The organism is Streptomyces sp. NPDC005775 (assembly GCF_042871565.1).
Lineage (GTDB): Bacteria > Actinomycetota > Actinomycetes > Streptomycetales > Streptomycetaceae > Streptomyces.
In genome coordinates this window covers 170,803-228,473 of sequence record NZ_JBIAIU010000009.1, presented here as the reverse complement: position 1 = coordinate 228,473, position 57,671 = coordinate 170,803, and the positions used below count along the sequence as shown (strand labels likewise).

The window sequence follows — 57,671 nt, the reverse complement described above, 5'->3', positions numbered from 1 at the left end:
CGCCCTGCGTGTCGAAACTGCGGCCGCGATCGTCCTCGTACACCGCACCGCTGGAGACGACCACCGCGGAGCCGACCCGGTCCGCGACCGCCAGCAGCTGCCCGGCGTGCTGCTCCCCGTACGCCACCATGTCCACGAGCACGTCACAGCCGTCGCCGAGCGCCGCCGCGAGCGCCCCGTCCTCGTCGCGGTCCAGCGCCGCCGTCCGGACGCCGCCGTCCCAACTACCGTCACGGTCACCGCCGCGCGAGGCCGCGGTGACCTCCCATCCGTCCTCGACGAGCGAACGCACCGCCGCCCGCCCGATCTGGCCCGTCGCTCCCAGCACCCATGCGTGTCCCTTGCTCATGCACCGGACGCTAGGGCCCGCGCACGGCGCTGACCAGCGGGTTTCACCGACCGCGAATCCGCCGTCAGCGTTGCCGTTTCGGGAACTTCCCCGCGCCGTCCCCCTGTTCGGCTGCCTTCACCTTGGCCGCGTACTCGTCGACGTACTCCTGACCGGAGAGACCGAGGATCGCGTACATGATCTCGTCGGTGACCGCCCGGATCGCCGCCTTCTCGTTCTCCAGCCCGGCATACCGGGAGAAGTCCAGCGGTTCGCCGAAGCGGATGGTGACCCGTTTGATGCGCGGGACGACTTTTCCGGGCGGCTGGATCTCGAACGTGCCCACCATCGCGCACGGCACCACCGGGACCTGCCCCCGGATGGCCATCACCGCCACACCGACCTTGCCCTTGTAGAGCCTGCCGTCGTGCGAACGGGTGCCCTCCGGGTAGATGCCCAGCAGCTCGCCCCTGCCCAGCACCCCGAGCCCCTCGCGGATCGCCGCCTGCCCCGCCTCCTTGCCCGATCTGTCCACCGGGATCTGACCGATGCTGTGGAAGAACGCCGCGGTCAGACGGCCCTTCACACCGGGTCCGGTGAAGTACTCGGCCTTCGCGAGGAAGGTGATGCGCCGCTTGATGATCGCCGGCATCAGGAAGTGGTCCGAGAAGGACAGGTGGTTGCCGGCGATGATCGCCGCGCCGTCCGCCGGGATGTGTTCCATCCCCTTGATGTCGGGGCGGAAGAACAACCGCAGCAGCGGTCCCAGGACGACGTACTTGAGCACGTAATAGAACACGGGCGGCTCCAAGCTCTGCCGGTGCGGTGCCGGGACTGCGTTCTCCCAGGTCGGCGGATGCCTCAACGAGCACAGCCTAGGGCCGGGCGGCGCGTCCCGTAACCGTCTGCGGGCGGAGCGACGTGATGGCGTACGCGTCGGGGCACCCTCCCCCCGGGCTCCGACAGCCCGCGCACATGACACCGCCCCCTGCCGGTTTTCCGGCAGGGGGCAGGTCCGTAGGGAAGCCCGGGGTCCGGCCCCCGTCACCGCGTCGGCACGGGGACGGGGGCCGGACCGCGGGATCAGGGCGCGGTGCCCCAGGCGAGCGTGCCGGTGACGTACACGCCGATCTTCGACGCGTCGGTGTAGCTCGTCACGGTCGAACGGCTGTAGTCGTCCGCCTCGCTGAAGTTGGACCAGTCGCTCTTGTTCAGCCGCATCTGGATCTCACCCGTGGACGCGCCCGGCGCCAGGGTGCCGCTGCCGAACGAGACCTCCAGGTAGTGGCTGGCGCCGGCCGCCGAACCGTTGGTCTTCACACTGTGCGTCAGGTTCCCGCAGCCGATGACCGCCCAGTCGCACGAGGTACCGAAGGTCGAGGCCCCGGCCTCGGGGGTGAACCAGTAGCGCACCTTCACCGTGGACAGGTTCACCGCGGTGCTGCCGGTGTTGACCAGCTGCAGACCCATCCGGATCTGGTTGTCGGTCGCGGAGGAGTCGGTGTTCTTGTACTGGACCTTGAGCGAGCCCGTTCCGGTGCCGCCGCCCGCGGAGGTGGTGACGGACAGGGCGGAGGAGGCCGCCGAGACGTTCCCGGCCGCGTCCTTGGCCTTGACGGTGTAGCTGTACGCGGTCGACGCCGACAGACCCGAGTCCGTGTAGGAGGTGGTGGCGGAGGAGCCGACCTTCACCCCGCCGCGGAACACGTCGTAGCCGGTCACGCCGGTGTTGTCGGTGGACGCCGTCCAGGACAGCGAGACGCTGCTGCTGGTCTTGGCCGTCGAGGTCACACCGGTCGGCGCGGTCGGCGCCTGGGTGTCGCCGCCAGGGTTGCCGCTGCCGTCGATCGGCGGGTAGGCGTTCTTCACGAGCTCCTGGAACTGCGCGGAGAACCAGTGACCCGCGAGCGGGGAGTTCGCCAGCGCGCCCGTCATGCTGTTGCCGTTACGGCCGTTGCCCTCGTACGTCGGGTCGCACATCCGGTCGAAGCCCTTGCCCTCGTCGTTCTCGACGGGGGCGCTGTTGCCGTCCGACTCGCCCGGGGGCTTGGCCCACACGTACGCGTCGATGCCGGGCTCGGGGGCCGTGGTGGGACGCTCGCCGACTCCGGCGCCGGACTGGTTGCACCAGTTGCCCGCGTGGATGCGACGGTCGACCCGGCCGCCGTTGACGTAGGCGTCGACACTCGTCAGGGGACCGGCGGAGGTGGGCCGCGCGGAGCCGCCCCAGCCGTTGCGGGCCGTGTCGATCAGCATGCCGATGTTGGAGTTGAAGCCCTGGGACACCAGCAGGGTGCGCAGCGCCTGGGCGAACGTCAGTTCATCGGTGTAGTAGTTCCAGTCGATCCACTTCGACTGGCGCACGGTGGTGCCGTTGACCGAGTCGGTGATCTTGAAGTTCGGCTCCTTGAGAGCCGAGTAGTTGGCCGTGTTCACGATGAAGCCGGCCACGTCGTTGACTGTGGCTCCTTCGGACGTGGCGGCCTTCTTGAACTCCGTGGCGGCCGGACCCATGTTGGTGTCCCAGCCGAGCCATCCGTGGTGGGCGGCGTCGATGTAGTTGTAGACGTTGGGAATCGCGCCGAGGGTGTGCAGGGCGTAGCCGATACCCTTCTCGTAGTTCCCGTTCGCCTTCATCACCGCGCAGGCATCCGTGGAACCGGCGGTGCCGCCCGCGTTGGTGACGATGTTGGGCAGCGAGTCGGGCTCGATGAGGGTGACGATGCGCAGGCTCGCGTACGCCGGGTCGGCGAGGATGTCGGAGATCGGATCGATGTACTCGTCCTTGTATCGGTCGAGCTCGGTGGGACCGAGCTCACCGTTGGACGCCAGCGCGGCGCAGTCGCGTCCCGGCAGGTCGTAGATGACGACCTGGAACAGGTCCGCACCCTGGGCCAGCGCGGTGTCCAGGTGCTCGCGCAGGCTCATCTTGGAAGCCGAGCCCTCAATGGCTGCGATGCGGTCCATCCAGACGAAGGACGGATTGTCGGCGATGGCGGCACCACCCGGTTCGGCCCTCGCCAAGGCGGACCAGTCCGAGTTCACGTAGGGCGTGGCGCCCACATAGGGGTTGTCGACCCGCGCGGCCGCGGAAGCGGGGGTGGGTATCGCCACCATCAGCGCCGCGCCCATGGCCAGGGCGGAGACTGCTGCCAGCCTCCGGCGCAGCCCGTGCTTGATCGTGCCTCTGCTACTCATTGCGGCTCCGTGCTCCTCTCGTACGCCTGCGGAATCTCCCCGCAGACGGGTTGTGGGGTGTTGCTCCGGGCCGCCGTCGGCGGGGACGGCGACCCGTGGTCCGTCGGTGAGGACGGTGGTGGTTCCCCGATGGCGGGCACAGCGGGGCGAGTGGACAGCCCGCCATCGGGAGCGGTGGGGTGGCCGGCCGTTCAGCGGCCGGTCACGGGGCGGTGCCCGCGGACAGGGCGCCGTTGACGTACACCCCGACCTTCGAGGCGTCGGCGAAGGTCGTGTTGGCGGCCCTGCTGTAGTCGTCGGTCTCGTCGAAGGAGGACCAGTCGGCCTTGTTGAACCGGAGCTGAAGCTCGCCGGTGGCGGCGCCGGGCGCCAGACTGCCGCCGGTGAAGCCGACCTCCAGGTAGTGGTCCGCGCCGGGGCCTGCCGAACCGGCCGACGCCACGCGGTGGGTGACCTTGCCGCAGCCGATCACCGCGTAGTCGCACGAGGTGCCGTACGAGGCGGAGCCCGACTCACCGCTGAACCAGTAGCGCAGGGTGACCTTGCTCAGGTCCACCGCCGTGGTGCCGGTGTTCACGAGCTGGAGGCCGGGCCTGATCTGGTTGTCACCGGGCGACGCGTCGTTGTTCTTGTACCGGGCCTTGAGCGCGCCGGTGTTCCCGCCGCCTCCGGCCGCGGTGGTGGCGCTGACCGGCGCGGAGGCCGCGGACGTGTTTCCGGCCGCGTCCCGGGCCCGCACGGTGTAGCTGTGCGAGGACGAGGCGGCGAGGCCGGTGTCGGTGAACGAGGCGGACGCGGTGGAGCCCGCCTTCACCCCGTCGCGGTAGACGTCGTATCCGCTGACGCCGGTGTCGTCCGTGGCCGGGCTCCAGGACAGGGATACCGAACTGTTGGTCGTGCCGGTCACGGTCACACCGGCCGGCACCGTCGGCGCCTGGGTGTCGCCCCCGCCGCCACCGGACTCCGCGCTCGCGTCGAAGGAGAACCGGTTCATCCCGAGGCCCTGGCCGCCCTGCCAGATCTCGAACCCGGCCTCGGCGTCGATCAGGTAGTGCGCCGGACTGATCGATCCGCGGCCTACGCCGTCGTCGATCAGGTCCTTGACGTCGAAGTCGGCGAGTTCGGTGGCACCGCCCTGCAGGACGTACGAGATCACCTTCCAGCCCGAAGCGCCGGGACCCGTCCAGACGTCCCAGGTCCGGCCGTCGAGCCGCACCGTCGCGGTGCGGGACCCGATCGGCTGGACTCCGCCGCGGTGGTTCATCCAGATCATCACCTCGGTGCCGTCCGGCTGGTCGTCGGTGACGGGCGCCGAGTTGAACCAGATGTCCATCGACACGTTGTACGCGCCGGAGGCGACCTGGGTGGTCGACCAGTCGGTGCGTACGCTGCCCAGCTCGTCGACGCGCAGCGGCAGCCCGCTGTCCGTCGTGCACGCCCCCCAGTGACAGCCCTTGTAACTGGAGGGGTACGTCGCGGGGGCGCCGTTCGTCGGCAGGGAGAAGGAGGACTTGGTGACGCTCCAGGCGCCCGTGTCGGGGTCGACGCTGACGCACTGTTCGGTCTCGGAGTTCCACTCGTTCTGCTGGTAGAGGTACTCCCCGCCCTGCAGTTCGGTGGTACCCCACGGGGTGCAGTCGGTGACCGGCGCCGCCGATGCGGCGGGGGCGCCGGTGAGCATCGCCGCGGCGGCGAGCACGAGGGCCGCGGCGGCCCCGGCCAGCACGGGGAGCCTCGGGCCGGTCACGGCTGGACCCCCCAGGCGAGGGTGCCGGCGACGTAGGCCCCGACCTTGGAGGAGTCGGCGTAGGCGGTGTTGGTGGCCCGGCTGTAGTCGTTGCTCTCGTTGAAGTTGGACCAGTCGCTCTTGTTGAGCCGCAGCTGCAGCTCGCCCGTCGACGCGCCCGCGGCCAGCGTGCCGGCACCGCCGGTGAAGCCGACCTCCAGATAGCGGTCGGCCCCGGTCTTCGGGCTGGCGACGGCGACCACGGAGTGGGTGATGTTGGACGAGCCGAGCGCGGCGTAGTCGCAGTACGTGCCGAAGGTACTGGGGCCGCCGTCGGCGGTGAACCAGTAACGCACCTTCACGGTCGACAGGTCGATCGGGGCGCTGCCCGTGTTCAGCACCCGCAGACCCAGCCGGATCTGGTTGTCTCCGGTGTTCGAGTCGTTGTTCTTGTACTGGACCTTCACCGCGCCGGTGCCGGTCGAGCCACCCGTCTTCGTGGTGGCGGTGACCGCGGCCGACAGAGCCGAGGTGTTGCCGCCCGCGTCACGGGCCGCGACCGCGTAGCTGTACCCGGTCGCCGCGGCGAGGCCCGTGTCGGTGAACGTCCGGGCGGTGGCGTTCCCCGCCAGCACCCCGTTGCGGTACACGTCGTACCCGGTCACGGCGACGTTGTCGGTGGAGGCCGACCAGGAGAGCGACACGCTGTCGGCGGTCGTCGCCGTCACGGTGAGGCCGGCCGGAGCAGTCGGCGGCTCGGTGTCCCCGCCCGGCTCGCCGCCACCCTCCACCAGCAGCTCCGCGTAGATCGCGAAGGCCAGCGCGAGTGCCGCCTGCGCCCAGAAGCGGTGGTACGTGAACGTGGGGGCCGCGCCGCCGTCCAGGTAGGCCTGCACCTTCGGCCAGTCCGGGTCGTCCCGGTACCAGCTCCGGATGTCGATGAAGGTCGAACCCGGCTCGATGGTGTCGCCGTTCGGCATCGTGCCCGACCATCCGGCCGGGATGTACACCTCGTCGTTGAAGCGGTTGTAGTCCTTCCTGGTCTCCGGCACCGAGATGCCCTTGTCCGTGGCGTTCAGCGCCATCGCGTCCAGCAGCGCCTTGGCCAGCGCCCCGGCGTCCTCGTCACCCGACTTGGCCGCGTAGTACGTGAGCGTCTTGACGTACGCGGCGCCGACACCGACGTCGTTGGCGTAGTCCACGACCGAGACGTGCAGACCCGCGTTGTCCCCGGGGGACGCGGCGTTCCAGGTGTCCGGCTGGCCCGTCCAGTTGAGCGTGGAGGGGAAACGGAAGCTGCCGTCGGCGCCCACCGTCGTCTCGGACGAGGCCCAGGCGACCCACTTGGACAGCACCGCCTCGGCACTCGCGTTGCCCGTCTCGTGGTAGTACGCGGCGAGGCGCTCCATGCCCCAGGCCTGGAAGCCGAACCAGTTGTTGCTCGGCGGGTCGTGGTAGACCGGCTGCCAGTCGTAGGCCATCCCGTAGAAGGTGGGTGTGCCGGCCGGCGGCTCGCTGTAGCTGCCCTCCCAGCTGTTGGTGCAACCGCCCGCGAAGGCGCCCTCGCTCGACTGCAGCCAGGTCAGGAACTCCAGCTGCCGGGTCAGGCTCTTGGACCAGTCGGACCTGGCCGTCGCCGACTTGGGGGTCAGCGACGGCACGTTGGACAGCGCCCAGGCCGCCAGCGGGTTCTGGTAGCCCTGGTGGGAGGCACCGTCACCGATGCGCCATGCCCAGCCGCCACCGCTGCCCGCCGCCGCGCCGCCCCAGGCGTAGTACCAGGACAGCAGGTAGTGCTGGGAGTCCCGGCCGGTGGCGGCCGGGCAGGAGGCGGGGTCGGTGCAGTCGCCGACCCGCTTGAAGTACTTGTCGAACATGGCGTAGCGGAGGTAGTCGCCCATCTTGGCGGCCTTCGCGACCGAGGCCGAGACCTCGCTCGCCTTGCCCTGGGCCGAGGCCCAGCGGTACGCCCAGTAGGCAGCCTGCACCGCGCGGGCGTCGGCGTCCGGCGCGTTGGTGTACTTCCACTGCTTGGCGTAGCTCGCGTCACCGACGAACAGGTCGAGGTACCCGTTGGGGCCCCCGTACTTGAAGAGGTCGGTGGTGGGCTGGGGGACGGTCTCCCACACCGACTCCTGCGCACCGCGCTGGTAGGTGTTGATGTAGGAGGCGCCGGCGCCCGGCCCGGACTCGCCGCCGGTACCCGGCTTGTTGCCGTAGCCGTAGACGTTGTCCAGGTCCATCAGCCAGTGCATGCCGTAGACGTCCATCGTCCCGTAGGACGAGGCGAGTTCGGTGGCGAGCGGGTCGGTGCCGACCTTGACGGCGGGGTCCAGGGCGGAGGGGTAACCGCTGGGCAGCGGGTGCTCCGGGGCGTAGGTCGCGGGGGCCGAGGGGTTGTAGGAGTCCGCGGTCGACTGGTCGGCGTGCTGCGGAATGATGGTCTTCTCGGCCACCGCCCAGGCCGCGTTGAAGGGTGCCCAGTCGCCGGTCACCCGTCCGTACGCGGCCTCCAGCCACATCCAGAAGCTGACGGCCTCCGACGTGGTCTGGTGACCGTGGTCGGGCGCCTCGACCATCAGGGTCTCGACCGAGTGGTACGGCAGGCCGTCCGGGCTGAAGTAGCCGTTGGCGGCTGCCTTGATCTTGCCGTACTGCGTAAGGAAGGCCTGGGTGTACGGGTCGTCGGCCGCGGCCGCACGGGCGCCGGTGCCGGCCGCCGCGGACGCGGGCTCGGCGACGGCGGTGCCCTGGACCAGACCCATGGCCAGCAGGCTGCCGCCCAGGGCACTGCTGAATGTTCTACGTGATATCGACACAAATCCTCCATTGGCGGGTGTCGGTGGGGAGGGAGGGCATGCAAGGGGGACGGGAGATGCGGCGGAGGTGGAGCGGTGGGGAAGGAGCGGGGAGGTGCGGGAGCGGTGGGGAGGTAGCGGTGGGCCGGTGCGGCCGGCGGTCAGGGCGCGATGCCCCAGACCAGCTCGCCGTCGACGTAGACGGCGATTCTGTCGGCGTCCGCGTACGAGGTACCGGAGCCGTGGCTGTAGTCGTCGGTCTCGTCGAAGTTCGACCAGTCCGTCTTGTTCAGGCGCAACTGGATCTCTCCGGTGGCGGCTCCCGGTGCCAGACTGCCGCTGCCGAAGCCCACTTCGAGGTAGTGGTCGGCGCCGGCCTCGGGGGCGCTCATGGCAGCGACCCTATGGGTCACGGTGGAGCAGCCGATCGGGGACCAGTCACACCAAGTGCTGTACGTGGAGGCCCCGTTGCCGGAAGTGAACCAGTAGCGGACCGTCACGTCCGAGAGGCTGACGGCCGTGCTGCCGGTGTTCACGAGTTGGAGACCGGGCTTGATCTGGTTGTCGCCCACCGAGGAGTCGCTGCTGCGGTACTGCGCCTTGAGCGCGCCGGGGCCGCCGGGCTCGCCGCCCTCGTCCTCGCCGCCCAACGCGGTGCGCACGGCCGAGTAGGCGGACTTCGGCGCCAGGTTCTCGTCGTACAGATTGGCCGCGCCCTCACCCGGGAACGTGCTCGGAACCCAGGAGTACTTGTCCGTGTAGTCCCAGACGGTGATGCCGACGCAACGCTCGACCGCCAGACAGGCTTCGGTCACCTGCCGGTAGTACGAGGACTGGGTGGCCGTCTTGGCGGCATCGGCGGGCAACTGCATCCGCACGTCGAGTTCGGTGACGGCCACGTCGAGACCGAGGTCGGCGAACCGCTGCATGTTCGCCCGCATCTCGTACGGGAAGCCGTACTGGACGGCCAGGTGCGCCTGCATGCCGACCCCGTCGAGCGGTACGCCCTCGTCGAGCAGCTCCCTCACCAGGGCGTACATGGCGTCGCTCTTCGCGCCGAGCCCCTCGATGTTGTAGTCGTTGACATACAGCTTGGCGTCCGGGTCCGCGGCATGGGCGGCCCGCAGCGCGGTGGCGATGTAGTCGCTGCCCATGGCGGTGTAGAAGGGACTCGTGCGAAAGGTCCCGTCCTCGTTGAACGGTTCGTTCACCACGTCCCAGGCCGAGACCGCGCCCCGGTAGTGCGTCGCCTCCTCGGTGACGTGGTTCGTCATCGCGGCCTCAACCCGGTCCGAGGGCAGTGCGCCGACCCAGCCCGGCAGTTGGCTGTGCCAGACCAGGGTGTGGCCGCGTACGGTCTGGCCGTGCTGCTGTGCGAAGCCGGTGACCACGTCGCCCTTGCTGAAGTCGAACCGGCCCTGCACCGGCTCGGTGGTGTCCCACTTCATGGAGTTGCCCGGGGTGATCTGCCCGAACTCGGAGCCCAGGGTGGCCGCGTAGGCGGCGTCGGGCAGTTCGGGGTTGTCGGTGGCGGATCCGAAGTACTTGCCCTGGGCTGCGGCGAGTTCATGCAATGTGCCCTGCTGGGCCGCGGTGGCCGGTCCGCCCACCAGGGTCGTGGCGAGGGCGAGGGCTCCGACCAGGAGGGTCGGGAGCCCTCCGGTGCGGCCGTGTCTACAGCGCTTCACCAAGCTCATGACAAACGCCTTCCTCGGCCGGGCAGCGTGGAGCCTCACGGGGAGCGCGGCTGCGCCCCGTAACGCCCTTTTCGCCGCCCGGTGTTGGGGGAGAAGGGAGGGGAGTGGAGTGTGCAAGTCTTGATTGTGGGAGCGCTCCCAAGGTGGCGTGGTGATAGGCACCTGTCAAGACTTAAATCACAACTGCCTTACGAGCGCGTTAACTCGGCCACACGTCGAACGGACGCCGGGAGATGCGGGGCCGGCCGTCCCGCCGGCTGTCCGACAGGCCCGTCGGCAGACGCGTTCCCGTCGGCGTGTGCGTGCCCCGTCCGACGCGAAGGAGAGGGTGCGGGCAGGGCGGATGGGGCACGTTCGCGATTGCGTGCGAACGGCTGCCGAGGGAGTCATGGGTGCTGACGTGGGCATGCACGATGCGTGACGGCCGGAGGACGCCGGGCTCCCGTGCGAGCCGTCCGTTGGTCCGCCGCCAACGCCGGACGCCGGTGCGCGTCGGCGGAAAAGCCGCTGGACACGCGTACGGACGGTCGGGCGACGGCCCGGCGGGAAGGGCTTCCGTCGGCAGCCGGTCGGCATCGCATGTAGTGCAACTGTGTACCAACCGTGGGCGGAGAGTGACGGACGGACCCTGTCGGGGCGGGACGTGCGAGGCACCGGCGCGCCCCGTCCGGCATGCGCGATGGTGTACGCGGACCGTCTTCCGGGCCGGGAGGACCGGGCCGCGGAACGCCGTGCGCACCCGTCTCAGCGCACCGCGAGCGAGCCGTGCATCGTCGGATGGATGGTGCAGATGTACGGATACGAGCCCGGCCGCGCCGGGGCGTCGAAAGTAACCGTTTGCCCCGACTTCACCTCGCCGGTGTCGAAGGCCTTGTCCCCGGTGGCCGTCACCGTGTGCGTTGCCGCGTCCTTGTTGATCACGGTGACCCGCGTACCCGGAGTGACGGTCAGCGAGGCCGGGTGGAAGGCGAAGTCCTTGATCGTGATGAGCGCGCCGCCCGCCGACGGCGAGGCCTTCGGCGGGGTGGCCGAGGCGGAGGGCGAGGAGCCGCCCCCACCGCCGGAACAGCCGGCCAGGGCGGCGGCGCAGGCCAGCGAGACCACCACGGCGATGCGCGCCCGGGCCGGAAACAGAGCGAGCACGGTCAGTACCCTCCGTTGGCCGAGGCCGAATCCGAGGGGGAGGGCGGAACCTTCGTGATCTTGTTCCCGGCGACGTCGAGCACGTACCAGGCCGCACCGAAACCGTTCGAACCCTGGCCGTGGGTGTCCCCGGCGCTCGTGTCGCCCGCGTAGCGGTAGAGCGGATGACCGTTGTAGGTGATCTCCTCGCGCCCGTCGTCACGCGTCGTGGTGCCCAGCAGGGCGGCCTTCACGCCCTTGCCGGCCACCGGTTTCCCGCTGACGGTCACGGGCGGCCAGGAGGTCGCACAGTCGCCGTCGCAGGTCGACTCGGAGGTGGTGTCCGCCTCCCAGAGATAGAGGGTCCGCCCCTCGCCGTCGACCAGGATGGTGCCCAGCGGGCTCGACGCGGCAGCCACGGTACCGGCCGCCCGCGTGCCGGTCGCGGACGGCGTGGCCGAGGCCGAGCCGCTGTTCCCGCCACCGTCCGAGCATCCGCCGAGTACGGCGGCCAGCAGGCCCACCGTCGTGGCCGCGGCCGCTCCTGCGCGGTTCCCCATCACGAACTCCTCGGGCCCGGCCGCCGTGTCGGCGGCACCATGGCCCGAACAGTAGAAGCCCACCCGCCCGGCCCCGGGCAGGCGCTCGGAAGGAACGGCGGAGCGGCACCGTCCGGGTGTACCGAACGGCCCGGCCCTGCTCCGTCCGGCTCAGGTCTCGCGGGTGGCGACCATCCCCATCGTGATCAGCCCCAGCACCACCCAGCCGAACCAGAGCCAGCCGTTGCTCCCCAGCGCCACCGTGTACGCGGTGACCGCCACCAGGGCACCTACAGTGAGCACTCCCATAGCCTTCGTGGATCCGGACATGCGCGCACCCTCCAGAACCTCATCGGCCGCGCGGCCGTGAATGCCATCGTCTCCCCGATGGCCCTTCCACCGCTACTGTCCGCGCGCCTGCAACGACGCGAGATACGCGTTGTACGCCTGGAGCTCCTGGTCGCCGTCCCGGTCCGCGGCCCGGTCCGAGCGCTTCGCCGTCCGCTGTTCCGAGCGGTACCACTGGAACACCAGGGCCACCAGGACCAGCACCGACGGGATCTCGCTGAACGCCCACGCGATGCCGCCCGCCGCGTTCTGGTCGGACAGGGCGTCGATGCCGAGCGAGGCCGAGGGGTTCTCGTAGACCTTCACCATCGGCTGGCTCGCCATCATCAGCGCGATGCCGAAGAAGGCGTGGAACGGCATCCCTGCGAACAGCTCCAGCATTCTCATCAGATAGCCCGGGCGGTGCGGCCCCGGGTCGATGCCCATGATCGGCCAGAAGAAGACCAGGCCGACCGCCAGGAAGTGGACCATCATCGCGAGGTGCCCGGCCGTCGAACCCATCAGGAAGTCGAAGAGCGGGGTGAAGTACAGGGCGTACAGGCTGGCGATGAAGAGCGGAATGGTGAAGACGGGGTGCGTGATGATCTTCATGTAGCGGCTGTGCAGCAGCATCAGGAGCAGTTCGCGGGGCCCCTTGCTGCCCCGCGCCGCGACCGGAAGGGCGCGCAGGGCGAGCGTCACGGGCGCGCCCAGCAGCAGCAGGATCGGCGACAGCATGCTGATCACCATGTGCTGCACCATGTGGACGCTGAACATGACCATGCCGTAGTCGTTCAGCTTGGTGCACATCACCAGGGCGATGGTCAGCACCCCGATGACGAAGAAGACGAGCCGGTTGACCGGCCAGCTGTCCCCGCGCCTGCGCAGCCGGAGCACCGCGTACCCGTACAGGACCACTGCGAGGACGCAGCCGATCAGGAAGAACGGGTCCGCGGAGAACTGGAGCCCGCGTCCCAGCGTGAACAGCGGCAGATCCATGTTCATGCCGTGCCCGCTGTGATCCATCTGTTCACTCCCGAGGGGAACGCCGGGACGTCCCTGTTTCGTGCCGGTTGTCCCGACCAGAGTAGAACCGCCCCCGGCCGCGATTGCGGCCGGGGGCGGTCTCGGGTCGTGGTGTGTCTCAGAGCACGCACTCGGCTTCGGAGTACCGCTCGGCCGGGACCGTCTTCAGGGTCTCCACGGCGTCCGCGAGGGGCACCATCGTGATGTCCGTGCCGCGCAGGGCCGTCATCATGCCGAACTCGCCGCGGTGCGCCGCCTCCACCGCGTGCCAGCCGAAGCGGGTCGCGAGGACGCGGTCGTACGCGGTCGGCGTGCCGCCCCGCTGCACGTGGCCGAGGATGACCGGGCGGGCTTCCTTGCCCAGGCGCTGCTCCAGCTCGATGGACAGCTGGGTGGCCACGCCGGCGAAGCGCTCGTGCCCGTAGACGTCCTTGACGCCCGACTCGAACTCCATGGAGCCCTCGCGCGGCTTCGCACCCTCGGCGACCACGACGATCGCGAACTTCTTGCCGGCCGAGAAGCGCCGGCCGACCAGTTCGGTCAGCTCGTCGATGTCGAAAGGGCGCTCGGGAACCACGATGGCGTGCGCGCCGGCCGCCATGCCGGAGTGCAGGGCGATCCAGCCGGTGTGACGGCCCATGACCTCGACGATCATGACCCGCTGGTGGGACTCGGCGGTGGTCTTCAGCCGGTCGAGGGCCTCGGTGGCCACGCCCACCGCGGTGTCGAACCCGAAGGTCACGTCGGTGGACGCGATGTCGTTGTCGATGGTCTTCGGTACGCCGACGATCGGCAGCCCGGCCTCGGACAGCAGGTTGGCCGCCTTCAGCGTGCCCTCGCCGCCGATCGGGATGATCGCGTCGAGGCCGAGGTCCGCGACATGGCCCCTGGCCGTCTCGACGCCGCCGCGCAGATGCGCGGGCTGGACCCGGGAGGAGCCGAGGATCGTGCCGCCGCGGGCAAGGATGCCGCCGACCGCGTCGAGGTCGAGCTTGCGGTAGTCGCACTCGAGGAGGCCCCGCCACCCGTCGTGGAAACCGATGACCTCGTCGCCGTGGTCGACCACAGCACGGTGGACGACGGAACGGATGACCGCATTGAGCCCGGGGCAGTCGCCGCCGGAGGTGAGTACACCAATTCGCATTGCCCGGGGAACCTTTGCAACGTGGGCCGACGACCGGACCACGTCGTCCGGTTGGATCCCCGCCACCCTACCGGCGCAGGGTGGCGGGACCGAACCGGGCGTCCGCCTGCTGGACTCCGCTCAGCTGAGCGAAATACGCCTCATCAGACGGGCTGTGTCGCGGCGGCGATCCGCTCGGCGCGCAGCGCCTCGTACCAGCGGTCGTCGCACGGCGGGAGCGCGTTCACATCGAGGGCCAGCTTCAGCAGCAGATCCGCGATCAGCGGGTTGCGGGCCATGACGGGCCCGTGCATGTACGTACCGAAGACGGTGTCGTTGTACGCGCCCTCCGTCCCGTCGCCCGTGCCGTTGCCCCGGCCGAACCGCACCTGGGCGAACGGACGTGCCGTCGGCCCGAGATGGGTGACGCCCTGGTGGTTCTCGAAACCGGTCAGGGGCGGCAGTCCGAGGCGCGGGTCGATGTCCCCGAGCACGTCGCCGACGCACCGGGCGCCCTCACCGCGGGTGGAGACCACGTCGAGCAGCCCGAGCCCCTGCTCGCGCTCACCGAGGTCGTTCACGAACTCGTGGCCGAGGATCTGGTACCCGGCGCAGACCGAGAAGATGATCGCGCCGTTGGACGCGGCCCGGCTGAGGCCGCCGTCGCGGCGCAGCCGCTCCGCCGCGAGCCGCTGCGGCCGGTCCTCGCCGCCACCGATCAGATAGATGTCCCCGGACGTGGGGACCGGCTGGTCGCTGCGCACGTCGACGCGTGACACGTCGAGACCGCGCTGACGGGCCCGGCGCTCCACCACGAGGGCGTTGCCCTGGTCGCCGTAGGTGCTCAGCAGGTCGGGGTAGACCCACACCAGCCGCAGGCTGTTGTTGCTCATGCTTCGTCCTCTCCTGAGGGGCCCGGGGCCGGGGTCAGTTGCCGACACGACGGCGCAGATCCTGGAAGGCGGTGTAGTTGGCGATGACCTCGATGCGTCCGGGCGGAGCCTGCTGGACGGCCTCGTCGAGGTTCTCGCATACCCGGAAGTCGAGACCGGCCACTTCGAGCCGGACCGCGAGGTCCAGCTTGCGGTCGCCGAGCACGAAGATCGGGTGACCCGCGAGCTGGGTGTAGTCCACGTCCCACAGCCACGAGGTGTCCGTGCCGTCCGCGCCGCGGGCGTTCACGGAAAGGATCACCGGGGTGGGCGGCGGGTCGATCAGGGAGAACGTCTCCAGCCAGCCCGCGGGGTTCTTCGCCAGCAGGAGCCGGAGCTCACGGCCGAGGAAGGTGACCACGTCGTAGCGGCCGGCCACGGCCTGCACCTGGTACATCCGCTCCAGGGCGACCTGCGGCGGCACCCCGAAGACGGCGGCCACGGCGGCCGAGCTGGTGGCGTTGGCCTTGTTGGCGCGGCCCGGCAGCTGGAGATGGATCGGCCACGCCGAACCGTGCGGGTCGAGCACGTAGTCCCCGTGCAGCACCCAGCTGGGCGGCGGGCGGCGGAAACCGCACTCGCCGCAGAACCAGTCGTCGCCGGGGCGCTGCATCACACCGCCGCAGGACGGGCAGGACCAGGCGTCGTCCTTCCACGCCTGGCCTGCCGCGACCCACACCACGTTGGGGGAGGAGGAGGCGGCCCAGACGATCAGCGGGTCGTCGGCGTTGGCGACGATCACGGCCTTCGAGCCGGAGAGGCCCTCCCGCCACTTCTCGGCGAGCATCCGGGTCTCCGCGGCGCGGTCCAGCTGGTCGCGCGAGAGGTTGAGGAGCGCGATCACCTTGGGCGTCGTGTCGCGGGCGACCCCCGCGAGGTACTTTTCGTCGACCTCGATCACGCCGTACTGCGCGTCCGAGCCGCCGGCCAGGGCCGACGTGATGCCCGCGGGCATGTTGGCGCCGAGCGCGTTCGACACGACCGGGCCCGCGGCCCGCAGTGCCTCGGCGATCAGCCGGGTCGTGGTCGTCTTGCCGTTCGTCGCCGACACGAGGATCACGTCCAGGTGCTGCGCCAGCCGCCCGAGCAGGTCGGGGTCGAGCTTGAGCGCCACCCGGCCGCCGATCACCGATCCGCTGCCCCGCCCGGCCGCTCGCGACACCGCCGCAGCGGCCTTGCCCGCCGTCACGGCCAGCTTGGCCCGCGGCGACAACGGCTCCGTGTTGCCTGCCATCGTCCTAGATCCTCCTTGCATCGGTCCGCGCCCAGCCTATCGATGTCCGGCGCGGCGGAGGCACGGCGGCACCGCCAGGCCCGTGGAGTTCCCGTGGAAGGTGCGACGGGGCAAATAACACCCCCGCACTGATCTGGCAAACATACAGGTCAGAGGGGGCGCGTCCGATGCGTGTCCGACCCGGCCCTTTTCCGCCGGGGGGCGGTGTCGAGAAACCTGAGCGTGTGGCACCTCTCCTCGCTGCCACTTGAGGTCCCTGCGGCGCCTGCCGCCTGCTTCGGAGATGTCGCTGGAACGTACGATGACCGTCATGCGCAACCGCCCCATCCCCGGCAGCTCCGGCCTCGTCCGGGCCATGAGCCTGCTCGGCGACCCCCTGCTCCACGCCGCGTGCGAGCCGGTGACGGACTTCGGGCCCTCGCTCGCCCGGCTGGTCGAGGACATGTTCGCCACCATGTACGAGGCGCAGGGTGTCGGTCTCGCCGCCAACCAGGTCGGTGTGCCGCTCCGGGTGTTCGTCTTCGACTGCCCCGACGACGAGGACGTCCGTCATCTCGGGCACGTGGTCAACCCCACGCTCGTCGAAGCCGACGGCATCACCGTGCGCGGTCCGGAGGGCTGCCTCTCGCTCCCGGGGATCGAGGCCGGCACGCCACGCTTCGACCACGCCGTGGTCGAAGGGGTGACGGTCGAGGGCGAGCCGGTGCGGATCAGCGGGACGGGCTTCTTCGCCAGGTGCCTCCAGCACGAGTGCGACCATCTCGAGGGCGCCGTCTACACCGACCGGCTGACCGGGCTGCGCAAGGCCCGCGCGTTGCGCGCGGCCCGCCGGGCGCCCTGGGGGCGCGCCGGCTGAGAAGGCCGAGTCAGAAACCGGGGCCGCCGGGGCGGTCGCCGGCCGCGGCCAGCCGGCCCCAGAGCAGATCGGCCAAGCTCCGCACCAACTGCTCGCGTGAACAGGGGCGTTCGCCGAGCCACCAGTCGCCCGCCGCGTGCATCATGCCGACGATGCCGTGACCCCAGATCCGGGCCATCCCCTGACTGTCCGGGCCGAGGTCCACCCGCTCCGCGATGACCGTGGCGAGTTCCTCGCCGAGGCGGCGCAGCAGCGGGGCGGAGTGCCGCCCGACATCGAAGCCCTGCTCGGACGGGGGTGCCGCGTCGTCGGAGGGGTGCATCAGGAAGCGGTAGACCTGCGGACGTGCCTCGATCGCCGCGAGGTAGGTGTCGAGCGTCGCCTCGACGCGGGCGCGGCGGTCGGCGGGGGCGTCGAGCGCGGCCCGCAGGGCGCTCAGCAGTGCGTCGGTGTGCCGCTTGGCGAGGGCCCGGTAGAGGCCGCCCTTGTCACCGAAGTGCCGGTAGAGGATGGGCTTGGTGATGCCCGCCTCCGCCGCGATGGCGTTCATCGAGGCCCCGGGACCGTCCCTGAGCACCACGCGGTCGGCGGCCTCGAGCAGCTCGCGGCGGCGGCGTTCGGCCGCGGTCCGCTGTCGCTCGGCCTGTCGTGTGGTCTCCATGTCGTTTCTCCCACCCCTGACCGTGCATGTCCGTCCTGCCTGCGCAACGTAACACCCTGCCCAGCGGTGTGTGGATCGCCGCCCGATCGGTTGACACAGGCTACTTGTCGGTAACAGACTGTTGTTACCGCAAGTAACGATCTTTTTGGACGGCAGTACGTGGAGGGGAACATGGCGGAGTTCGCGCTCGAGCTCAACGACGACCAGAGGCAGGTCCGTGACTGGCTCCACGGCTTCGCCGCGGATGTGATCCGTCCGGCAGCTTCGGAGTGGGACGAGCGTGAGGAAACGCCCTGGCCCGTCATCCAGGAAGCCGCCAAGGTCGGAATCTACTCCCTCGACTTCTACGCCCAGCAGTTCTTCGACCCCACGGGTCTCGGCATCCCGATGGCCATGGAGGAGCTGTTCTGGGGCGACGCGGGCATCGCGCTGTCGATCGTCGGCACGGGCCTGGCGGCCGTCGGCGTCCTCGCCAACGGCACCGAGGAGCAGATCGGCACCTGGATACCGCAGATGTACGGCGACGCGAACGACGTGAAGGTCGCCGCCTTCTGCTCCTCCGAGCCCGACGCCGGCTCCGACGTCGCCTCGATGCGTACCCGCGCCGTGTACGACCAGGCCAAGGACGAGTGGGTGCTCAACGGCACCAAGACCTGGGCGACCAACGGCGGCATCGCCAACGTCCACGTCGTGGTCGCGGTCGTCGACGCCGAGCTCGGTTCCAAGGGACACGCCTCCTTCATCGTGCCGCCGGACACCGCCGGCCTCTCGCAGGGCCAGAAGTTCAAGAAGCACGGCATCCGCGCCTCGCACACCGCCGAGGTCGTCCTGGAGGACGTGCGCGTCCCGGTCCACTGCCTGCTCGGCGGCAAGGAGAAGCTCGACCAGCGGCTCGCCCGGGCCCGCGAGCGCGCCGCCTCCGGTGGTGGCGAGCGCGTGAAGAACGCCGCCATGGCCACGTTCGAGGCCTCCCGCCCGGCCGTCGGCGCGATGGCGGTCGGCACCGCACGGGCCGCGTACGAGGTCGCGCTGGACTACGCGAAGACCCGGACCCAGTTCGGGCGCCCGATCATCGACAACCAGGGCATCGCCTTCCAGCTCGCCGACATGCGTACCCAGATCGACGCGGCGCGCCTGCTCGTCTGGCGCGCCTCGTGGATGGCGTCCGCCGGCAAGCCGTTCGAGTCGGCCGAGGGCTCCATGTCCAAGCTGTACGCGAGCGAGACCGCCAAGAAGGTCACCGCCCAGGCGATCCAGATCCTCGGCGGCAACGGCTTCACCCGTGAGTACCCGGTGGAGCGGATGCACCGGGATGCCGCGATCTACACGATCTTCGAGGGGACGAGCGAGATCCAGCGCCTGGTCATCGCCCGCACGCTGTCAGGGATGCCCATCCGCTGAGCCGCGTCGGGCGATCGGCGAACCGGCCCCCGTCCCTGTCCGCGTGACAGGGACGGGGGCCGGTCCGCACCGACCCGGTCCTCAGGCGGGGAGCTGCGCCTCGATGGCGGCGACGACCTCCGGGGCCTCCGGCTCCGTACGGGGACGGATCCGGGCCACCGGCTCGCCCGCGGGGGAGATGAGGAACTTCTCGAAGTTCCACTGGATGTCACCGGCCTCGCCGTCCGCGTCCGCGAGCCGCGTGAGCTCCGCGTACAGCGGATGCCGGCCCGCGCCGTTGACGTCGGTCTTCGCCAGCAGCGGGAAGCTCACCCCGTACGTCGTCGAGCAGAACGTCTGAATCTCCTCCGAACTCCCGGGCTCCTGGCCGCCGAACTGGTTGCAGGGCACGCCGAGCACGGTGAAGCCCCGGTCCCCGTACTCCTTCTGCAGCCGCTCGAGACCGGCGTACTGCGGGGTCAGCCCGCACTTGGATGCGACGTTCACCAGCAGGACCGCCCGGCCGCTGTAGGCGCCCAGCGTGGTCGGCTCGCCCGTGAGGGTGTGGAGCGGGATGTCGTGCAGCGTCATGGATATCTCCTCGTCGGTGTCTTCCACGGCCATTGTCGCTCCCGGAGATCCAGCGGTACGAAGCCGATCGCCCCGCCGTCCGGTTCAGCCCGCGTCCCGGCCGACCGCCTTGTAGTAGAAGGTGGTCGGCTTCAGGACACCGGCCGGGTCGGCGGCATAGTCCGGAACGGAGCCGCACTCCGTCCAGCCGGCCGAGCGGTACAGCCGCTCGGCCGGACTGCCGCTCTCGGTGTCCAGGACCAGCAGCGTGACGCCGTCCTCGGCCGCCGAGCGCTCGGCGGCGTCCAGCAGGCTCCTTCCGAGCCCCCGTCCCCGTGCCGACGGGCGGACCATCAGCTTGGCCACCTCCCCGCGATGACGGGCGTTCGGCAGCGGCGTGCGGGCCAGGCCGATGGTTCCCGCGATCCGCTCACCGTCCCGCGCGATCCAGACGCGGTGATGACCCGCGTCCACGGAGGCGGCACGCTCCCGCCACCAGTCCGCGGCGGCATCCCGGTCGAGCGGGGCGAGGAAGCCCACGGACGATCCGCCGTCGACCGTCTCCACCAGGAGGGCGGCCAGCTCATCGGCGTACGTGACCAGTTCGGGTCCGGACACCGAAACGATCTCGGTCATGCGGCAGGGTCCTTTCACGGTGTGACGATCATCAGTGCGTAACGGACCCGCTCCGGGCCCGGGCAATGGAAGTGCGAAGGTCCGCGCAGCCGGAACCGCAGGCAGTCGCCGGGGCCGACCGTGTGCACGGTCTCGTCGACGGTGACCGCCAGCGTCCCCTCCAGCACCCAGATGTGCTGCTCCAGGCCGGGGACCGGCGGATTCTCGTACGAGATCTCGGCACCCACGTCGAGAAGGCCCTCGATGACCTCCGCGCGCAGACCGGCATGCGGCGGGGAAACGGACCTGCGGACGAAGCCCGTCGCCTCGTCCCGCCACACCGTCTGACGCCCGGCGGGCACGAGCTGCGGCGGCTGCGCCTCCACCTCCAGCAGCAGCCGGGACATGGTCATCCCGTGAACGCCGCACAGCCGGCCCAGCTGGGCCGCCGTCGGGCTCAGCTCACCGCGTTCGAGCCGTGAGAGCGTCGGCCGGCTCATCCCGCTGCGCCGGGCCAGCTCGTCCAGCGACCAGCCGCGTTCGACCCGCAGCGCACCGAGCCGCGCCGCGAGCCCGGCCTCCACGGCCGTCGCCCGGTCCACTTCCCTCTCTCTCACATCAGAGAGCATATCTCCGTATGGAGAGGCCGCGGGCGGGGCCCGTGGGCTTCGCCTGTGGTGCCGGTCACCCGCTGTCGTGCCACGCTGGTACGGGGGATGCCCGGCCGGGCGCTTCGGTCCTGCCAGGCACTTCTGCTACCCGAGGAGGCCGGCATGGCCAGTACGAGCAACCGACCCGACGCGGCGCCGGGCGCCGCGACGGACTCCCGCCACCCGCTCCGGACGGGGTGGACCGCCTTCGCCGCGGTCCTGATGATCTTCGGTGGCGCGATGGCGATCCTCCAGGGGATCTCCGCCATCGCCAAGGACGACGTGTTCGTCACCACGCGCAACTACGTGTTCCAGTTCAACCTGACCGGCTGGGGCTGGATCCACCTCATCCTCGGCATCGTCATCGTCCTCGCAGGCTGCGCCCTGTTCACCGGCGCCTTCTGGGCGCGCGCCGTCGGCGTCGTCCTCGCCGGGCTCGGTGCACTCGCCAACTTCGCCTGGCTGCCGCACTACCCGCTGTGGTCCATCGTGCTCATCGCGCTGGACATCTTCATCATCTGGGCGCTCTGTGCGGGATCCGGGGAGCGCGGGCGGGCCTGACGGCACCTCGTACGGCCCGCGGCGTGTCTACGGCGCGGGCCGCTTCGTGGCGAATGCTGCCGGTGGGGGAGTGATCCTCAGCGTGAGGACGTAGGAGACGACCACCGAGACGATCACGAGCGGCATGACGGTCAGACCCTCGGACCCCAGCAGCAACGTGGCCAGCAGTACCGATGTCATCGGCAGCTTCAGCATGGCCACACACATCGCCCCGATCCCCATCGCGAATCCGGATGTCGGGTTCAGCCCCGGGAGATGGGAAAGCGCGAGACCGCCCGCGGCGCCGGCGAACATGGCCGGGAAGACGGGACCGCCCCGGAAGGCGCTCAAGGAGGCGCAGTAGGCCAGCGACTTGCAGACGATGAGCACCACGAGAGTGGCCGCCGAGTACTTCGCGGAGTCGGCCAGCAGCGGATCCAGGGCGTGTTCGCCCGAGTACAGCACCTGCGAGGCGGAGTTCCCGGTGATCTCGGCGTACACGAGGGCGAGCACACCGACGGCGAGGCCCATCACCGCGGTGGCCATCACCCTCCGCCGAGCGACCCGCGGCTGAAGGAACAGCGCCAGCCGGTGGATGCCCGCGCCGGCGAGTGCGGCCGCCAGCCCGAGGGCGACGGCCCAGCCGAATTCGGCGACGGTGGGGCCGTCCGCCCGCGGCACCTCGTGCAGCGCCAGGGAGTACGTCCCCAGGCCCGTCCACGAGCCGAGACCCGTGAAGATCAGCGCGCCGATCCCGGCCGCCAGGAGCCCGGGTACGAGAGCCACCCCCAGCATCATCCCGGCCAGACCCGAGGCCTCCATCAGCAGGAACGCGCCGAGGAGGGGCGAGCCCAGCAGGGCGCTGACCGCGGCGAAGCTGCCCGCGGCCCCCACCACCGCGCTCGCCCCCGGAGCGATGTCCGGCTTGATCAGGCGAGCCGCGTACACGGCCGCGCCCCCGCCCAGCGCGATGAGCGGTGCCTCGGGGCCGAGCACCGCGCCGAGACCCAGCGAGGCGATGGCCGCGAGGGCGATGCCGGGAAGTTGCGCGGCCGAGGGCGCACCGGTGCTCACCAGCCCCTCGGCCGGCTCGTGCCCGCCGTCGCCCGGGAGATACCGGATGGCCAGCCCCGTCAGCAGCCCCGCCAGGCCGACCAGCGGCACCGGCCACCACGAGGGCGTCCCGGCGAAGCCCAGGGCCTTCGGCAGATCGTCGTACGTCAGCGACTGCAGCTCGGAGACGAGAGCGAGGAAGCCGAAGGCCCCCGCCGAGATCGGAACCCCCAAAATCGCCACCATGACCAGCAGGACCGCGTAGCTGCGGGTGCGGACCATGGCGACGGGATCGGGCGGCTGGACGGCGGGCGCTCCGGCAGGTTCGGCCGACATGTTCGTTGTCTCCCTCGGCTGGGTGATGTCTGTGGTCGCCCGCCCCGGCGGGTATTCCCGGGGCGGTGTCCCGGGGCATGCGCACGGGACACGCTGCCCGGCTCCCGGGCGCCGGCCGCGCCGCTGCGGTCAGCCGGTGAGCACACCGGCGGGCGGGCTCAGGAGGATGACGGTGTCGCCCGTGCCCGGGACGGGGGCCCGGGCGTCCGTGACCGGGGTGAGCCGCCCGTCCGGATCCACCACGAACAGCAGCGCGTGACCGGACGGCAGGGCGTCGCCGGCCGGCCGCGCCACCACACGGGAGCCTGCCTCGTACCTGCGGGAGAGCTCGGGCCCGGTGAGAGCGGCTCCGAACAGCGACTCGCCGCCCGTGTACGGCGCGACCACCCCGTGGCTCGTGGAGGGCGACGCGAGCCGGTGCACCGGGCCCTCGACGCTCTCGCGGAGGGTCATCGAGGCGAGGGCGTTGAAGTCGTCCTCGCCCGTGAGCAGCAGCACCCCGGTGATGCCTTCGAGTTCCGCGCCGGCGCCGGTGGCCGACGCGAGCAGTTCGCCGGGGGCCAGTTGCAGTCCGGCCTCCACGATCCGGGCCCGCTCACGCTCGGCGCCGGCCCACATCAGGACGTCCAGCCCCGCCGAATCGAGCGCACGCGCCAGGTCGACGGCCCACGGCGCGCCGCCGACGAGCAAGGGCCTGGACCTGGCCGGACGCAGCACCCCGAGCCGTCGGGCGACGGGGTAAGCCGTCAGGCCGTACAGCATGACGGTGGCCACGATCACGACGAAAGTGGCGGGCAGGATGCGCTCGGCGCCCGCGATGTCCTTCTCGATCAGCTCGGCCGAGAACGTGGACGCCGTGGCCGCGGCGACGATGCCACGCGGGGCCATCCAGCCGATGAACCACCGTTCTCCGCGCGGCACATCGGTACCCAGCGTCGCCAGGTGAGCTACCAGCGGCCTGGTCACCAGGACGAGCAGAGCGACCAGCGCGAGCGACGGCAGCACCACGTGCCGCAGCGACGCGGGGGTGACCGTGGCGGAGATGGAGACGAACAGCAGCCCGATGATCAGCGAGACCAGCGTGTCGAAGAACGGCCGCCTGGCCGGGATGTCCACACCCGGCAGATTGGCCATGGCCATTCCCATCACGACCGCCGAGATCAGCCCCGTGTCGTCGCGGAGCACGTCGCAGGCCGCGGCCACGCCGACGACCGCCGCGATCTGTACCGAGGTCCCCAGCTCCTCGCTCAGCCGCACCCGGCTCAGCACCAGCCACAGCAGCGCCGCCCCGGCCACGCCGCCGGCCAGGCCGACGGCAGCACTGACCGAGAACTCCCCGAGCTGGCTGCCGAAGCGGTGGTGGCCGTCGGCGGCCACGACGCCGTGGAAGACGAAGGCCCCGAGAATGCCGCCCACCGGGTCGATCAGCGAGCCCTCCCAGATGAGGACGCGTTGCAGCCGCTCGGTGGGCCGGACGAAGCCCAGCAGCGGACCGACGACGGTCGGCCCGGAGACGACCAGGATCGCGGCGAGCATCACCGCGGCCCCCATCGACATGTGCAGAACCGGTACGGCGAAGAGCGCGGCGGACACCACGGTCAGCACCGTCCCGAGCCAGAGCAACCGGTGCACGACCCGGCGCGTGTGACCCTTCAGCCGTTCGAGGTCCAGGCCCAGACCGGCCTCGTACAGGATCAACGCCACCGCCAGGGACACCAGCGGCGAGAAGGCGGCGCCCAGCAGGCGCTCGGGGTCGACGTCGTCCGTGAGCGCCCCGGCGGCGAAGCCGACCGGAAGGAGGACGAGCAGTGCGGGCACGCGCAACCGGTTCGCCAGCAGTTGCGAGGCGACCGCGAGCACCACGATCAGTCCCAGCCCCACGAGCACCTGATCGGCCGTCATGACCGCACCTCCTCCGACGCCGTCCCTCCGGTGCCGTGGGCCGTGGTCGGGGCCCGCGGAACACCGCGCGCGACCACCTTCCGCGGCAGGGGTGCGGCAGGGCGGTCAGGCGCGCGCCGGGGGCCGGCAGGGGCCCGCGGTATCCATCCAATGGCCTAACGGCGCGAGGGTGCGGCTGCCGGCCCGCGACGACGCCGGGCCGGGCCGGGGCGCGGTCACTTCTTCCTGTCGTCCCACGGTGTGCCGAGCCAGCTGTCGAACGAGCGGACGACCGCGGTCAGGGCGGCCGCCAGCCGGAAGTCGACCCAGGGTGCGTGCGCGACGACCTCGTCCTCGGACCGGTACTCCAGTGGCGCTTCCCCGCCGGCCCGCCACACGATGCGCCGTGGCCCGCGAGGCACATCGCCGCCGCCGCTGAAGAGGCTCCCCACGCCGATGGCGACCCACAGCGGGAACAACGCCCACCACAAGTACCACCAGAAGATCCGGCCCTTGAAGCCGGCGGCCTGCGGGCAGCCCGACTGAGCCACGGTCCAGCGGGTGCGCAGCCCCTTGCCGGACAGGGCCTTCTCCCGGACGAACGTACCGATCAGCTCACCCTGCCCTCCCCACACCTGATACTCCGACACGCCCCCGCCGGCCGAGGTGGTGACGAGCGTGGCCAGCCGTGAGCGGCGCTGCGGGTCGGCCCACATCACGAAGGAGCGGGCTCCGTCCTTCCGCGCCGCGAGATACGCGGGTATGCCGCCCGCCGGCAGTTCGCGCTCCAGGTACGCGACCACGTGGAAAGGGCCCTGGGACGTGTCGACGACGACGTGATCGAACCCCTCCGCCACACCGGGCAGGACCTCGGGGCGGGCCTTGCCGTCTTTGGGCAGGGCCGTCACTTTCAGGGTGCTGGGCACGTACGGATCCTCCGGGGTGAGTGGTCGGGAAGGCGAAGCGTAGACCGGCACCTGAGAGGATCGGCGCGTGGAGTCTCCAGAACCCGGCCCCGGCCCCGAACCGCTGCCCGGCACCGCCGCGGACACCGGCCCCCGCCCGGTGCGCTGCCGCGTGTGCGGCCGCCCCCTCACCGGCACGGCCTCGCGCCGCACCGGTCTCGGCCCCACCTGCGACGCGAAACTGCACCCGGCGCCGCCCGACATCCGCATGCGCCGTCACGAGGTGGAGCAGGACCCCCTGCCGGGCATCTGAGCCGCCCGGCCGCCGGAACGGGGGGTCATCAGGACGGCTGTGTACCCAGCCGCCGGAACAGTCCCTCCTGCACCACCGACACCAGCAGATTGCCCTCGCGGTCGTAGATCCTGCCGCGCGCCAGACCCCGCCCGCCGGTCGCCACCGGCGACTCCTGGTCGTACAGGAACCACTCGTCGGCCCGGAACGGCCGGTGGAACCACATCGCGTGGTCCAGCGACGCCATGTCGAAGCCGCGCGGCCCCCACAGTGGCTCCACCGGGATGCGCACGGCGTCCAGCAGCGTCATGTCGCTCGCGTACGTCAGCGCACAGGTGTGCACCAGCGGATCGTCCCCGAGCGGGCCGACCGCGCGCATCCACACCGCGCTGCGCGGGTCCGCGTCCTTGATCTCCTCCCGCGTCCAGCGCAGCCGGTCGACGTAGCGGATGTCGAAGGGCTGACGGCGCGCCATCCGTTCCAGTGCCTCCGGCAGGCCGCCCAGGTGCTCGCGCACCTCGTCGGCGACCGTCGGCAGCTCGTCGGGATCGGGAACGACCCGGGCCGGCGGCAGCTGGTGTTCGAAGCCGGCCTCCTCCGGGCGGTGGAAGGACGCCGTCAGGTTGAAGATCGTCCGGCCCTGCTGCACGGCCGTCACCCGGCGCGTCGTGAACGACCGGCCGTCCCTGACCCGCTCGACCTCGTAGACGATCGGCACCCCGGGACGCCCCGGCCGCAGGAAGTAGGCGTGCAGCGAGTGCACCGGCCGCTCCCCGTCCGTGGTGCGGCCCGCCGCCACGAGGGCCTGGCCCGCCACCTGCCCGCCGAAGACCCGCTGGAGGGACTCCTCGGGGCTGCGGCCGCGGAAGATGTTGACCTCGATCCGTTCCAGGTCGAGCAGGTCGACCAGGTGCTCGGCGGGGTTCGTCATGCGGTTGCTCTCCACTCTCGAAGCGGCGCCGTCGGTACGGACGCGCTCACAGCTGGCCCACGGACGTGACCCGGAGAACCGCCCGGCCCTCCTCGTCGGAGGCGGCCAGGTCGACCTCGGCGCTGATGCCCCAGTCATGGTCGCCGTTCGGGTCGGCGAACGTCTGGCGGACCCGCCACAGGCCGTGCTCGGCGTCCTCGTCGATCTTCAGCAGCTTCGGACCGCGGGCGTCGGGGCCCGTGCCCAGCTCCTCGTACTCGTCCCAGTACGCGTCCATCGCCTCACCCCACGCGTCCTCGTCCCAGCCCGCGTCGCCGTCCAGCTCGCCCAGGTCACGGACCCGGTCCAGTGCGGCCAGCTCGACCCGGCGGAACATCGCGTTGCGCACCAGCACCCGGAAGGCGCGCGGGTTGGCCGTGACCGGCTTGACCTCGTCGGCGCGCTCCTGCGCCTGCTCGGCCGTCTCCACCTCGGGATTGGCGAGCTGCTCCCACTCGTCGAGGAGGCTGGAGTCGACCTGACGGACCATCTCGCCCAGCCAGGCGATGAGATCCTCCAGGTCCTCGGACTTGATGTCGTCCGGGATGGTGTGCTCCAGCGCCTTGTACGCGCTCGCGAGGTACCGCAGCACGATGCCCTCGGTGCGCGCCAGCTCGTAGTTCGACGTGAACTCCGTGAACGTCATGGCGCGTTCGTACATGTCGCGGATCACCGACTTCGGTGACACCGGGTGGTCGCTCACCCACGGGTGGCTCTGGCGGTAGACGTCGTACGCGTGCCACAGCAGTTCGCTCAGCGGCTTCGGGTACGTCACGTCCTGGAGGAGCTCCATCCGCTCCTCGTACTCGATGCCGTCGGCCTTCATCTGCCCGACCGCCTCACCGCGCGCCTTGTTCTGCTGCGCGGCGAGGATCTGGCGCGGGTCGTCCAGCGTCGACTCCACCACCGAGACCATGTCCAGCGCGTACGACGGCGATTCGGCGTCGAGCAGCTCGAAGGCGGCGAGCGCGAACGTCGACAGCGGCTGGTTCAGCGCGAAGTCCTGCTGCAGGTCGACGGTGAGCCGCACGATGCGGCCCTCCGCGTCGGGCTTGTCGAGCCGCTCCACGACGCCGCCGTCCAGCAGCGAGCGGTAGATCGCGATCGCCCGGCGGATGTGGCGCAGCTGCGCCTTGCGCGGCTCGTGGTTGTCCTCCAGGAGATGCCGCATGGCCTCGAAGGCGTTGCCGGGACGCGCGATCACCGACAGCAGCATGGTGTGTGTCACCCGGAAACGCGAGTTCAACGGCTCCGGATCGGACTGGATGAGCTTGTCGAAGGTGGTCTCCGACCAGGCGACGAAGCCCTCGGGGGCCTTCTTGCGGACGACCTTGCGCTTCTTCTTCGGGTCGTCACCGGCCTTCTTGACCGCCTTCTCGTTCTCGACGACGTGCTCAGGAGCCTGGGCGACGACGAAGCCCGCCGTGTCGAAGCCCGCCCGCCCGGCCCTGCCCGCGATCTGGTGGAACTCACGGGCGCGCAGCGTACGCACCCGGGTGCCGTCGTACTTGGTGAGGGCGGTGAACAGCACGGTGCGGATGGGGACGTTGACGCCGACGCCGAGCGTGTCCGTACCGCAGATGACCTTCAGGAGCCCCGCCTGCGCGAGCTTCTCGACCAGACGGCGGTACTTCGGGAGCATGCCGGCGTGGTGCACACCGATGCCGTGGCGTACGTAACGCGAGAGGTTCTGACCGAACTTGGTGGTGAAGCGGAAGTTGCCGATGAGGTCGGCGATCTTCTCCTTCTCCTCCTTGGTGCACATGTTGATGCTCATCAGCGACTGCGCGCGCTCGACGGCCGCGGCCTGGGTGAAGTGCACGATGTAGACCGGTGACTGCCGGGTGTCCAGGAGCTCGGTGATCGTCTCGGTGATCGGCGTCAGCCGGTACTCGTAGCTCAGCGGGACCGGACGGGTCGCCGAACGCACCACCGAGGTGGGGCGGCCGGTACGGCGGGTCAGGTCCTCCTCGAACATCCGGACGTCACCGAGCGTGGCCGACATCAGGACGAACTGGGCCTGCGGCAGCTCAAGGATCGGGATCTGCCACGCCCAGCCGCGGTCCTGCTCCGCGTAGAAGTGGAACTCGTCCATCACGACCTGGCCGATGTCCGCGTACTTCCCGTCACGCAGCGCGATGGACGCCAGTACCTCGGCGGTGCAGCAGATCACCGGGGCATCGGCGTTGACGGAGGCGTCGCCGGTGAGCATGCCGACGTTCTCCGTACCGAACAGCTTGCACAGGTCGAAGAACTTCTCCGAGACCAGCGCCTTGATCGGAGCGGTGTAGAAGGTGACCTTGTCCTGGGCCAGGGCGGTGAAGTGCGCACCCGCCGCGACCAGGCTCTTTCCGGAACCGGTGGGGGTGGAAAGGATCACGTTGGCCCCGGAGACCACCTCGATCAGCGCCTCCTCCTGAGCGGGATAGAGGGTGATCCCCTGCGTCTCGGTCCATGACGAGAAAGCCTCGAAGAGGGCGTCGGGGTCGTCGGTCGGGGGCAGCTGATCGATAAGGGTCACGCCCCCATCTTGCCTGCCTTCGGCCCCGATGAGGGAACCGGACGACGGTACGAAGATCACGGACGATACGCTGCCCACTCAACTCGGCCGCACCACACCGATGGTGGCCACAACCGGTGCGCGGGCCATGCCTGGCGCATCTCTCGACGTCTACGGGGGCGGAAACAGCCATGATGGGACCGGCACACTCTCTGTCAGGGGCAGCGGCCTGGCTGGGGGTGGGCGCGGCCGCGGCTGCCGCGGGCCACGCCATGCCGTGGCCCGTCCTGGTCGTCGGCGCGCTGATCACCGCGGGCGCGGCGCTCGCCCCGGACCTCGACCACAAGTCGGCGACCATCTCGCGCGCCTTCGGACCGGTCTCACGCGGACTCTGCGAGATCGTCGACAAGCTCTCGCACGCCGTCTACAAGGCCACCAAGCTGCGGGGCGACTCGAACCGCAGCGGCGGCCACCGCACACTGACCCACACCTGGCTGTGGGCGGTCCTGATCGGCGCGGGCGCCTCCGCGGCGGCGATCACCGGTGGCCGGTGGGCGGTGCTGGCGATCCTCTTCGTCCACCTGGTGCTCGCCGTCGAAGGGCTCCTGTGGCGGGCAGCCCGGGTCTCCAGCGACGTCCTGGTGTGGCTGCTCGGCGCGACCAGCGCGTGGATCCTCGCCGGCGTGCTGGACAAGGCGGGCAACGGCTCCGACTGGCTCTTCGACGCCCCCGGCCAGGAATACGCCTGGCTCGGCCTGCCCATCGTGCTCGGAGCCCTCGTCCACGACATCGGTGACGCGCTGACCGTCTCCGGCTGCCCGATCCTCTGGCCCATTCCGATCGGCCGCAAGCGCTGGTACCCGATAGGGCCGCCCAAGGCCATGCGGTTCAGGGCCGGCAGCTGGGTGGAGCTGAAGGTGCTGATGCCGGTGTTCATGGTGGCCGGGGGAGTGGGCGGAGCCGCCGCCATGAACTTCATCTGACGGCACGCCCCACGGTTACACGGGTGCCGGCGGGACCAGCCGGCCGTGCGAGATGAGGGAAGCGGCCTGCTTGAGGCGGCGCACCCGGATGCTCACCCCGTAGGCGTCGACGCCGGGAGCGGCGGCGAGGCGGGTGGTCAGATAGCGGTAGAACTCCTCGGCGTCGCGGCAGATGACGATGACCATCATGTTGTGCTCGCCACTGGTGGCACCGGCGAACGCCACCTCGTCGTGACGGGCGATCTCGTTTCCGGTGTCTTCCAGGAGGGCGGGGGCGACGCGCAGCCAGAGGGTGGCGTTGAGGTGGTAACCGAGAGGCTCCGGCAACAGGTCGATGTCGTACGAGAGAGTGCCTGACGCCTCCAGCGCCTCCAGCCGTCGGGCGACGCGGCCCTTGGACCAGCCGGTGACCTCCGCCAGCCTGGTGTGCGAGGTGCGGCCGTCCTCGGCGAGCGCGTCGAGCAGCGGTCCGTCCTCGGTGGTGAGGGGGAGGAGCGGGCCGGCCCCGGTGCGGAGGGGGCCGTCGGCCAGCCGCTCTTCCTGCTCCGCGGTGAGGTGTCCGCCGTAGCCGGTCCAGCCTGCCGTGCCGGGGTCGCCGAACGGGTGGATGAGCAGATCGATACTGAGGTCGAGAACGGCCGCGGACCTGGGCAACTGCTGGAGCAGCATGTCCTCGCGCGGGGCGTGGAGCGGCGAGCGGATGACGCAGATGATCTCCGAGCCGCCCGAGGCGATGCCGACGTAGGCGATGTCGGGGCGCCGGGCGAGAGAGTCGGCGAGGGGAGCTACCCGGTCGGGGCGGCAGCGCAGGCGCGCGACCCACTGGGCCTCGCCGTGCACGGCGGGATCGACCAGGCCCACGACCCGCATCACGCCCGCGCGGCGCATCGCCTGATAGCGACGGGCAGCCGTCTGCTCCGACACCCCGCTCACCTCGCCGATGAGCCGGAACGGGGCACGCGGGGCGCGATGCAGGGAGCGGAGGATTCTCCTGTCCAGGTCGTCGATCACGGTGGAAGTGTGGCACGGGATGCGGTGAGGATGGAGGTTCGTGCTCAAGGTGACCTGTCACTTCGTTGATTCTGTGCCATCTCGCCGATGCTGATGCCCGGGTCCGTCCGTCTTCCGGCCCTCGGGTGTCCGGCCCGTGCCCGCGGCGTCGTGACCGCATGGCTCGACACCCACCCCGGCCCCGCAACGGCGCGGACAGTGCCGTCCGGGCCGCGCGGCGGCCGCTCGCCCGGGAGCGAGCGGCAGGGGATTCCCGCCGGACAGGACCCCGCTCGGACATCAACCGCGGCGCACCGCGCCGCAGAGGAGTACTTCCTTGAACGTCACACCAGCGGCGAGCAGCCGGCCCGACCGACGGGCGGCCACGCTCGTCATGGCCTGCCTAGGCGTCTTCGTCGCCTACTTGCCGGTGACCACCGTCGCCGTGAGCCTCCCCGCCATCCAGGCGGCGCTGGGCGCGTCGACGGCGCAACTGTCCTGGGTCCAGGACGCTTTCGTACTGCCCATGGCCGCGTTCATCCTGACCGCAGGCGTGGTCGGCGACGTCCACGGGCGCAAGAAGGTGTTCCAGGCGGGGCTGTTGTTCTCCGCCGTCGGCGCTGCCGTGGCGCTGGCCGCCCCGTCGATCGAGGTGCTGTGGGCCGGCCAGGCACTCGCCGGACTCGGCGCGGCCGCGCTGCTCCCCACGACGCTGGCCCTGATCAGCCACGCGGTGCCCGACCACCGGGAGCGCGGCAAGTTCATCGGCCTGTGGGCCACCTCGCTCCTGATGGCACTGGCCGTCGGCCCGCTGATCGCCGGAGTCGTCCTGGAACACGCCGCCTGGCGATGGATCTACCTCCTGGTCATCCCCGTCTCGCTGCTGGCGATGGCCGTCGCCGCGCGACTGCTGCCCGACTCGAGCGCCCCGCACGGGCGACGGCTCGACTGGCCGGGCCAGATCACCGCCGCGGTGGCGATCACCGCGCTGGTGTACGGGGTGATCGAAGGCGGCGCCGGGTCCTTCACCGATACGCGGGTCCTGGTGGCCCTGTTCATCGCCGTGGCCGGCGCCGTCGCGTTCGTCATGGCGGAGCGCCGCAGCGACAGCCCGATGCTGGACCTGGCGCTGTTCCGCAGCCCGGCGTTCACGGCCACCACCCTCGTCGCGATGATCACGTTCCTGGGGCTCATCGGCTTCTTCTTCCTGCTGAGCCTCTACTTCGGCATGGTGCAACAACTCGACACGCTGCAGGCGGCCTGCCGGCTCCTCATGGTCACCGCCGCCTCCATCGTCGTCGGCGGTCCCGTCTCCCGTCTCATGCACCGGGTTCCCGCCCGCACCCTGATCACTGCCGGGCTGCTCGTCGTCTCCGGCGCGCTGCTCTCCATGACCACCCTCGACGCGGACACGTCCTTCGCCTCCCTCGCGTGGCGGCTGGCCCTGCTGGGCATCGGGATGGGCGGCATCCTGACGCCCATGACGGCCACCGCGGTCGCCTCCGTCCCCCACCATCTGGCGGGCATGGCCGCAGCGGGCAATAACGCCTTCCGCCAGATCGGCGGCGCACTGGGCCCGGCTGTTCTGGGCGCCCTCCTCACCTCCCGCGCCCTGAACACCTTCCCCGCTCATCTCGGCGACGCGGGGATCTCCGGAGCCGACCGTCAGCAGATCGTGGAGACCGCCCGCGAAGGCGGTCTCGGTGCGGTCGCCCAGATGAACCTGGGCGCGCACACCGGCCAGGCCCTGGGCGCGATGAGCGACGCCTTCCTCGACGGGCTCCGGCTGTGCCTGATCGTGGCCGCGGCGCTCACGCTGCTCGCCGCCCTCGTGTCCGTGGTCCTTCTCCGGCCGCGCAGGACGTCCACCGCCACGGTGACGGTCGCCGCGCACCCCGTCCCGGCCGGCACCGCTGCGGACGAGATGACCCGCGGAGGGGGCGGCGACCCGGCCGCGGTGCGGCACCGCGGCTGACGGCAACACCCTCGGGACGCGACGACAGGGCGGGCGGGCTCAGCAACGAGCCCGCCCGCCCTGTGTCATGAGCCCGCCCGCGTCAGCCGTGCCAGGACCGCCACAACGCGGCGTACGCACCGTCCGCCGCGACCAGCTCGTCATGGCTGCCCAGTTCGCTGATCCGGCCCTGCTCGACCACGGCGATCACGTCCGCGTCGTGCGCCGTGTGCAGCCGGTGGGCGATCGCCACGACCGTACGCCCGTCCAGCACCCGGGCCAGCGAACGCTCCAGATGCCGGGCCGCACGCGGGTCGAGCAGCGACGTCGCCTCGTCCAGCACCAGCGTGTGCGGATCGGCCAGCACCAGCCGGGCCAGCGCGATCTGCTGCGCCTGCGCCGGGGTGAGCACCAGGCCGCCCGAGCCGACCTCCGAGTCCAGCCCCTCGGCGAGCGCCCTCGCCCAGCCGTCCGCGTCGACCGCGGCCAGCGAGGCCCACAGCTCCGCGTCCCCCGCACCGGTACGGGCCAGCAGCAGATTGTCCCGCAACGAGCCGACGAACACATGGTGCTCCTGGTTGACCAGGGCCACATGCGTCCGGACCCGCTCCGCCGTCATCTGCGACAACCGCGCACCACCCAGGGTGATCTCCCCGGTCCGCGGGGCGTAGATCCCGGCCAGCAGCCGGCCCAGCGTGGACTTGCCGGCACCGGACGGCCCGACCAGCGCCATCCGCGTACCGGGAGCGACATCCAGCGACACCTGGTGCAGCACGTCGAGACCGGCGCGGTAGCCGAAGCGCACCTCGTCGGCGCGCACCTCACGGCCGTCCGGCGCCACGCCGTCGTCACCCGCGTCCGGCTCGATCTCGCGGACCCCCACGAGGCGGGCCAGCGACACCTGGGCGACCTGCAACTCGTCGTACCAGCGCAGGATCAGGCCGATGGGATCGACCATCATCTGCGCGAGCAACGCGCCCGTCGTCAGCTGCCCGACGGTGAGCCAGCCCTCGATGACGAACCAGCCGCCGAGCATCAGGACCGCACCGAGAATCGTCACGTACGTGGCGTTGATGACGGGGAAGAGCACCGACCGCAGGAACAATGTGTACCGTTCCCACGCGGTCCACTCGGCGATCCGCCGGTCCGACAGGGCGACCCGCCGCGCCCCCAGCCGGTGCGCCTCCACGGTCCGTCCGGCGTCGACCGTCTCCGCGAGCATCGCCGCGACCGACGCGTACCCGGCCGCCTCCGAGCGGTACGCCGAAGGCGCCCGGCGGAAGTACCACCGGCAGCCGATGATCAGCACCGGCAGCGCGATGAGGACCGAGAGCGCCAGCGGGGGAGCGGTGACGGCGAGCGCCGCGAGCAGCAGCCCCGCCCACACCACGCCGATGGCCAGCTGCGGCACCGCCTCACGCATGGCGTTGGCGAGCCGGTCGATGTCCGTGGTGATCCGGGACAGCAGATCGCCCGTCCCGGCCCGCTCCAGCACACCCGGCGGCAGGCGCACCGACCGCACGAGGAAGTCCTCGCGCAGATCGGCCAGCATCTCCTCGCCCAGCATGGCGCTGCGCAGCCGCATCATCCTGGTGACCACGGTCTGAATGACCAGCGCCAGTGCGAACACCGCGGCGGTGCGCTCCAGATGAAGGTCGGTGACCCCGTCCGACAGGTCCTCGACCAGCCCGCCCAGCAGGTAGGGGCCCGCGATCGAAGAGATCACCGCGACACAGTTGAGCACCGTGACCACGAGGAACGGCCGCCGGTGGCGCCGCATCAGCTCCCCGACATAGGTGCGTACGGTCGCCGGGGTGCCGACCGGCAGGGTCGTCGCCGACTCCGGGGCGGCCGGGTCGTACGACGGTGGTGCGACGCCGATCATGCCCTCTCCTCGATTTCCTCGATCGTGTCGATCGCGTCGATGTCTTCGTGTCCGTCCGGTCCCGCCGCGACGATCTCGTCGTCGGTCTCACGGGTGACGACCGCGCGGTAACGCGCTTCGTCACGCAGCAGTTCACGGTGGGTGCCGACCGAGACCACCGTGCCCCCGTGGACCAGCGCGACCCGGTCCGCCAGGTCGAGCAGCAGCGGGGACGAGGCGAACGCCACCGTCGTGCGGCCCCTGCGCAGCGCCTTGATGCCCTCGGCCACCCGCGCCTCGGTGTGCGAGTCGACGGCTGACGTCGGCTCGTCGAGCACGAGGGCCTCCGGGTCGGTCACCAGCGACCGCGCCAGGGCGAGCCGCTGACGCTGGCCGCCCGAAAGCGACCGGCCGCGCTCGGTGATCCGGGTGTTCATGGGGTCGCCGTCCCCGTTGACGGACGCCTGCGCGAGCGCGTCCAGGACATCGCCGCACCGCGCGGCCGCCAGCGCGTCCGCGGCGGCGACCCGGCCGGACGACGGCACGTCCAGCAGTTCGCGCAGCGTGCCGGAGAGCAGCACCGGGTCCTTGTCCTGGACCAGGACGGCGGTCCGGGCGGCGTCGAGCTCCAGTTCGTCCAGGGGTACGCCCCCGAGCAGGACCGACGGCAGCACGGGAGCCGCGGCGTCCTCCGCCCCGCCCTCCTGGGCCACGCCCGGCTGGGCATGGCCGCCGAGCCGGTCGGCGAGGCGGCCCGCCTCGTCCGGGTCGCCGCAGACCACCGCGGTGAACAGCCCCTCCGGCGCCATCAGGCCGGTGGCCGGGTCGTACAGGTCACCGGTCGCAGCCGCGTCGACCGTGGACTGTTGTGCGACCCGGTTCAGCGAGAGGACCCGGACCGCGCGCTGCGCGGACGGCCGGGAGAAGGAGTACGCCATGGCGATCTCCTCGAAGTGCCGCAACGGGAACAGCAAGAGGGTCGCCGCGCTGTACACCGTCACGAGCTGACCGACGTCGATCTTCCCGTCCCGGGCCAGCGTGGCGCCGTAGGTGACCAGCGAGATCAGCAGCAGCCCCGGCAGGAGCACCTGGATCGCCGAGATGAGCGACCACATCCGGGCACTGCGCACGGCGGCCTTGCGGACCTCCTGCGACGCGCGCCGGTAGCGGCCGAGGAACAGCTCCTCGCCGCCGATGCCGCGCAGCACGCGCAACCCGGCCACGGTGTCGGAGGCCAGCTCGGTGGCCTTGCCCGCCTTCTCCCGCTGGACGTCGGCGCGGCGCGTGGCCCGGGGGAGGAGCGGCAGTACGGCCAGGGCGAGCAGCGGCATGGAGAGCGCCACGAGCACGCCGAGCGAGGGCAGATAGAGGACGAGCCCGACACAGATGATGACGAGGGCCGCGGCGGCCGCGACGAAGCGGGAGAGCGCCTCGACGAACCAGCCGATCTTCTCCACGTCGCCGGTGGACACCGCGACGACCTCGCCCGCGGCGACCCGTCGGGTCAGCGCCGAGCCGAGCTCCGCGGTCTTGCGGGCCAGCAGCTGCTGGACCCGGGCGGCGGCGGTGATCCAGTTGGTGACAGCGGTCCGGTGGAGCATGGTGTCGCCCACCGCGATCAGCACGCCGAGTACCGCGATCATGCCGCCCGCCAGAGCCAGTCGCCCGCCGGACCGGTCGACGACCGACTGCACGGCGAACCCGACGCCGAGCGGCAGCCCCGCGATGGAGCACTGGTGCAGCAGACCCCACGACATGGACTTGAGCTGTCCGCGGATCTGGTTGCGGCCGAGCCAGAGCAGGAAGCGAGGGCCCGACCGGACGTCGGGATGGCCGGGATCCGAGTACGGAAGATCGCGAATGTGCATGACGTCCCAAAAGATCGGAAGGAGCTGAGATCCGTGAAGGACCTCCAGAAACACGTGGGGGAGTGTGTGGGGGAACCAAACCGCCCCAGCCTCGCTCCCCGCAGGGGCCGAGGCAAACCCTTTTACGCGCCGGGTCCGTGAACGCGGGGCAATGCCGCACCGGTTCACGGAGTGGAGAACGGAGTAAAGATTGGGCACACATTCGCCGCACCCCGCGGACGAGGACGGCCTCGGACGCCGGAGGGTGCGAGCATGGACGGATGCGAATAGCCGGTGCGGTACGAGTGGTGGCTTCGGCGGCCGCCTGCGGAGTCCTGCTCACCACCCTGACGTCGTGCGGGGGCGGCGAGGACCCGGAGAAGGGTGACGCCCGGTCGGCGGGTGCCCGCAAGGACAAGAACGAGGCGCAGACCACGGACCTGAAGCGCATTCCGGACGTGGGTGACCGGCTCCAGTCGAAGATCCCGGACGACTCACGCCAGGTCGTCGCCGTGTACGGCGCGGGCAGGAATGCGCCGGACTCCACGGTCGTGCTGTACACCCGGACCGGTTCCACCTGGGACAGGACGGCCGGCTGGAAGGCCCACAACGGCCGCAAGGGCTGGACCACCAACCACCACGAGGACGACAAGCGCTCCCCGGTCGGCGTCTTCACCCTCACCGACGCGGGCGGCGCACTGCCCGACCCGGGCGCCCGGCTCCCGTACAGCGAATCGGCCGCGATCCAGGCCCCCCGCTACTGGGCCAAGCCCTACTGGCACGACTTCGACTACGTCATCGCCATTGACTACAACCGCGTCAAGGGCACGGCCCCCAACGACCCGACGCGCCCCGAGGGCCAGTCGAAGGGTGGCAGTATCTGGCTCCACATGGACCACGGCAGTGGCACATCGGCCTGCGTGAGCCTGCCGAAGGAGGCCATGGTGAAGCTGCTGCGCACCCTGGACCCGAAACAGCACCCGGTCGTCGTGATGGGCGACCGCGCGAGCCTCAAGGCCTGAGCCGGCCGTCCGCCGGCCGCGTCCCCAGCCTCACGGGGTCAGTACACCTGGGCGGGCCCCGGGCGGGTGGCCCGCTCCAGCTCCATCAGCGCCGAGTGGTACGAACGCCCCGTCGCCCGGTCCATGCCGATCTCGCACATGCGGTTGGCGCACAGATACGCGTCGTAGTCCCGGGTGTTCACCTCGGCGGCCTCCTTCGCCGTGGCCGAGTCCGTCAGCTCCTTGTGCAGCATGCCGCGGTCACCCGCGAAGCCGCAGCACGCCGCGTCGTCGGGGAGTACGACCTCCTCCGCGCACGCCTCCGCGACCGTGCGCAACTGGGCGACATCGTCCAGATGCTCCATCGAGCACGTCGGGTGCAGCACCGCCGAACCGGCCTTCCGCAGCACAGTCAGCTCCGGCAGGAGCTCGTCGGCCGCCCAGACCAGCGAGTCCACCACGGTCAGTTCGTGATGCAACTTCCGGTTGTCCTCGGTCAGATACGGCACCACCTCGTGGGCGATGCCCAGCGTGCACGAGGAGGCGTCGACGACCAGGGGCAGCTTGCCGCCGGCGGTCCAGCCCCAGGCGGCCTCCACGATCCGGTTGGCCATCACGGCGTTTCCGGCGTCGTACCCCTTGGAGTGCCAGATCGTCGCGCAACAGGTTCCCGCGACGTCCTCCGGGATCCACACGGGCTTTCCGGCACGCGCCGAGACGAGGACCACGGCCTGCGGGAGCGACGGGCCGCGATGCCCCTGTGGCCCGCCGAAGATGCGGTTGACGCAGGCCGGGTAGTAGACCGCGCTCGCCCCCGTCCTGGAGGTGCGCGGCAGCTTGCGGGCGGCCGGGCCGGGGATCTCCGGCAGCCATTCGGGTACCAGATCGGGACTCACGGCCTTGCGGACGAGACCGGTGACTCCTCGGAGCAGCCGGTCGTCGATCCGGTCGGCCGCGGCGACGGCCAGCCGGGCCGCTGCTTCGACGGCACGGAAGTTCTTCGCGGTGAGCGCGGCGATCCGCTCCTCGCGCGGCGAGTGCCGCCGATGCCGGAAGTCCTTCATCATGACGCCCGTGTCGATACCGACGGGGCAGGCGAGCTTGCACGTGGAGTCGCCCGCGCAGGTGTCGACGGCGTCGTAGCCGTAGGCGTCGAGCAGTTCCGCCTCCACCGGTGAACCGTCCGGCTGCCGCATCATCTCCCGGCGCAGCACGATGCGCTGGCGCGGTGTGGTGGTCAGGTCGCGGCTGGGGCAGGTCGGTTCGCAGAATCCGCATTCGATGCAGGGGTCGGCCACCGCTTCGACCTTGGGAATGGTCTTCAGCCCGCGCAGATGGGCCTTCGGGTCGCGGTCCAGCACGATCCGGGGCGCCAGGACCCCGTGCGGGTCGATGACCTGCTTCGTCCGCCACATCAGCTCGGTCGCCCGGGGACCCCACTCCAGCTCCAGGAAAGGGGCGATGTTGCGGCCGGTGGCGTGCTCCGCCTTGAGGGATCCGTCGAACCGCTCCACGGTGAGCCGGCAGAAGTCCGCCATGAAGGCGGCGTACCGGTCGACGTCGGACTGCTTCGCCGCGTCGAACGCCAGCAGGAAGTGCAGGTTGCCGTGGGCCGCGTGGCCGGCGACGGCGGCCTCGAAACCGTGCTCGGCCTGGAGCGTGAGCAGCGCCTCGCAGGCGTCGGCCAGCCGGGAGGGCGGAACCGCGAAGTCCTCCGTGATCAGCGTCGTGCCGGCCGGGCGGGAGCCGCCGACGGCGGTGACGAAGGCCTTGCGGGCCTTCCAGTAGCCGGAGATGGTCCGGGCGTCCCGCGTGAACTCATTGGTCACCGAGGTGACGGGCCGGACCAGCTCCAACTGGCGCACGACCGCGGCCGCCGCCTCCTCGTAGGCCTCCTGGCCCGGTTCGTCCGGAGCGCGGAACTCCACCAGCAGGGCCGCGGTCTCCTTCGGCAGCCCCGCCCAGTCGGCAGGCACGCCCTTGACGCTGACCGAGGCGCGCAGGGTGTTGCCGTCCATCAGCTCCACGGCGATGGCGCCCGCTTCGTTGAACAGCGGGACGGCTGCCGCGGCAGCCGTCAGGGAGGGGAAGAAGAGCAGTGCGGTGGAGATCCTGCGGTCCAGTGGCAGCGTGTCGAAGACGACCTCGGAGATGAAACCGAAGGTCCCCTCCGAGCCCACCATGAGACCGCGCAGGATCTGCACCGGCGTCGAACCGTCCAGGAAGGCGTCGAGCCGGTAGCCGTTGGTGTTCTTGATCTCGTACTTGGCCCGGATCCGGGCGGTGAGCGCCGCGTCGGCCTCGATCTCCGCCTTGAGGGCGAGCAGCCCCTCGCAGAGCCGCGGCTCCGCGTGCGCGAGGTCCTCGTCCGCCGCGGGATCGCCGGTGTCCACCACCGTGCCGCTGGGCAGCACGAAGGTGAGGGAGGAGACGGTGCGGTACGAATTCCGGGTGGTGCCGGCGGTCATCCCCGAGGCGTTGTTGGCGACCACGCCCCCGACCGTGCAGGCGATCGCGCTCGCCGGGTCCGGCCCCAGCAGCCGGCCGTGCCGGGCGAGGGCGGCGTTCGCCCGCATGACCGTCGTTCCCGGGCGGATCCGGGCCCGCGCGCCTGCGTCCAGGACCTCGATGCCCGCCCAGTGGTGGCGTACGTCGACGAGGATGTCCTCACCCTGGGCCTGGCCGTTCAGGCTGGTGCCCGCGGCCCGGAAGACGATGTTGCGGCCCTTGCCGTGGGCGTACGACAGGATCGCGGAGACGTCGTCGATGTCCTCCGGAACGACGACGACCTGGGGAACGAACCGGTAGGGACTGGCGTCGGAGGCGTACCGCACCAGGTCGGAGATCTTCCAGAGCACCTTGTGCGCGCCGAGGAGCGCGGTCAGCTCGCCACGCAAGGGTTCCGGCGTGCCCGGTGCGCTGCCGGCGGGGACCCGGTCGTGGGAGGGGGGCCGTGCCACGCCGGGGCGCAGGGCATCCGCATTCGGTTCCAGCAGTGGCATGTCCATACCCCTCGGCGGCTCGGTGCGGCGGTTCGCACCCGGTCAGCAGTTGCGCTCCGGCATTCCGTTGACCAGAGCGGTGAGCAGGCCGCCGAGCACCTCGCGCTGATCGGCGGTCAGCGGAGCCAGGATCTCCTCTGCGGCCGCCCGGCGCGCGTTGCGCAGCGACCGCAGCGTGGCGATTCCCTCGTCCGTGATCTCGATCCGGACCACCCGGCGGCTGTCGGGATCGGCGGCCCGGCGCACCCGGCCGCTGGCCTCCAGCCCGTCGACCAGCGTGGTCACGGCGCGGGGGACGACGTCGAGACGCTGCGCGAGATCCGCCATCCGGGGAGGACCGTCGTAGTGCGCGACGGTGCGCAGGAGCCGGAACTGCGCCGGGGTGATGCCGATCGGCTCCAGCTGACGGCCCTGGATGCGCTGGAGCCTGCGGGTCAGCCGCAGCAGCTGTTCGGCGAGCACGCCGTCGGGGTCGGGGGAGTCCATGACGGGAACAATATCAGGACCTTGTTCATTGTGAGTATAGGTAACAATGAGCTAGGCTCTCATCCAGTCCGACCGAAAGGGCGCTTTCCGGCTGCCGACGACGCTGAATTCCAAGAACTTGCTACGCGTACGGCACGCAGCACCGCCTTCGGCCAGCCCCGCCCACACGCTGGACGCGCACGCTCCGCAGGCGCCCGCGCCCGCCTTCCCGTTGTCGCACGCCTGACGAAGGAGCCCATGAAACCCGACGAACCCACGTGGACACCCCCGCCCCGGGACGCCGACCGGCCGCCTGGCGAGCTGCGCCGCATCCTCCGCCTCTTCCATCCCTACCGCGGCCGCCTGGCGGTGGTCGGACTGCTCGTCGGCGCCTCGTCGCTGGTGTCGGTCGCCTCCCCGTTCCTGCTGCGAGAGATCCTGGACACCGCCATCCCGCAGGGGCGGACCGGGCTGCTCTCGCTGCTCGCCCTCGGCATGATCCTCACCGCGGTGATGAACAGCGTCTTCGGCGTGCTCCAGACCCTCATCTCCACCACGGTCGGCCAGCGGGTCATGCACGACCTGCGCACCGCCGTCTACACGCAGCTCCAGCGGATGCCGCTCGCCTTCTTCACCAAAACCCGCACGGGCGAGGTCCAGTCCCGGATCGCCAACGACATCGGAGGCATGCAGGCCACCGTCACCTCGACGGCGACCTCCCTTGTCTCCAACCTCACCGCGGTCATCGCCACGGTCGTCGCCATGCTGGCACTCGACTGGCGGCTCACCGTCGTCTCGCTGCTCCTGCTGCCGGTCTTCGTCTGGATCAGCCGCCGGGTCGGCCGGGAGCGGAAGAAGATCACCACCCAGCGCCAGAAGCAGATGGCCGCCATGGCGGCCACCGTGACCGAGTCGCTCTCCGTCAGTGGCATCCTGCTCGGCCGCACCATGGGCCGCTCGGACTCGCTCACCAAGGGGTTCGCCGAGGAGTCGGAGCGCCTGGTCGACCTCGAAGTGCGCTCCAGCATGGCCGGACGCTGGCGGATGTCGACGATCGGCATCGTGATGGCCGCCATGCCGGCCGTCATCTACTGGGCCGCGGGAATCGCCCTGCAGTCCGGTGGTCCTGACGTGTCGATCGGTACGCTCGTGGCCTTCGTCTCGCTCCAGCAGGGCCTTTTCCGGCCCGCCGTGAGCCTGCTCTCCACCGGGGTGCAGATGCAGACGTCACTCGCCCTCTTCCAGCGGATCTTCGAATACCTCGACCTCACGGTGGACATCACCGAGCCGGAGAAGCCGGTACGACTGGAGAAGATCCGCGGTGAGGTCCGCTTCGAGAACGTCGACTTCAGTTACGACGAGAAGAGCGGCCCGACCCTCATCGACGTCGATGTGACCGTCCCCGCCGGGGCCAGTCTCGCCGTCGTCGGCCCCACCGGTTCGGGCAAGTCCACCCTCAGCTACCTGGTGCCGAGGCTCTACGACGTCACGGGCGGCCGGGTCACGCTCGACGGGATCGACGTGCGCGAACTGGACTTCGACACCCTGGCCAGGGCGGTCGGAGTGGTCTCCCAGGAGACGTACCTCTTCCACGCCTCCGTCGCCGAGAACCTGCGCTTCGCCAAGCCGGATGCGACCGACGAGGAGATCGAGGCGGCGGCCCGCGCCGCTCAGATCCACGACCACATCGCCTCGCTGCCCGACGGCTACGACACCCTCGTCGGTGAACGGGGCTACCGGTTCTCGGGAGGCGAGAAGCAGCGCCTGGCCATCGCCCGCACGATCCTGCGCGACCCGCCGGTGCTGATCCTCGACGAGGCGACGAGCGCCCTGGACACCCGTACCGAGTTCGCCGTACAGGAGGCGATCGACGCGCTCTCGGCCGGACGTACGACGATCACCATCGCGCACCGGCTCTCCACCGTCCGTGACGCCGACCAGATCGTCGTCCTCGACGGCGGCCGGACCGCGGAGCGCGGCAGCCACGAGGAACTGCTGCGACAGGACGGGCGGTACGCGGCCCTGGTCCGCAGGGACGACACCCGGCTCGCCCCCGTGGCCGGCTGACCGGCCGGGTCCACGCAACGGATGCACGGCGGTCAGGCATGGTCGGGCGCCGCGGCTGGTGACACGCGGCGGCACACGACGGCGCCGCCGCCCCCGTGGGACGGGGAGCGACGGCGCCGGGCGGAGCAATGGTCAGATGAGCCAACCCACGAAGTGGACGACGCCGGCCAGCAGGTTGGTGATCAGGTTCATCGGTGTTTCTCCTCGTACATGGTGCATCTCTGGGACAGCGCAGTCGCGGTCTGCAGCCCGTCGCTTGCGCCCTGTAATCATCAACCGCCGTCAGGCGGTTGAGCAACGAAAGCCGATACGATCACGCGTTCCAGCGAACATCCGATCCCTTGTTCGTGTGTTCAGGTCGCGTGGTGCGTGCCCGCGTGTCGCCGCGGACGTCGCACCGGCGCCGCGATCCGCGCGGGATAGCGTGCGCGCATGGCGCACGATTCCCCGGACACCCGTCCCCGCCGCAGGATCCGCCCGACCCGGCGGGGTCGTCTGCTGCTGCTCATCGGTGCCGTTCTCGTACTCGGGGTGGCCGCCGCCGTCCTCGTACCGCTGCTGACCAGGGAGCCGAAGACCGCTGAGCAAGGTCGCTCCCTGGCCATTCCGGAGGGATGGCGGGCCTCACAGGTGTACGTGGCCGCCGACAAGGCCCTCGGCGAGCCGGCCGGAACCACGGAGAACGCGGTCCCGACGGCGAACCTGCCGCTTCCGGCCGAGGCGAAGGGCAACCCCGAGGGCTATCTCTTCCCGGCGACGTACCCCATCACCTCCGATACGACCCCGAAGAGCCTGTTGCGCTACATGGTCGACACGGCGGTGAGCCGGTTCGGCGCCGACCACATCACGGCCGGCGCGGAGCGCAACGACGTCACCGTCTACCAGACGGTGACCATCGCCGCCATCGTGCAGGCCGAGGCGGACACCGACTCCGACATGGCCAAGGTGGCCCGGGTCATCCACAACCGGCTCGACCGTGGCATGCCGCTTCAGATGGACTCCACGCTCAACTACGCGCTGAACCGCAGCACACTGGACACCACCACGGGCGACACGAAGATCGACAGCCCGTACAACAGCTATGAGCGCAAGGGCCTCCCGCCCACCCCCATCGGCAACCCCGGAGAGCAGGCGATGGCGGCGGCGATCAGCCCCACCCCCGGCCCCTGGCTGTACTTCGTGACGGTCGCGCCCGGCGACACCCGCTTCACCGACGATTACGCGGAGCAGCAGCGCAACGTGGCCGAGTTCAACCGCAATCGCCGCGAGGGCTGAGAGCAGTATGCCGAAGCGCCCCTTACGCGAGCACGGACGAAGCCCGCTCCGCAGCGGGCTCGGCACCCTCCAGCAGCCGGCCGATCGCCCGCACGGCGGCGCGCCCGGCCCGGTTGGCACCGATGGTGCTGGCGGACGGCCCGTACCCCACGAGATGGACACGCCCGTCGCGCACGGCCTGCGTCCCCTCGACCCGGATGCCGCCGCCCGGTTCACGGAGCCGCAGCGGGGCGAGATGGTCGACGGCGGCCCGGAAGCCGGTCGCCCAGAGGATGACGTCGGCCTCGACGACGCGACCGTCGTTCCAGGCCACGCCGTCCGGTGTGATCCGGTCGAACATGGGCAGCCGGTCGAGCACCCCCGACTGGCGGGCGTGCCGCACCGCATCGGTGAGCGGCAGCCCGGTGACGCTCACGACACTCTGCGGCGGCAGCCCACGCCGCACACGCTCCTCGACCATGGCCACGGCCGCCCGGCCCTGATCGGCACCGAACGGCCCCTCCCGGAACACCGGCGGCCTGCGCGTCACCCAGAAGGTGTCCGCCGCCACCTCGGCGATCTCCATCAGGTGCTGCGTCCCGGAGGCCCCACCGCCCATGACGATCACCCGCTGCCCGGCGAACTCGGCAGGCCCCGGGTAGTTCGCGGTGTGCAGCTGCCGCCCGCGAAAAGTCTCCTGGCCCGGGTAGCGCGGCCAGAACGGCCGGTCCCACGTGCCCGTGGCGTTGATCAGGGCGCGCGTGGCATACGTGCCCTCGGACGTCTCGACGACAAGCCGCCCGCCCACGCCCTCGCGCACCGCGCCGACCTCGACGGGCCGGTGCACCCGCAGGTCGAAGGCGCGTTCGTACGCGTCGAAGTACGCCCCGATCACCTCGGACGAGGGCCGGCTGTCGTCAGCCCCGGTCAGCTCCATGCCGGGCAGGGCGTGCATGCCGTGCACCTTGCCGTACGTCAACGAGGGCCAGCGGAACTGCCAGGCGCCGCCGGGGCGCGGGGCGTGGTCGAGGACCACGAAATCGCGGTCCGGCAACAGACCGCTGCGACGCAGATGGTAGGCGCCCGACAGGCCTGCCTGACCGGCGCCGATCACCACGACGTCCACTGAGTGCACCCCGATGTTGTTCACGCTTCTACCAACCGCGGCGATGGCGAGGATCTTCCCCCGGCCTCCGTCTGCCCGTGCGGCTCTCCCCCTGCGACAGGCGGCCTGCCTCCCGCGCCGGCCACGCGGGGCTCGGCACGTGTACGCGCAATCCCGCGGTGCGAGCGGGACAATGAGCCCATGCCCTCTGCCTTCACGACCAGCGTCCTGCACATCACCACGGGTACGACGGAGACCGTCACCGACCTGACGTCCGACTGCGAACAGTTCCTCACCAGGGCCGCCCCCGGCCGCGACGGCCTGCTCAACATCTTCGTCCCGCACGCGACCGCCGGGATCGCCGTCCTGGAGACCGGCGCGGGCAGCGACGACGACCTCCTCTCCACCCTGCATGCCCTGCTCCCCGCGGACGACCGCTGGCAACACCGCCACGGCAGCCCGGGCCACGGCCGCGACCACGTACTCCCGGCCTTGGTCCCGCCGCACGCGACGCTGCCCGTGATCGCGGGGAGGCTGGAGCTGGGCACGTGGCAGTCGGTGTGCTTGGTGGACACCAACATCGCTAATTACAACCGTCAGGTTCGTCTGAGTTTCCTCGGCTGACCAAGATCGTTCAGCGGGGGCGTGGCCGCCGATTCTCCGTACTATGCACGCTCGAACGGAGAGAAGAAATGCGCGGTACGGACCTCAATGCGATCGGACGACCCTACGACGGATGAGGCAAGTGCCTGCTCGGAGTGCGGCGGCTGTCGCGCGTGAAGCTGGCGACGTCTTCGCCTGAGCGCCAGCGCGAAAACGTGCTCACGGCCGCCGCCTCCTCGGGGCTTACATCATCGGTTGGGCGGACGACTGGGAGGTCTCCGGCGCCACGGATCCCGTGACCCGCCCAAGCCTGGGCTCGTGGCTCCGTGACGAAAGGGCGCTGCTTGGCTTCCTGCTCCCCTGCCTGCAGCTCCTTCACGGGAGCCGGTACGGCCAAACTGGAATGGCAGCCTCCGAATCCCCTCGATCCTTCTCATGTCCTGCCGATGACGAAGCACATGTAATGCGTGGCGATTTCGGATCCTGCCAGCGCCGCAGCCTCGAACCACATTTGGATACCGTTCGTGAAACTGGAGAGTAGGAGGAGGAGTGCCTCTTCGGCGCTTGTGCCCCACTACGCTCGCGCCAGGAGCACCGGGACGCACATGAGGGGAATTATGAGCCGGGTTGTCGTAGTGCACGGAGTTGGGAGGCAACTTGACACCGCTGAGACCCTGTTGGCGGAGGTAGAACCGGCTCTGCGTGGAGGGGTCGGACTCGCGTTGCGTCGTGATCCCACTCTCAAACAGTTGGCGGACGGCGACATTGCCTGCGCTGGATACGGTGACGTCTACCGGCTGCCTGGCACGCGCGGCGAGCCGTACTACCGGGCGGAGGACGTCGAGCCGGGGTTCGAGACTGAGCTGCTGGAGGCCTGGTGGCGCGAGGCTGCCCGGCTGGATCCACGCATCCCCGGACCCGACACCGGTGTCCCGGCTGGTGGCCTTGGCCCAGCCCCCCGCGGCACCGTTGGCTACCTGGCCTCCCGGCCTTTGACCGTGAATCGTGTCCGCCGTGCCCTGCATGCCCTCACCCGCACCCGCTTCTTTGGTGCGGCTTCCGACCGGCTGCTCATTTCTGACCTTAAGCAAGTACATCGCTACTTCACAGAGCCCGAACTGCGGGCCGCTGTAAGGACACGGGCCGCGGAGCTGATCACGCCCGAGACTCGGGTGGTCGTGGGCCACTCGTTGGGCTCGGTGGTTGCGTACGAAGTGTTGTGCGCGCTCCCGCCGGGCCGGAAACCGCTAGCCTTGGTTACCCTAGGTTCCCCGCTGGGGCTGGCCAGCCTGGTCTTCGATCGTCTGCAGCCCGCACCGCAACAGGACGGTAAAGGTGTCTGGCCAGCTCCCGTCGACCGATGGACCAACCTGGCCGATGGCGGCGATGTGGTTGCCCTGGTTCGCGAACTCGCGCCTCAATTCGGCTCGGAGGTTCTGGACCTGCCGGTCGACAACGGCGCCGAGATGCACAGTATGCGGGCATACCTGACGGCGGTGGAGACCGGAACAGCGATCGCCAATGGCCTGACCCGGTGACGCATGGCCTGGCCACGAGCGTCTCAATGGTGGATGTGAGGGACGCCATTCCTGTCGACGAACTCAACCGGTACGTTTTCGCCTTCGGTGCCGACACATTCACGGAGGACCGGACACTCGAGCCTCTGCCCGGCGTGCCCGATGACCTGCGCCGAATCAAATCCCTTTTCTCTTCTATCGGGTACGTCGAGATCCTCCAGGAACTGACCGGTGCGCCCGATGCTCAGCTGGTGCGCACCGGTCTGGAGGACTGGCTCAAGGCGGAAGAGCGCTGCAAGGAAGACGTCTTGGTCGTGTATTACGCCGGGCATGGCCTACGGGACGACCGCAGCCACCGACTCACCTGTCGTAATAGCAGGCATAACCGTGTGAGCACCACTCTTGCCACTCGCGAGCTCGCGGACTTGCTGGCTGATACACGGGTCGGACACGCCCTGCTGATTCTAGACACCTGCTATGCAGAGCTGGGTGCGGCCGAGATCGCCAATGTCACGGGCCAGCTGGTGGATTCCCGGCCTCCGGACGCCGACGGGTTGTGGCTTATAGCTTCGGCGCGCTCCCGCGAACTGGCGTACGATCACGCCTTCGTTACCGCTCTGGAGGCCGCGGTACGCGCGGGTACGGCCGGCATGCGGCAGCGTTACCTGGACGTCCCCACGGTGACCGACCAGGTCAATAGTCATCTCCGCGACTACAGCCCGGACCAGTGCGCCAGCTATCACGCAGTATCCGGCCGGGCCGTCCCGCCGTTCCTGCCAAATCCGAAGTACCGGCCAGGTCTGCCCGACGAGACGATGGACGTGCAGTCACAGCGGGAGTGGACAGCGCACTTCGGTCCGCGGGGCCGCGGAGTGGAGTATGCGAGCGAGCCGGGTGACTGGTTCGTTGGGCGCCTGCAGACTTTGGCTACCTTGGCGGGATGGCTGCGCGGCCCTGCCCACGATGCACGCGCGCGGGTGGTGACAGGGGACCCTGGGTCTGGAAAGTCGGCTGTCCTGGGCCGACTGCTCGCGCTAGCCCGCCCGGACCGCCCCGAGGCGCCCGCGCACTTGCTGCCCCCTCTTGGTTCGGTGACGGTCTCCGTGCATGCCCATGGCGCTACCCTGGAGAGCCTCACCGCCCGGTTGGCAGTCGCGCTTGACATAGAGGCAGACAGTCCGGCGCAGCTCTTGGCCGGGCTAACCGAGTACGGTGGCCCGCTGCGAACGGTCTTGATTGACGCGCTGGAGGAAGCGGGCACAGGGGTCGCGGGGCGGGAACCGCACCGTATTGCACGGGAGTTGTTGCGGCCGCTGTCCGCGCTGCGTAACTTGCGCCTGCTGATTGGGACCCGGCGCACGATGATTCCCGAGCTGGGCCGGGCTATCGAGGTCATCGACCTGGACACTGACGCGTACACCGGACGCGACGACATTGAACAGTATGCGCGGCGAACGCTGGTCAGGATGCCGAGCAGCCCGACAACCGACGACAGGGAGGCCATGGCCGTTGCGGTGGCTCGACGTGCGGGCCGCTCCTTCCTGGTGGCTCGGATGACCGTGCGGGCCTTGTTGCACGGTCACCTGACGCCCGACACGTCTCAACCGGGCTGGGAGTACGAGCTGCCCTCCGAGGTCGGCCAGGCCTTTGACGCCTACCTGGCCCGGTTCGGTGAGGACGAGCAGCGGGTACGGCGCTTGCTGCGACCCCTTGCCTATGCGGAAGGCGCGGGTCTGCCATGGGACTCGCTGTGGGCTCCGCTGGCGGCGGCCCTGTCTGGCGAAACGTGCAGCAATGACGACGTGGACTGGCTACTGAGGCACGCGGGTGCCTACGTGGTTGAGGTGCCAGAGGGCGAGAATCGGTCGGTGTTCCGGCTGTACCACGAGGCGTTGGCCGAGCATTTGCGCGACGCCCGGCGCAGCCGCGAGGACTATCGACGGATGACGGCCGGGCTTATAGCCTCGGTGCCACCACGGGGCGACGGCGATGGCCCGGACTGGGAGCGTGCGCATACCTACGTCCATTCTTATTTGGCGGGTCATGCGACGGCATCGGGTGACCTTGCACGTCTGCTGCGGGACCCGTGGTTTTTGGTGCATGCCGAACCTACTGGTCTGTTGGCCGCGATGGACGGCGTACAAGGCGGAGAAATGCAGCAGGTCCGCACGATGTACCGCACCTCGGCCCATCTCTACCGCGATCTGTGCGTACACGAGCGGGCCCAGGTGCTGGCTGTGGACACGGCTCGGTACCGGCTGGAGGAGCACAGGAAGAGGCTGGGGCAGAGGCTGGAATGGGCGCCGCGGTGGGCGACCGGGTCCCAGACGAGCAACCTGTTCCGGGGAGAGCTGAGCTCGACGTCCGACGACTCCTTGGTCGCGGCGGAGCTCAACGGAATGCCGGTCGTGCTCAGCGCGCAGCACGGAGGGCCGGTGCAGATCTGGGATCCGGCGCAGCACATCTGTGTGGCCACCCTAGACGGGCACACGGGTACCGTATCGGCGATGGCCTGCGCAGAAATGGATGGCGTCACGCTCGTCGTGACTGCGTCCGACGACGGAACTGTGCGCGTCTGGGACCTCGCACGTACCACCGAACTTCGAAGGTTCGTGGTGCAGAGTGAGTCCGAGATTGCCCGCAGGGCGGAGGAAGGCCGGGTGCAGACTGCCGTGGCTGGTCTAGCCTGCGCCCGAATACATGGTGAGGTGCTGATTGTCGGCTGTGCTCCGGATGGATCGGGCTGGACGCGAGAGCTGATGTCCGGCGAGGTCAGCCGAACGTTTCCGCGAGTGTCCAACGCAAGCAGTTCCCGCCTTGCGGTCCTATGCCTGGAGACGCAGGGGGTGGCCACCGCGCTTGTCGGCTCACCACATGGCCCGTTGCGGCGGTGGAACCTTGAGTCCGGGGAGTGGTCGCAGCTTCGTGACTCTGAGGACTGCCGGACCGTGGGGAGTGTTGCCCAGGGCGGCCGCGACCTTGCGGTGCTTGGCTACCGCAAGGGGGAGCTACAGTTCCGCGACCTGGCTACGGACACCGTCGTCTCTTCTTGCCGTATCGGGTCTGGTTGGCCCACGGCCATCGCGTTTACGGAAGTCTACGACCGCGCGGTCATGGTGGTGGGATACGGGGACGGCTCGATCGAGATGAGGGAACAGCCGGCCGGACGGTTGCTGGCCCGGCTCAACGGTCATGAGCAGTGGGTGGAGTCCATCGTGATCACAAGCGTAGACGGCCGACCGGTGGCTGCCAGCTCCGACAGCACTGGATCTGTCCGTTTGTGGAGCTTGGAAGAGCAAAATGAGAGGGGTGAGCTCCAGGGTCATTCCAGCTTGGTGTCGATGGTCGCGTGCACTGTGGTTAACGGCGTCGCCGTCGCCGTGTCGGCGAGTCACGACCACACGGCTCGGGTATGGGACTTGGCCTCCGGAAGAGCACTGCTGTGCCTCGAAGGGCATACCGGTTGGGTGGAGAGGGTGGCCTGTGCGACGGTTTCCGGTACAGCGGTCGCGGTGACCAGTGGGGATGACGACACCGTCCGAGTGTGGAATCTCGTGGACGGGTCAGAGACCGGAAGAGCCGAGGTGCGAAGTGACTCGGGATTGCAGTTGCTGGCTTGCGGGCACATTGAAGGCGCTTCGGTCGCCTTGGTCGGGCGGAAAGGCTTCGGCATGGCTCGTACAGCCGTCTGGAACCTGGAAAGCCTACAGATCAGTGGAGCCTTTGAGATGGCGTCCTCATTCGACCCATCCTCGGCCTTTGTTCTTGTGGACGGACGTCTCCTTGCCGTGATCGCGACGGATGGCTTGGTCGAGTCAACCGGGCGGCAGGTAGAACTCTGGGATCTCACTGACTGGACAAGGGTAGGTGACTTGCAGGGTCTAACCGATCAGATCAACGCCCTGGCATGTGGCACCGACGGACGCGATCTAGTGGTCTTGGTGGGCACGGCCGACAATGGCGCCCAAGTGTGGGATCTGCGGACCCGGCGGCTGCGTCATCGGCTTGGTGACGGTTGGGTGTCTGACGTGGACCTAGGCTACCTAGATGGGATGCCGGTGGCCGTTATCGCTAACAGATGCACCGTGGGTATCTGGGACTTGAGCAACGGCAGGCTCCAGTACGAGATCCGAATGCCCGTCACCCCTGATGCGGTCTCCCTTGCCCCTGGCGGCGAGCTCGTCGTCGGCGCCGGGTACGAAGTGATCGTCGTGGAGCGTTATTGCGTATAAAATGCCAACTGGACCGAATTGCTAGCTTTTTCGCCAAGAGTCACGGGCTTCCGATGACACAGTACGTGGGTGGTGCGATCGGGGAATTTGACAGTTGCCTTAACGGAGTTTGGTGGATACAAACACGAGCAACACTAACCGCAGTGTCCGCCTCAGTTTCCTCGGTCCGTGAGCTGCTCTGGTGCGACTGTAGGGGGAACCTCCGGCCGTACCAACTGAGTAGCAGCAAGGGCGCCGGTGAGCCTGTCACATCTGACGGCGGGTTCTTCGTCTGCTGGTGGTGCACTCCTCTACTCGCTTTTGACCTGCGGTTAAGGCTAAAACGAATGGCGTGACGCCGAGTTGGTCCGCTTCTTGTCCGGATCGTCGCGTGCTGCCCGAGGCGCTGTCGAGTGAGTCACCGGGCTACCACATGGCACAGGTAGTTGGAACCGTCTTGTGGCGTCCACGTGGTCCAGGGCGGGGATATGTCCGGAAGGTCGCGTAAGTCCGCGATCTGATGACTTTGGCGGGGCCGGGTGGTCCCGCCAGGGGCTGAGGGCAGAATCGGGCGACTGAGACTCAGATATCCGAAGCCGCCGCCGACAGGCAGTTCCCGCAGGAGTAATTGGGCGCTCGGGTCCAGCAGCTGGCGGACTCGGCGGATGCTGCCGGTGCCCCGCTCGCGGGCGCGGGCGGGCTGCTGCAGTCGGCTGTCGAAGGCCCTGCTCGAACGGGACTTGCAGACCGAGATGAGCGAACACCTCGGTTACGAGAAGGGCGATCCGGTCGGCCGCGGCACGGGCAACTTCCGCAATGGCATCGCCGCGAAGACCGTTCTGACCTATGTCGGTCCGGTCGAGGTGGAGGTGCCAAGGGACCGCGACGGGGACTTCGAGCCGCAGATCGTCCCGAAGGACCAGTGGCGCCGGTCGGGCTTCGATGAGCAGGTCCTGGCGCTACACCCACACGGCATGACAGTCCGTGACATCCAGTCCCGCATGGAGAAGATGTACGGCACCGACGTATCGCCGGACCTCATCTCGTCGGTGACCGAAGCCGGTCACCGACGAGATCACAGCATGGCAGTCGCGCCCCGCTCGGTGCGGTCCAGTCGGTCGTCTACATCGACGCGCTGTGGATCAAGGGGCGGGAGGGCAAGATCGCCAAACGTCTCGTCTATCTCGCCGTCGGCGTCGACCTGGACGGCTGCGAGCATGTGCTCGGTTTGTGGATCAGAACGGATAGCGAGGGCGCCCGCCAGTGGCTCACCATCCTGGGCGAGCTGAAGGCCTGAGGCGTCGAGGACGTCCTCGTGGCCTGCCCGGACTGCCGGACGCGATCAACGCGGCCTGGCCCCGCGCCACGGTCCAAACCTGTGTGATCCACTTGGTCAGGACTCGCTCCGCCACGCGTCGAAGGCCGATCACGGCAAGCTCGTATCGCCCCTGCAAAAAATCTACACGGCGCCAACCGAACAGGCCGCCCCGACGAGGTACGGGCTCCCAGCTGCACCTCCACCCAGCAGCTTGTCGACCGCACTAACTGCTACGGCACCCTCGGCCGCGACGAATACCACTACCAGCCGCGCAGTTGCTGGGTGAACGTCGCCGCTGCGGAGGCCGGATTCCCGGGGAGGGCCGAGCGTTGCGTCGGGTGCTGGACAAGCTCCGTGACGAAGGAGGCGTCGACCTCGCCCAGGACGTTTACGTCATCAGCCCGTTCCGGGCTGATGTCCGCGGCGCGCAGAAGGCCTGGCGGGGGCACCACTCAGGGTAACGAGGTCGACATCGTGATCCTCGTGCACAGCAGCGACCCCCGCCGGCCCGGCGCCCGCACCTGGGCCGCTTCTCGGCCCAACCTCCTCGATGTTCGCCGTGAGCCGTGCCAAACGGCGGCTGTTCGTCATCGGTAACCGCGACGCTTGGCGCGACCGGCGCTACTTCTCCACCCTCGCCGAATCCCTCCCCGCCCAGGAATGGACTCCACCCGGTGTGCCCACCGGACGGTGATTCCTAATGCAGGGCCTTTCGTGCGTGAAACCGACCGCTGGAGCGGGGCAGCAGCCGCACAGTGCATGGTCCGCCAGCCGGGGCAGCCGGGGTGTCTTCGCCGAATAGCACGCTGGTCTGACAATGTGGCGCACGTTTCAGGTGGTTCCGGTCGTTCGCGTACAGCAGTCTGAGCTGACGTCCGACTGCACGCGCGGACCGCTGTATGCGGCCTGACGTGCACATGAAGGCTTCGCGTCCGGGTCTTCGGGCGCCGATTTTTGGCGGGATTTCGCTGGTCGCGGCCAGATAGATCCATCCCAGGCCTGAATCTTAGGGCGGGGCGTGGGGAGCGCTCTTGTCTACTACCTGCAGGGGGAGGATTTCGAGGTGGCTGAGGACGAGGAGCTCATCGGGGCGGTGGAGGCACTGCTGTCGGATCCGCGGACGGATCCGGGTCTCGATATCGAGACCGTCGAGCGGGCGTCTCGAGCGGTGAGGCTGCTGGATGAGGGCCTTCACGATGGTCCCGGTGTCTTCCGGCTGATGGCCGAGGGAGGGCAAAGGGGTGCTGAAACCCTCTCATCGGATCGGCTACAAGTCCTCTCCGAGATGGTGCAGAACGCCGACGACATGGGGGCCAGCCAGGTCCGATTCGTTTGGCGCCCTGAGGAGCTGCTGATCGCTCACAACGGCAATGGCGTGCGACTGGCAGACATCCTCCTTCTCGGCCTGCCGTGGCTGAGTGGCAAGACCTCCGATGCTGAGGCTACTGGCCGATTCGGCATCGGCCTGGCAACCTTGCGCGCTCTCGCGACTACCTGGGAGGTGCATTGTCACCCCTTCCACGTGAGGTTCTCGGACCTCACGATCAGCGGGGTCGAGCCGCTGATGATGCCGGAGCCACTTGCGGGTCCCGAGTGGACAGTCTTCCGGATCCCCCTGACCTCCGATGTGCTGTCCGCCGCGGAGCTCTTTGAGTGGTTCGAGACGTGGAACGACAGCTCATTGCTTTTCCTCCGCCATGTCAGGCGGGTGGAAGCCCTTCACGACGGCGGCGCCGAGCAAGGCCAAGAAGGTGAAGCGCCGCCGGTGGTACTCAGGTTGACCTGGACGGAGATCGACCGACAAAGGCTTCGCATCGGCGGTGAGGAATCGGACGTCCGGATCCGTGAAGCCCGAACGACCGGTGGGGCAGTGTGGCGGGTCTATGACACGTCCGTCGCACCGCGTGGCACAAACGCGCGCCAGCACAAGGCGGTGGGATCCTCCATGCCGGTTGCCGTCGCACTGCCGATGGGGGAGCCGGCGAAGGGGAGCGTGCACGCCGGGCTACCGGTCGCCGAGTTGAGGGCAGCAGCACGCGTGCACGCCCAGTTCGACCCTGTCGTCAGCCGTGAAGGATTCGCTGCCAGTCGATGGAACGAGGACCTCGTTCCGCTCGTGGCCGACCTGTGGGGCGCGGCCGCCCTGGATACGCTCGGCCACGTCGAACCGTCGGCTTGGCATCTCGTTCCGCTGCCTTCACCGTCCGACCCGTTGCCCGCCATCCGGCTTCAGGACCGCATCCGAGCCGCGATGATCGACCGATCCCGGTCATGGCTGGCCTCCCAGCTGCTTCTGCAGTGCCCGGATGGGACGACGAGGCCACTGTCGGACTTCGCTGTTGAGGAACCGCAGTTGTCGGGCGTGCTGCACGACGAGGACATTGCTCGGTTGGCCAAGCTGCCGAGTTCGTTTCCACAGCGTGCCCGTGACGACGCCCACCAGTGGCGCGAGATCCTCGCTGATTGGCGTGACAACGGCGGCGCCGGCCTTGCCGAGGAAGTGTGCGTCAGGGACGCGCTCCTGTCGCTCGACGATACCCAGTACGCCACCGGACAGACCATCCACCTCACAGCGGTTGCCCTTAGTGAGGGGCTCGACTGGCTGGTACGCAGCCGCCCATGTGTCATCACAGCCGACGGCCGGCGTCTGCGCCCTGGGGCAGCCGGCGTGGCGTTTGCGGAGCACCAGGACGCGGAGCCACGCGGAGGTGTTTCGTTGGACGAACTGGGCATCGTCAACGACCTCCATCCCGAGTACGCGCAGGACTCGCCGTGGTCCCGCCGCGTCCTGGACTGGCTCCGGGAACAGAGCAGCCTCGTCCAGCGCGACGACACCGTGGCTCTACTGCGCCGCATCGAGCAGATGGGGCGCGCCAACGAGAGGATCGGTGGTAATACAGGGTGCAACATCGAGCAACTCGTAGCGCTCCAAAGGGCCTTGAGCGAGGTTCCCAAGAAGGTGAGTGATCGCCTTGGCCCTGGGATCGGACTGGCCGTGCTCCTCGACGGCTATACGTACGACTCCGAAGGTAACGAACAGCCGCGCCGGGTACGGCCCGGCCTGGCCTACCTCCCTCGGGCACTGGAGACCACTGACAAAGAACGATTCGCCGTCGCGGCGGGCAGAACGCCCGGCATCCCGTGGGTAGACCGTTCGTATGCCCGTACCTTGCTGACCCGAGGGCAGTGCGGTCTGAGCGGTACAGCTTTTCTGCGTCTGTTGGGAGTGGCAGATGCGCCCCGGCTCGAAGAGCCGAAGCAGACATGGGCGACCAAGAAGTACGCGTCCTACACCCGGGTTGGTCTGTCGCGCGACTGTCCGTCCTCACCCGCCGCTCGCAAGCGCGTGCTGCGGCAACTTGGCGCAGACTACACACTGGATGATCGGGTCAGCCCTGCCCTGGACGCCGTGATCGAGCACATCATCGCCGAACAGAACCCAGTGGAACGCCGACGCAGAACGGCGGCTTTGCTGCTGACGCTGGACAAGTCGGGCCGGGTCAACTCCACCGAGCACGCAGAGGTACAGGCGGCTTACGCGTACCACGGATGGCAGGTGCGCGGTCAGACAGCGGCTCTGTGGGTGTGGCTCCTGCGAGAGACTGCCTGGCTGGAGGACACCAGCGGCAGACTGCGCACTCCGGGCCAGGTGCACTTGGCCACGCACGACGCACTGGCACTCTACGGCGAGGACGACCCGGGCTATCTACACCCGGACATCCAGCGACCGGTGGCCAACCGACCCGAGACACTGACGGCTCTCGGCGTACACGGGAACCCCGAAGTCCCGCAACTGAGCACACGGTTGCGGGACTTGCGAGCGCGGTCCGCAGCACCAGATGCTGTGGATGACCGGCTCAGAGCGGAGGTCTACCTCGTCTACAAGGCGCTGGCCGGCAAGCTGAGAAGCCAGACGGGAAGCAGCGCACAGTGGGAACTGGCGAGCGAGATCCGGGCTGGCTTCCTGGGCGCCGATCTCGTGCTCACCGACCAGGGATGGCAGCGATCCGCGGGCTGCTTCCGCGGCCCGACGATCTTGCGCGGTTTCCGGCCCTTCACCATCCCCGATCCCGGACTCGACCCGCTCTGGAATGCGCTGCGGATCAACGAGCCACAGCCCGAGGACCTGGTGGAGGTACTCAAAGAGATTGCCCGGCATAACGCATCACTCTCCGGGGATCAGCAGCGCGTGTCCTTGGAGGCACTGAGATCCCTTGCCGAGACGGTCACT

45 protein-coding genes and 1 pseudogene (2 of these 46 only partly in view) are annotated in these 57,671 nt (G+C 69.8%); 17 read left to right on the top strand and 29 right to left on the bottom strand.

Annotated elements, in window-relative coordinates; translation table 11 throughout:
• The 13 genes from ACFYPA_RS21935 to ACFYPA_RS21875 all read right to left on the bottom strand — a co-directional run.
• Positions 1–349, bottom strand: partial view of an NAD-dependent epimerase/dehydratase family protein gene (locus ACFYPA_RS21935; protein ID WP_359083527.1) — the 5' portion only. Its footprint begins 701 nt before the window's first position; 349 of the gene's 1,050 nt are visible here — the first part of the coding sequence; its start codon is at positions 347–349; its stop codon lies off the left edge, out of view.
• 64 nt (positions 350–413) lie between these two features.
• Positions 414–1,127, bottom strand: a complete 714-nt coding sequence (locus ACFYPA_RS21930; protein ID WP_359083526.1) for a lysophospholipid acyltransferase family protein — start codon at positions 1,125–1,127, stop codon at positions 414–416.
• Positions 1,128–1,411: 284 nt separating this feature from the next.
• Positions 1,412–3,526, bottom strand: coding sequence for a glycoside hydrolase family 6 protein (locus ACFYPA_RS21925; protein ID WP_389133660.1), 2,115 nt, complete (start codon positions 3,524–3,526; stop codon positions 1,412–1,414).
• 202 nt (positions 3,527–3,728) lie between these two features.
• The gene (locus ACFYPA_RS21920) at positions 3,729–5,273 is read right to left on the bottom strand and encodes a cellulose binding domain-containing protein (protein ID WP_389133657.1); all 1,545 of its coding nucleotides are present in this window, start codon (positions 5,271–5,273) and stop codon (positions 3,729–3,731) included.
• On the bottom strand, positions 5,270–8,026 hold the full coding sequence (locus tag ACFYPA_RS21915) for a glycoside hydrolase family 48 protein (RefSeq protein ID WP_359083681.1): 2,757 nt from the start codon (positions 8,024–8,026) through the stop codon (positions 5,270–5,272). Before ACFYPA_RS21915 ends, ACFYPA_RS21920 begins: the two co-directional genes overlap by 4 nt.
• 185 nt (positions 8,027–8,211) lie before the next feature.
• Positions 8,212–9,747: an endo-1,4-beta-xylanase gene (locus tag ACFYPA_RS21910; RefSeq protein ID WP_359315748.1), complete on the bottom strand. Its 1,536-nt coding sequence runs from the start codon at positions 9,745–9,747 to the stop codon at positions 8,212–8,214.
• Between the two features lie 744 nt (positions 9,748–10,491).
• On the bottom strand, positions 10,492–10,890 hold the full coding sequence (locus tag ACFYPA_RS21905) for a cupredoxin domain-containing protein (protein ID WP_359083523.1): 399 nt from the start codon (positions 10,888–10,890) through the stop codon (positions 10,492–10,494).
• Between the two features lie 2 nt (positions 10,891–10,892).
• Complete coding sequence (locus tag ACFYPA_RS21900) at positions 10,893–11,429, bottom strand: hypothetical protein (RefSeq protein WP_359083522.1); 537 nt, start codon at positions 11,427–11,429, stop codon at positions 10,893–10,895.
• A gap of 150 nt (positions 11,430–11,579) precedes the next feature.
• Entirely contained in the window at positions 11,580–11,711 is a 132-nt protein-coding gene (locus ACFYPA_RS21895; protein WP_359083688.1) for a hypothetical protein, read from the bottom strand.
• A gap of 99 nt (positions 11,712–11,810) precedes the next feature.
• Complete coding sequence (locus ACFYPA_RS21890) at positions 11,811–12,761, bottom strand: cytochrome c oxidase assembly protein (protein ID WP_389133653.1); 951 nt, start codon at positions 12,759–12,761, stop codon at positions 11,811–11,813.
• A 118-nt stretch (positions 12,762–12,879) separates the two neighbouring features.
• A complete protein-coding gene (locus tag ACFYPA_RS21885; protein ID WP_219571799.1) occupies positions 12,880–13,905 on the bottom strand; it encodes a 6-phosphofructokinase in 1,026 nt (341 codons plus the stop codon).
• Positions 13,906–14,048: 143 nt separating this feature from the next.
• Entirely contained in the window at positions 14,049–14,777 is a 729-nt protein-coding gene (locus tag ACFYPA_RS21880; protein WP_359083518.1) for a glutamine amidotransferase, read from the bottom strand.
• A 34-nt stretch (positions 14,778–14,811) separates the two neighbouring features.
• Positions 14,812–16,050, bottom strand: a complete 1,239-nt coding sequence (locus ACFYPA_RS21875; RefSeq protein WP_148015277.1) for a MurT ligase domain-containing protein — start codon at positions 16,048–16,050, stop codon at positions 14,812–14,814.
• 310 nt (positions 16,051–16,360) lie between these two features.
• Between ACFYPA_RS21875 and def the strand changes: the two genes are divergently transcribed.
• A complete protein-coding gene (def, locus tag ACFYPA_RS21870; RefSeq protein WP_359083513.1) occupies positions 16,361–16,906 on the top strand; it encodes a peptide deformylase in 546 nt (181 codons plus the stop codon).
• A gap of 10 nt (positions 16,907–16,916) precedes the next feature.
• On the opposite strand, the gene ACFYPA_RS21865 is transcribed toward def, so the two are convergent.
• Positions 16,917–17,567 (bottom strand): TetR family transcriptional regulator, encoded by a 651-nt coding sequence (locus tag ACFYPA_RS21865; protein WP_359083512.1) that lies wholly within the window; start codon positions 17,565–17,567, stop codon positions 16,917–16,919.
• Positions 17,568–17,738: 171 nt separating this feature from the next.
• Here ACFYPA_RS21865 and ACFYPA_RS21860 point away from each other — a divergent pair, with 171 nt between their 5' ends.
• Complete coding sequence (locus ACFYPA_RS21860; protein ID WP_389133649.1) at positions 17,739–18,968, top strand: acyl-CoA dehydrogenase family protein; 1,230 nt, start codon at positions 17,739–17,741, stop codon at positions 18,966–18,968.
• 81 nt (positions 18,969–19,049) lie between these two features.
• Here ACFYPA_RS21860 and ACFYPA_RS21855 read toward each other — a convergent pair whose 3' ends face one another.
• The 3 genes from ACFYPA_RS21855 to ACFYPA_RS21845 all read right to left on the bottom strand — a co-directional run bounded on the left by ACFYPA_RS21855 (position 19,050) and on the right by ACFYPA_RS21845 (position 20,761).
• Complete coding sequence (locus ACFYPA_RS21855) at positions 19,050–19,538, bottom strand: glutathione peroxidase (protein ID WP_359083680.1); 489 nt, start codon at positions 19,536–19,538, stop codon at positions 19,050–19,052.
• Positions 19,539–19,622: 84 nt separating this feature from the next.
• Positions 19,623–20,153 (bottom strand): GNAT family N-acetyltransferase, encoded by a 531-nt coding sequence (locus tag ACFYPA_RS21850; RefSeq protein ID WP_359315765.1) that lies wholly within the window; start codon positions 20,151–20,153, stop codon positions 19,623–19,625.
• A 14-nt stretch (positions 20,154–20,167) separates the two neighbouring features.
• Positions 20,168–20,761 carry an XRE family transcriptional regulator gene (locus tag ACFYPA_RS21845; protein WP_359083509.1) on the bottom strand — a complete coding sequence of 198 codons (594 nt, stop codon included), beginning with the start codon at positions 20,759–20,761 and terminating at the stop codon, positions 20,168–20,170.
• A 144-nt stretch (positions 20,762–20,905) separates the two neighbouring features.
• Here ACFYPA_RS21845 and ACFYPA_RS21840 point away from each other — a divergent pair, with 144 nt between their 5' ends.
• Positions 20,906–21,343: a hypothetical protein gene (locus ACFYPA_RS21840; RefSeq protein WP_359083508.1), complete on the top strand. Its 438-nt coding sequence runs from the start codon at positions 20,906–20,908 to the stop codon at positions 21,341–21,343.
• Between the two features lie 27 nt (positions 21,344–21,370).
• Here the strand turns inward: ACFYPA_RS21840 and ACFYPA_RS21835 are convergent, their stop codons facing one another.
• From ACFYPA_RS21835 to ACFYPA_RS21825, 3 genes are all read right to left on the bottom strand, one after another.
• Positions 21,371–22,711 carry a chloride channel protein gene (locus ACFYPA_RS21835; RefSeq protein WP_389133645.1) on the bottom strand — a complete coding sequence of 447 codons (1,341 nt, stop codon included), beginning with the start codon at positions 22,709–22,711 and terminating at the stop codon, positions 21,371–21,373.
• Between the two features lie 129 nt (positions 22,712–22,840).
• Positions 22,841–24,613: a cation:proton antiporter gene (locus tag ACFYPA_RS21830; RefSeq protein ID WP_359083506.1), complete on the bottom strand. Its 1,773-nt coding sequence runs from the start codon at positions 24,611–24,613 to the stop codon at positions 22,841–22,843.
• 215 nt (positions 24,614–24,828) lie between these two features.
• On the bottom strand, positions 24,829–25,518 hold the full coding sequence (locus ACFYPA_RS21825) for a hypothetical protein (RefSeq protein ID WP_389133643.1): 690 nt from the start codon (positions 25,516–25,518) through the stop codon (positions 24,829–24,831).
• Positions 25,519–25,585: 67 nt separating this feature from the next.
• Here ACFYPA_RS21825 and ACFYPA_RS21820 point away from each other — a divergent pair, with 67 nt between their 5' ends.
• Positions 25,586–25,810 carry a DUF6011 domain-containing protein gene (locus ACFYPA_RS21820; protein ID WP_359083504.1) on the top strand — a complete coding sequence of 75 codons (225 nt, stop codon included), beginning with the start codon at positions 25,586–25,588 and terminating at the stop codon, positions 25,808–25,810.
• A gap of 28 nt (positions 25,811–25,838) precedes the next feature.
• Here the strand turns inward: ACFYPA_RS21820 and ACFYPA_RS21815 are convergent, their stop codons facing one another.
• Together ACFYPA_RS21815 and ACFYPA_RS21810 are read right to left on the bottom strand one after the other, a co-directional pair.
• Positions 25,839–26,720, bottom strand: coding sequence for an acyl-CoA thioesterase II (locus ACFYPA_RS21815; RefSeq protein WP_359083503.1), 882 nt, complete (start codon positions 26,718–26,720; stop codon positions 25,839–25,841).
• A 46-nt stretch (positions 26,721–26,766) separates the two neighbouring features.
• Positions 26,767–29,280, bottom strand: a complete 2,514-nt coding sequence (locus tag ACFYPA_RS21810; protein WP_359083502.1) for a DUF3516 domain-containing protein — start codon at positions 29,278–29,280, stop codon at positions 26,767–26,769.
• A 170-nt stretch (positions 29,281–29,450) separates the two neighbouring features.
• Here ACFYPA_RS21810 and ACFYPA_RS21805 point away from each other — a divergent pair, with 170 nt between their 5' ends.
• The gene (locus ACFYPA_RS21805) at positions 29,451–30,242 is read left to right on the top strand and encodes a metal-dependent hydrolase (RefSeq protein WP_359083501.1); all 792 of its coding nucleotides are present in this window, start codon (positions 29,451–29,453) and stop codon (positions 30,240–30,242) included.
• 15 nt (positions 30,243–30,257) lie between these two features.
• On the opposite strand, the gene ACFYPA_RS21800 is transcribed toward ACFYPA_RS21805, so the two are convergent.
• The gene (locus ACFYPA_RS21800; protein WP_359083500.1) at positions 30,258–31,253 is read right to left on the bottom strand and encodes an AsnC family transcriptional regulator; all 996 of its coding nucleotides are present in this window, start codon (positions 31,251–31,253) and stop codon (positions 30,258–30,260) included.
• 316 nt (positions 31,254–31,569) lie between these two features.
• On the opposite strand from ACFYPA_RS21800, the gene ACFYPA_RS21795 reads away from it, so the two are divergent.
• Complete coding sequence (locus ACFYPA_RS21795) at positions 31,570–33,207, top strand: MFS transporter (protein ID WP_389133638.1); 1,638 nt, start codon at positions 31,570–31,572, stop codon at positions 33,205–33,207.
• 82 nt (positions 33,208–33,289) lie between these two features.
• Here the strand turns inward: ACFYPA_RS21795 and ACFYPA_RS21790 are convergent, their stop codons facing one another.
• Entirely contained in the window at positions 33,290–35,071 is a 1,782-nt protein-coding gene (locus ACFYPA_RS21790) for an ABC transporter ATP-binding protein (protein WP_359315775.1), read from the bottom strand.
• The gene (locus ACFYPA_RS21785; protein ID WP_359352838.1) at positions 35,068–36,918 is read right to left on the bottom strand and encodes an ABC transporter ATP-binding protein; all 1,851 of its coding nucleotides are present in this window, start codon (positions 36,916–36,918) and stop codon (positions 35,068–35,070) included. The genes ACFYPA_RS21790 and ACFYPA_RS21785 overlap by 4 nt, the downstream gene beginning before the upstream one ends.
• 260 nt (positions 36,919–37,178) lie before the next feature.
• Between ACFYPA_RS21785 and ACFYPA_RS21780 the strand changes: the two genes are divergently transcribed.
• On the top strand, positions 37,179–37,919 hold the full coding sequence (locus ACFYPA_RS21780; protein WP_359352836.1) for a L,D-transpeptidase family protein: 741 nt from the start codon (positions 37,179–37,181) through the stop codon (positions 37,917–37,919).
• A gap of 38 nt (positions 37,920–37,957) precedes the next feature.
• On the opposite strand, the gene ACFYPA_RS21775 is transcribed toward ACFYPA_RS21780, so the two are convergent.
• Together ACFYPA_RS21775 and ACFYPA_RS21770 are read right to left on the bottom strand one after the other, a co-directional pair.
• Positions 37,958–40,900, bottom strand: coding sequence for an FAD-binding and (Fe-S)-binding domain-containing protein (locus ACFYPA_RS21775; RefSeq protein ID WP_359315783.1), 2,943 nt, complete (start codon positions 40,898–40,900; stop codon positions 37,958–37,960).
• 42 nt (positions 40,901–40,942) lie between these two features.
• On the bottom strand, positions 40,943–41,386 hold the full coding sequence (locus ACFYPA_RS21770; protein ID WP_359083493.1) for a MarR family transcriptional regulator: 444 nt from the start codon (positions 41,384–41,386) through the stop codon (positions 40,943–40,945).
• A 237-nt stretch (positions 41,387–41,623) separates the two neighbouring features.
• On the opposite strand from ACFYPA_RS21770, the gene ACFYPA_RS21765 reads away from it, so the two are divergent.
• Positions 41,624–43,432 (top strand): ABC transporter ATP-binding protein, encoded by a 1,809-nt coding sequence (locus ACFYPA_RS21765; RefSeq protein WP_389133633.1) that lies wholly within the window; start codon positions 41,624–41,626, stop codon positions 43,430–43,432.
• Between the two features lie 432 nt (positions 43,433–43,864).
• Positions 43,865–44,707 carry an endolytic transglycosylase MltG gene (gene mltG, locus ACFYPA_RS21760; RefSeq protein WP_359352830.1) on the top strand — a complete coding sequence of 281 codons (843 nt, stop codon included), beginning with the start codon at positions 43,865–43,867 and terminating at the stop codon, positions 44,705–44,707.
• Between the two features lie 22 nt (positions 44,708–44,729).
• Here the strand turns inward: mltG and ACFYPA_RS21755 are convergent, their stop codons facing one another.
• Positions 44,730–45,821, bottom strand: coding sequence for an NAD(P)-binding domain-containing protein (locus ACFYPA_RS21755; RefSeq protein ID WP_389133630.1), 1,092 nt, complete (start codon positions 45,819–45,821; stop codon positions 44,730–44,732).
• A gap of 171 nt (positions 45,822–45,992) precedes the next feature.
• Between ACFYPA_RS21755 and ACFYPA_RS21750 the strand changes: the two genes are divergently transcribed.
• From ACFYPA_RS21750 to ACFYPA_RS21725, 6 genes and pseudogenes are all read left to right on the top strand, one after another.
• Positions 45,993–46,415 (top strand): YjbQ family protein, encoded by a 423-nt coding sequence (locus ACFYPA_RS21750; protein ID WP_389133628.1) that lies wholly within the window; start codon positions 45,993–45,995, stop codon positions 46,413–46,415.
• Positions 46,416–47,143: 728 nt separating this feature from the next.
• Positions 47,144–47,932 (top strand): hypothetical protein, encoded by a 789-nt coding sequence (locus ACFYPA_RS21745; RefSeq protein WP_389133625.1) that lies wholly within the window; start codon positions 47,144–47,146, stop codon positions 47,930–47,932.
• Positions 47,929–52,143: a caspase family protein gene (locus ACFYPA_RS21740; protein WP_389133622.1), complete on the top strand. Its 4,215-nt coding sequence runs from the start codon at positions 47,929–47,931 to the stop codon at positions 52,141–52,143. The genes ACFYPA_RS21745 and ACFYPA_RS21740 overlap by 4 nt, the downstream gene beginning before the upstream one ends.
• Positions 52,144–52,787: 644 nt before the next feature.
• Positions 52,788–53,123: pseudogene (locus ACFYPA_RS21735) on the top strand (transposase); the annotation flags it as partial.
• A 26-nt stretch (positions 53,124–53,149) separates the two neighbouring features.
• The gene (locus ACFYPA_RS21730; RefSeq protein ID WP_389133824.1) at positions 53,150–53,419 is read left to right on the top strand and encodes a transposase; all 270 of its coding nucleotides are present in this window, start codon (positions 53,150–53,152) and stop codon (positions 53,417–53,419) included.
• Entirely contained in the window at positions 53,386–53,667 is a 282-nt protein-coding gene (locus tag ACFYPA_RS21725; protein WP_389133619.1) for a transposase, read from the top strand. Before ACFYPA_RS21730 ends, ACFYPA_RS21725 begins: the two co-directional genes overlap by 34 nt.
• Before the next feature lie 33 nt (positions 53,668–53,700).
• Here ACFYPA_RS21725 and ACFYPA_RS21720 read toward each other — a convergent pair whose 3' ends face one another.
• Positions 53,701–53,892: a hypothetical protein gene (locus tag ACFYPA_RS21720; protein WP_389133616.1), complete on the bottom strand. Its 192-nt coding sequence runs from the start codon at positions 53,890–53,892 to the stop codon at positions 53,701–53,703.
• Positions 53,893–53,999: 107 nt separating this feature from the next.
• On the opposite strand from ACFYPA_RS21720, the gene ACFYPA_RS21715 reads away from it, so the two are divergent.
• The gene (locus ACFYPA_RS21715) at positions 54,000–54,134 is read left to right on the top strand and encodes a hypothetical protein (protein ID WP_389133613.1); all 135 of its coding nucleotides are present in this window, start codon (positions 54,000–54,002) and stop codon (positions 54,132–54,134) included.
• A gap of 369 nt (positions 54,135–54,503) precedes the next feature.
• Positions 54,504–57,671 carry the 5' portion of a sacsin N-terminal ATP-binding-like domain-containing protein gene (locus ACFYPA_RS21710; RefSeq protein WP_389133610.1) on the top strand. 1,416 nt of this gene lie beyond the right edge of the window, so 3,168 of the gene's 4,584 nt are visible here — the first part of the coding sequence; it begins with the start codon at positions 54,504–54,506; its stop codon lies beyond the right edge, outside the window.

Excerpts from the sequence above, each read along its gene's own strand:
- ACFYPA_RS21835 (WP_389133645.1), bottom strand. The coding sequence starts at position 22,711 with ATGTCGGCCGAACCTGCCGGAGCGCCCGCCGTCCAGCCGCCCGATCCC.
- ACFYPA_RS21855 (WP_359083680.1), bottom strand. The coding sequence starts at position 19,538 with ATGACGCTGCACGACATCCCGCTCCACACCCTCACGGGCGAGCCGACC.
- def (WP_359083513.1), top strand. The coding sequence starts at position 16,361 with ATGCGCAACCGCCCCATCCCCGGCAGCTCCGGCCTCGTCCGGGCCATG.
- ACFYPA_RS21780 (WP_359352836.1), top strand. The coding sequence starts at position 37,179 with ATGCGAATAGCCGGTGCGGTACGAGTGGTGGCTTCGGCGGCCGCCTGC.
- ACFYPA_RS21840 (WP_359083508.1), top strand. The coding sequence starts at position 20,906 with ATGGCCAGTACGAGCAACCGACCCGACGCGGCGCCGGGCGCCGCGACG.
- ACFYPA_RS21830 (WP_359083506.1), bottom strand. The coding sequence starts at position 24,613 with ATGACGGCCGATCAGGTGCTCGTGGGGCTGGGACTGATCGTGGTGCTC.
- ACFYPA_RS21750 (WP_389133628.1), top strand. The coding sequence starts at position 45,993 with ATGCCCTCTGCCTTCACGACCAGCGTCCTGCACATCACCACGGGTACG.
- ACFYPA_RS21765 (WP_389133633.1), top strand. The coding sequence starts at position 41,624 with ATGAAACCCGACGAACCCACGTGGACACCCCCGCCCCGGGACGCCGAC.
- ACFYPA_RS21785 (WP_359352838.1), bottom strand. The coding sequence starts at position 36,918 with ATGCACATTCGCGATCTTCCGTACTCGGATCCCGGCCATCCCGACGTC.
- ACFYPA_RS21770 (WP_359083493.1), bottom strand. The coding sequence starts at position 41,386 with ATGGACTCCCCCGACCCCGACGGCGTGCTCGCCGAACAGCTGCTGCGG.
- ACFYPA_RS21925 (WP_389133660.1), bottom strand. The coding sequence starts at position 3,526 with ATGAGTAGCAGAGGCACGATCAAGCACGGGCTGCGCCGGAGGCTGGCA.
- ACFYPA_RS21790 (WP_359315775.1), bottom strand. The coding sequence starts at position 35,071 with ATGATCGGCGTCGCACCACCGTCGTACGACCCGGCCGCCCCGGAGTCG.
- ACFYPA_RS21775 (WP_359315783.1), bottom strand. The coding sequence starts at position 40,900 with ATGCCACTGCTGGAACCGAATGCGGATGCCCTGCGCCCCGGCGTGGCA.
- ACFYPA_RS21910 (WP_359315748.1), bottom strand. The coding sequence starts at position 9,747 with ATGAGCTTGGTGAAGCGCTGTAGACACGGCCGCACCGGAGGGCTCCCG.
- ACFYPA_RS21900 (WP_359083522.1), bottom strand. The coding sequence starts at position 11,429 with ATGGGGAACCGCGCAGGAGCGGCCGCGGCCACGACGGTGGGCCTGCTG.
- ACFYPA_RS21875 (WP_148015277.1), bottom strand. The coding sequence starts at position 16,050 with ATGGCAGGCAACACGGAGCCGTTGTCGCCGCGGGCCAAGCTGGCCGTG.
- ACFYPA_RS21890 (WP_389133653.1), bottom strand. The coding sequence starts at position 12,761 with ATGGATCACAGCGGGCACGGCATGAACATGGATCTGCCGCTGTTCACG.
- ACFYPA_RS21805 (WP_359083501.1), top strand. The coding sequence starts at position 29,451 with ATGATGGGACCGGCACACTCTCTGTCAGGGGCAGCGGCCTGGCTGGGG.
- ACFYPA_RS21850 (WP_359315765.1), bottom strand. The coding sequence starts at position 20,153 with ATGACCGAGATCGTTTCGGTGTCCGGACCCGAACTGGTCACGTACGCC.
- ACFYPA_RS21880 (WP_359083518.1), bottom strand. The coding sequence starts at position 14,777 with ATGAGCAACAACAGCCTGCGGCTGGTGTGGGTCTACCCCGACCTGCTG.
- ACFYPA_RS21815 (WP_359083503.1), bottom strand. The coding sequence starts at position 26,720 with ATGACGAACCCCGCCGAGCACCTGGTCGACCTGCTCGACCTGGAACGG.
- ACFYPA_RS21860 (WP_389133649.1), top strand. The coding sequence starts at position 17,739 with ATGGCGGAGTTCGCGCTCGAGCTCAACGACGACCAGAGGCAGGTCCGT.
- ACFYPA_RS21885 (WP_219571799.1), bottom strand. The coding sequence starts at position 13,905 with ATGCGAATTGGTGTACTCACCTCCGGCGGCGACTGCCCCGGGCTCAAT.
- mltG (WP_359352830.1), top strand. The coding sequence starts at position 43,865 with ATGGCGCACGATTCCCCGGACACCCGTCCCCGCCGCAGGATCCGCCCG.
- ACFYPA_RS21865 (WP_359083512.1), bottom strand. The coding sequence starts at position 17,567 with ATGGAGACCACACGACAGGCCGAGCGACAGCGGACCGCGGCCGAACGC.
- ACFYPA_RS21845 (WP_359083509.1), bottom strand. The coding sequence starts at position 20,761 with ATGCTCTCTGATGTGAGAGAGAGGGAAGTGGACCGGGCGACGGCCGTG.